Here is a 57,671-nt window from a genome sequence, read left to right on the forward strand (position 1 = left end):
ACAGCCAAATCCATTCAGAATTACCCTGCCTTTCAGAATAAAGATGGCCTGAAAACCTATAATTTCTGGCAAACGCCTAAAAATGGTCATGCATCTAATCATTTCCCGAATGGTTATATCTTCCGCCATTCAGAGCATTTCAGGCTACCGGACGATATTGATGATACTTCTTTGATTTATCTGACTTCAAAAGCGAGTAAAGAAGACGTAGTCTGGCTGAAAGAAAAACTTCAATTACATGCCAATTTATCGGATGGTTCTACCGGAAAAAGGCAGGTAAAGAATACTTTTAACCATTACAAAGCCTTAAAAATCTACTCAACCTGGTTTGGGAAAAACATGGCAATTGAATTTGATGCCTGTGCTTTATACAACCTGATGTATTTATTTGAACAGCATCAACTGCCATATAACGAATATGATATAGACACGTATTATTATCTGAGTGGAATTATCAAAAGAAAAGAATTTATCAGTCACTCGTTTCAGGTTTCACATAATTATGCTACTGCTCCCTTAATAGTTTATCATTTAGCTCGTTTATTAGACACATTTACAAATACACCCTTAGAATCTTATAGAAAAGACTTAATTGAGTTCGTACTTTTACTATATGAAATAGAAAAAGTGTCGATGAATAGAATTTTACTTCAAACATCACTTCTAAAATTAAGTAGAGTCAATGATTTTGGATTTAAAGACGAAATAGAAGATTGCCTTAAAGCCGATTCCCCATTTAGTCTGCAAATACCAGAACCTGATTTCTGTTATTTCTTAGGGCCGCTATTAAGCTCATACGAAAATCCGGTCTTACAATTTTTTGCCCCCATGAAAATCACCCAGATGGACTGGAAATGCGAGGCACATGAGTGGGTGCTGGTGTTGGAAAATCTGGTAGAACGAAATAAAAAATAACATTTCGGATAGATTTATAATCCTTTCATATAGACTAATATTGTAAGAATCATAACAAATAGGTAATATGGCATAGTAAAATGCTATAAGATACGTTTGTTTACTAAAGATTTATCAGGTTACTCCATCTTAACTTCTATAAATATGTACCTCCGTTTACCCGTTCATTCTTCACTCAATCGATACAAAAACAGATTACTCATTTTTCTGATATCTATTGCTTTTATAGCAGTTGGTTTAGTGATATTGTTGATAAGTTATCTGAATGGTAATAAGTTGTTTCTTGGTTTCAATGCGGAGCCTAAAGCTTATCAGCTTGAAAATGCTTTTCCCAATCTGAAATTTAATAGTCCTGTTGAGTTTGTCCATGCGTATGATGGTACTAACCGCATATTTGTTTTGGAGCAGGAGGGTGTCATTAAAGTTTTTGATAATAACCCTGCTGTTAAAATCGCAACGACCTATATGGATATAAGAGACAAGGTAGATGATTTAGGTGAAATGGGTTTATTAGGCATTGCTTTTGACCCGGATTTTAAAGAGAATGGCTACTTTTATGTGAATTATAACCGCAGAAACCCTTTAGAAACAATTGTTGCACGCTTCAGAGCAAACTCCTATACAGATGCAAAGGTGTCACCTGCCTCAGAAGTAATATTAATGCGGTTTTCTCAACCTTATGATAACCATAATGGAGGTAAAGTAGCTTTTGGCCTGGACGGTTACCTTTATATTTCTACAGGAGATGGGGGTGCGTGGGGAGACCAGCACAATTATGCACAGAACAGAAGCTCTGTCTTAGGTAAAATATTAAGAATAGATGTGCATAAAACAGAGAAAGGTAATTACGGGATTCCGGCAGATAATCCTTATGCGGGCAATACCGAAGGTTTCAGAGAAGAGATTTATGCCTATGGTTTACGTAACCCGTGGCGGTTTAGTTTCGATTCAAAAACAGGGCAAATGTGGGTAGGAGATGTGGGGCAGAATGAATTCGAAGAAATAGACATTGTTACGAAAGGAGGTAATTATGGCTGGCGCTTGAAAGAAGCAAGCCGCTGCTATAACCCCAGAAATGATTGCGACCCCTCAAAAGCACTGATAGACCCGATTCACCAATATCCTCGTAGTGAGGGCGTTTCTGTTACGGGTGGATACGTGTATCATGGCAAGCGCATTCCGGCGTTACAAGGTAAATACCTCTTTGCTGATTACGCCAAAGGAAATATATGGGCCATGAGTTTTGATGGCATGACCAAAACGGGTCTTGAATTATTAAGCAGTGATGGCGGCTCTGTATCCTCTTTTGGGGTAGATGCCAATGAAGAAATTTATATTCTTGATCATTATAGCGGAAAAATCAAACGACTCATAGCAGCAAAATAAAACCACTTTAAATACGCATAGAAATATCCTTGCCTTTGAGGTAAGATTTCAATTCCGGGATTCCTATTTCTTTGAAATGGAAGATGCTGGCGGCTAATCCGGCATCGGCTTTTCCGGTTGTGAAAACATCGTAGAAATGTTCCATTGTTCCGGCACCGCCTGAGGCGATAATAGGTATATTGGCATTGTCAGAAATCAGAGCAGTCAATTCTAAGGCAAATCCTGCTTTGGTACCATCAGTATCCATTGAAGTTAATAGAATTTCTCCTGCTCCTCTGTCTTCTACTTCTTTTGCCCATTCTATGGTTTTGAGTTCAGTAGGTTTTCTGCCCCCGTGCGTGTGTACTATATGTTCCTTTGTGCCATTTTCTAAGGTAATGTATCGGGTATCAATGGCTACTACAATACATTGAGAGCCAAACTCCAAGGCTAATTCATTAATCAGACCTGGATTACGCACAGCCGATGAATTGATGGATACTTTATCTGCTCCGGCATTCAACAATTTAGATACATCAGACACAGAACCGATTCCTCCACCTACGCAGAAAGGAATGTTAACCGTGCGCGCAACACGACGAACCAAATCTATTAAAGTCTTGCGTTCTTCAACTGTAGCAGTAATATCAAGAAACACCAATTCATCTGCCCCTTGTAATGCATACTCTGCTCCTAATTCAACAGGGTCTCCGGCATCACGCAGGTTTACGAAATTAGTACCTTTTACCGTACGTCCATCTTTGATATCTAAACAGGGAATTATTCTTTTGGTAAGCATGATTTGGTCTATTTAGTGATTATTTTGTCTGAACTTTGATTTACCTGATTCTTATGATTTAACTGATTTGAATCAATTGATTTATATATTCAATTTAAATCATACTAATCAGTTCAATCAGGTAAATCAAAGTTCAGACAATTTTTCACGATTCATTTCCACGTAAATATTCGGTCTCGCAATCTGCATCATGATGTCGGGGTTATCTAAAGGGGTGAAGCCGAATTGCGCATATAAACCATGGGCATCACGCGTAGCCAGCATCCAGCGTCTCAGATTCTGTAACTCCGGCAATTGCTGAATACATTCCATGAGCCATTTGGATAAACCTTTACCTCTTTCAGTATCCAATATAAATACATCGGCTAAATAGGCAAAAGTGGCGCAATCTGATATGATTCGGGCATAACCTACCTGTTCACCAGAGTTTTTATAGATTCCAAAAGCAATTGAACCTGCCGCCGCACGTTTTACCACATCCATCGGAATCTCCGGCGACCAGTAACTGGTTTTCAGGAAATTATGTATCACATCAAACTGCAACAGTTCTTTGTTGGTGCTGATAATGTAGTCCTCTTTTCTGAATTCGTGACTCATACAAATCTGCGTTCAATGTCTTTTAAACTAATGCGGTTTTCGTAGATAGCTTTGCCGACAATTACTCCGAAAATATTGAGTTCAGCTAATTCTTCCAGATCAGCCATTGAGCTTACACCACCACTGGCAATTACCTTTAAGTCAGGGAATTGTGCCTGCATTTTCTTATATAAATCTACTGACGGGCCTTGTAACAATCCGTCTTTAGCTACATCTGTGCTGATGGTGTATTGAATACCTTTCTGAATCCATTCGCCTACGAAATCATAAATCCATATACTGGTTTCTTCTTCCCAACCACTGACTGCGATTTTTTCATTACGTGCATCAGCGCCTAAAATAATTGTTTCACCACCATAGGTTTGTATCCATGATTGAAATAAATCAGGGTTTTTAATAGCGATACTTCCTCCGGTTACTTGTTTTGCTCCACAATCAAAAGCTAATTTAATATCAACGTCTGATTGTACACCACCGCCAAAATCGATATGCAAATTGGTTTTTGAAGCAATGGTTTCTAAAACTTTGGCATTGATAATCTTTTTTTGCTTGGCACCATCTAAGTCAACCAGGTGTAAACGCTTGATTCCGGCATCTTCAAACATTTTAGCTACTTCAAGCGGATTTTCGTTATAGGTTTTTTTCTGGGAGTAATCGCCTTGGGTGAGGCGAACACATTTGCCTTCGATGATGTCAATGGCGGGGATGATTTGGAGCATATAATCTTTACTATCAATTAAAATTAAAAAATACCTCGACGAATCATTTCGCGTCGTTCAATAATAGAATCAGGATGATTCAAATCTAAAATCTTAATGTTCGCTTGGCCTATATCTGTCTTAGCTTCTAATAGACCCGATTCGTTTGATAGAAAATGTTCATTCCAATCATCTATTCTTGGATTGAAAAACGGACGGGAGTATTAGGTTTTTCTAAAAAAGTAGCAATATCAGAACCTTTATTTATATTACAAATCTGGCAAGTGTACGCAAGATTTTCAGTATTAGTTAACCCGCCATGTTTTAAACTTACAATATGGTCGATGTGAAAACTAAAAAATGAACTTTGAGAGTGAATCCGGCAATATTCACAACGAAGCATTGCCCTTTTTGCAACAAAATCTCGGAGCGCATCAGAAATATAACGACTCATGCTGTTTGATTTGGAGATTGTGCACGAATCTTGGCAAGACGCATAAGCCTTTCTAAAACAATATAATGATCCAGTTCGTCTTTCTCTCTTCTGTCAAGATTTCCTTCTTTAGACTTTTCAATTAAGTCTTCTAGACGAGCTTGCATTTCTTCATACGCTTTCAATGCTAAAATCTTTTCAGGATCAAGATTCGCTATTATTTCAGCTAACTGGTCGTATGTATTATATATAGTCATTATCTTGCTGTTTCTTACAAAGATAACGTATTTTAGAAGAATATTGCATTTATGCTATCTTCAAAAAATTCTCAAAAATCCTCTGCCCTACATCGCCACTAATCTCAGAGTGAAACTGGGCGGCAAAGAAATTATCCTTTTGAAGCATGGCCGAATATTCGAGCATATAGTTAGTCTTTGCTACAGTATAATCACATAAAGGGGCATAGTATCCGTGGTTATAGTAGACGTAGGAATTTTCTGCCAAACCATTGGTTAATTCACAACCATAGCCATAAATATCATTCCAGCCTGTTTGTGGTACTTTGAAACCTTTAATCTGTGGGAATTTCAGCACAGGTACATCAAATACACCCAGACATTCGGTGTTGTTTTCTTCCGACGATTGGCAAAGCAATTGCATACCCACACAAGTGCCCAGAAAAGGTTGTTTCAGCGTTGGGATCAGTTTATCTAAACCATTCTCACGCAGGCTTTTCATGGCTGTGCTGGCCTCGCCCACGCCTGGAAAAATGATTCTTTCGGCCGAGCGGATGGTGTCGGCATCGTCAGACAATTCATAATCTACACCAATACGCTCCAGGGCATACATCACCGACTGCACATTGCCTGCGTTATATTTAATAATGATGACTTTCAAAATCTGAGAAAATTGAAGAGGGTTTATTATGGTGTTGTTAGTACAAATTTATCAGTATATAACGACAATGCCTGTAGAAAATCAAAAAAGTACCACTATTTCTTTTCTTTGTTTAATTAATGCGGTAAATATAATTGCTTAAGAAAATGGACTTTTACAGCAGCACTTTTATTTAATCCGTAAAATCCAACAAAAATATAAATCGGATAATCGGAAAGGCTATTCCACTTTCTTCTTTTTCATAAATACATAAGCAATACCTAAATTTGCCCGGAATATACCCAAATCGAACTGTTTGTTGGCATAAGGAGATAACTCAAAAATTCCCTGAAACTGTGGTACTTTTTCAAAAGGAGAGACCCGCACACCTAAATTAAAAAAGTAACCTTCTAAAGGGGCCCTTTTTTGCGGATCGGTATTCAGATAATTCAGGAAATTTGCTTTTATTCCAGCCCCGATATACATTTTAGCTTTCCCTTTAGTCAGATTTACCATTGGCGAAATCTCAGTGCTTAAAGAAGAAAAATAAGAGTTCATCTGAAATCTGAAATCAATCCACACAGGTTTATTCGGGTTGCTGGCAATTGAAAATATCGAATTGAAAGGATAGTAGGTAAATGCCTGTGAATAACAAACATTTGTAAGAGCAACAAAACAACAGATGAAAAGTAATTTTTTGGGCATAAATCTAATCTTAAATTTCCTGCTGCTAAGTTAAAACAAAAAATCGTAGTACTTAATCTACATTTTCAAGTAATATTGAATATTCAGGGCTTGATTGTTTAATTGATACTTTTTGATAAAATTTGCAACAAATCAAGTTAGATTTAAGTTAGAAATAATTAGCCTGAACACTCTGAACAGATTAATGTTTTTTTAATTGCTTATAATGAAAATATTCAATCCTTTAGTGTTTAATATAAGTACAATAAAAAAAGCCACATAAATACAGACTTGTATCATACGTATATTAGTCTTTTTACCTAATATTGAAAAAAAATATTGTGCCTTCAATGAAAGCCTACAAAACCTTACAGGGATTCGTTATCGAATACCAGAATCAATACTTTCTTTCTCGCCATCAGGACTGGGATTTGTTTATTAACCGTGAAGATTTATTTTTTGAATTACAACGCGAAATACAATTGCTCTCACCTGTGCCAGAATATAAATCATTAATTGATAATAGTTTACAGGCTCCTATCCAATCGCAAGAGGTTTGGGCATCGGGTGTTACTTATCTGCGAAGCAGAGACGCCCGCATGGAAGAGTCTAAAAAAGCTGGCGGAGACAATTTTTATGATAGGGTATATGATGCTGAGCGTCCTGAACTTTTCTTTAAGTCTACCCCACATCGTGTAGTGGGTTCCGGGCAGAAAGTACGTATCCGTAAAGACTCTAAATGGAACGTACCCGAGCCGGAATTGACTCTTTTTATCAACTCTAAAGGACAGATTTCAGGTTATACTTGTGGTAATGATATGAGCTCAAGAGATATAGAGGGCGAAAACCCTTTGTACCTTCCACAGGCTAAATCGTACGATAAAAGCACAGCCATCGGGCCATGTATTACTATTCTGGATGAACCAATCCATTCTGAGACCTTAATCAAAATTGAAATTCTTCGTTTTGAAATTCCTTATTTTACTGATTCTGTTGCTATTAATCGCATGAAGCGTAAGCATACCGAATTAGTTGAATACCTTTTCCGTGAAACATCATTCCCTCATGGCTGTTTTCTGATGACAGGTACAGGTATTGTACCACCTGATGATTTTACTTTGGAAGTAGGCGATCAGATTCGTATTACAATTGAGGGTATCGGGACTTTGACCAATACAGTAGAAATAAAATAAATAAATATTCAGGAACGGATAAAATATTAATTCGTTCATAAAAAACCCGACATGCAACTCACAGGCAGAAATATTGTTGGTTATGAGACCTTTTCAGAGGGTACTGTTGCCATTCAAAGTATTAATCCGGCTACGGGCGAAGCCTTAGCTCCGCTTTTCTTTAAAGCTACACTTGAAGAACTCGATTATGCGGCCGAAAAGGCTGAAAAGGCCTTTCAGACATACCGCAAAAAATCGGGTTTCGAAAAGGCTAATTTCTTAGAGAAAATAGCCGAAGAAATTGAAAATCTTGGCGATACGCTATTAGAAAGATATATGTTGGAGTCAGGCTTGCCACAAGGCAGAGCCGTTGGAGAAAGAGGCAGAACTACCGGACAATTACGTTTATTTGCTAATCTATTACGAGAAGGCTCATGGGTAAATGCCCGTATTGACGCAGGCATGCCAGACCGCCAGCCGCTTCCTCGTGTCGATTTACGTTCGATGGAGCGTCCTTTGGGAGTAGTAGGCGTTTTTGGTGCCAGTAACTTCCCTTTAGCATTCTCGGTAGCTGGTGGAGATACTACCTCGGCGTTGGCCGCAGGGTGCCCTGTTATTGTAAAAGCACATCCGGCGCATTTAGGTACATCAGAATTAGTAGCTCAGGCTGTACAAAAGGCAGCAGAGGCGACAGGAATGCCTGATGGCGTTTTCTCAATGCTCTTTGATGACGGACACGAAATAGGGATGGCATTGGTGAAACACCCAGCCGTAAAAGCAATTGGCTTCACTGGCTCATTAAAAGGCGGAAAAGCTTTATTTGATGCAGCCGTTAGTCGCCCTGAGCCGATTCCGGTATATGCCGAAATGGGTAGTGTGAATCCTGTGTTTGTATTGCCCGGGATATTGGCCGAAAAAGGAAGAGCTGTTGCCAATGCCTATCTTGCTTCTGTTACTTTAGGGGTAGGGCAGTTCTGTACCAATCCGGGTATTCTGTTCTTGCAGAATGATAAAGATTTTATTGATGAGATAGAAAATAATGCGCCGAATACACAGGGTGGCGTAATGCTCACACCGGGTATCCGTGATGCGTATGTGAGAGGAACCGAACACTCGAAACAATTTACCAAAGTAATGGGTATTGGTAAAGCTCCGGCAGGACATACGGCAGTAGAACCTGTGATTCTGCACACAGATATTGAATCCTGGAATGCACAGCCGGATCTGGCAGAAGAGATTTTCGGGCCTACGAGCTTGATTGTAGAAGCTAATACCAAAGAAGAAATTCTGATAGCGGCGCAAAATCTGACTGGACATTTAACAGCCACTGTTCATGGAACAGAAGCGGATTTTGAAGAATATGCCGAGCTACTGGAAATCCTTGAGCAAAAAGTGGGTCGATTAATTTTGAATGGTTTTCCGACTGGCGTAGAAGTTGGTCATGCCATGATACATGGTGGACCATTCCCGGCTACTACTGATTCTCGCTCTACCTCGGTAGGCACAAGGGCTATTACCCGCTTTACCCGTCCGGTAAGTTTTCAGGATTTTCCTGACGCTTTATTGCCCGATGAACTGAAAAATGATAATCCGCTGAGCATCTGGCGAATGGTTGATGGGGAGTTGAAGAAATGATAAAAAGAAATAGGAACCTCGAGGTTCCTATTTCTTTTATATAGGAGTTTTATTGAAATTAATCCAACAAGCCCATTACATCTTCTGAAATACCAGTGTTTACAAATCCTCCATCATGGAAAAGATTTTGCATCGTTACCATTCTGGTAAGGTCAGAGAAAAGCGTAATTACATAATCTGCGCAGTCATCGGCCGAAGCATTCCCTAATGGAGCAATTTTATCAGCAAAATCGTAGAATTTATCAAAACCTCCGATACCTGTACCGGCTGTTGTTTTGGTAGGTGATTGCGAAACGGTGTTTACACGTACTTTTTTCAGCTTACCATAACGATAGCCATAGCTACGGGCAATTGATTCCAGCATCGCTTTGGCTTCTGCCATATCTGTATAGAATGGGAATGTACGTTGCGCAGCCATGTAAGTCAAAGCAACTACTGAACCCCACTCGTTGATGGCATCCATTTTTTCGGCTACCTGCAAGAATTTATGAAAAGATAAAGCAGATACATCTACACTTTTCATAAACCAGTCGTAGTTCAGATCTCCATAGGCTTTACCTTTACGGATATTAGGCGACATACCGATAGAATGCAGCACGAAGTCTACTTTTCCACCCAGAACATCCATTGATTTGGTATAAAGGTTTTCGATTTCCTCTATCACTGTTGCGTCTGCCGGAATAATCTCTGCCTCACAGGCTTCAGCTAATTTCTTGATTTCGCCCATGCGCATGGCTATTGGGGCATTTGTTAAAACGATTGATGCACCTTCTTCTTTCGCTTTCAGTGCAACTTTCCATGCAATAGATTTTTCGTCTAATGCACCCGAAATAATACCTTTTTTACCTTTAAGTAATCCGTATGCCATGATGTGTAAGTTTTAAATCTGTGTACGTAGAGGCGTCTACGCTAATGTCATAATAATATTTTGAGTGCCAAAGGTAGTTATTTTCTAAAATAATAAAAAAACATCGGTTGTTTTTGCTTGACACTCACTACCTCTACATACACAGTATTATTTCTTACAGAAAAGATTTCCTGTTTCAATGATCGTTTTTCGATTAATTCATCCAGACGTTGATACCCTTCAGTCACTCCGTTCTCCATATTTGAGCGGAGCATCATGTCGCGGTCAGCTACCGACTGGAAAACAGAAGTAGTTGTTACTCTGGTTCTATTGCCGGGCAAGACTTCAAACATTGCAGTATCAAGCGATACATGACCTTTTGCTCCTTCAAACTCAAAGGTCTGCACGGCTGATTCAGGGGCACTGATATCATGAAATACCCCTCTGAAACTATATTCTTCACCATTTTTTCCTGTATGGATATAGCGGTATTCTCCGCCGCTTCTGGCATCAAATTTATCAATGTGCATTTCATAACCTCTTGGCCCTAACCATTGTTTCAACAGGTCAGGGTCTGTATAGGCTTTAAATACCAGTTCTCTTGGAGCTTCAAATTCTCTGGTTATGATAATATCCTGTTTGCCTGATTCTCCGGTAATTTTGGTTTCGTTCTTACTTTTCATAATCATTGTTTTTTAATTGTGATTGGATAATTTATATAGTTATGTACTTTATTATTACTCTTTTTTAGAATATTGATCAAACACAGCAATTAAAATTATACCTGTGCATAGGCATCTTTCAATTGTTGAATGTTAATTTTATTCATTTGCATCATAGCATTCAAAACATTCTTTGATTTCACAGGGTCAGGGTCGTTCAATAATTTTCCCAAAGTAGAAGGAATAATCTGCCATGAAACACCAAATTTGTCTTTCAGCCAACCGCATCGGTCTGGTTTGCCACCGCCGGCAATTAGTTTTTCCCATAAATCGTCAACTTCATCCTGCGTTTCGCAATTGACAAAGAATGAAATAGCCGGAGTAAAAGCATACATCGGCCCACCATCAAGGAGCATAAAATCTACACCTTCTAACTGAATTTTGGCAGTCATCACTTTATCTCCTGCCCGGCTGGCGAAGATGGTCTTTGAGTTTTTGAACACCGAAGTGTATAAATCAATGGCTTCTGCTACATTGCCATTGAACCATAAGAAAGGAGCGATTTTCTGAGATATTTCCATTAGTTTTTGTGAATTTTTTGTGAGTAATGTATTTGTTTAATCAGGTTGGTTATCCTTATTTTGCTGGAGTCTGAATAATAGATTATCAAGTGCATCAAACTTGTGTTCCCATACTTGTTTGTATTGCTCTACCCAATTGGCTACTTCACTGAGTTTTTCCAGTTTGGCTATGCAATAGTTCTCCCTTCCTTGTTTCTGAATCACAATAAGCCCACATTCTGTCAGTATCTTAATATGTTTTGAAACTGCCTGCCGGCTGATGTCAAATGTTTCAGCCACCGAATTCAGGTTTAACGATTGTTTGGCTACTACGCCAATTATTTCTCTTCTTGTGGGGTCGGCAATAGCCTGAAATACGTCTCTTCTCATATTGGTAAAATTTTATATGCAACAAATCGGTTGCAAATATATATGCAACTCTTTGGTTGCGCAAGTTTTTTCTGATTTTTTTGAAGAGATTTTATCCATTCAAAATACCACCTTATCAAAGCTTTTATAAAGATGGTCTATACACCAGCAGTTAAGAATTGGTTTAAGAAAGAATTATTTGTATTTTTGGAAGAATACTTTACCTATCTGTTTCACTATTAATCAAACCTATGAGATCAGTACTGCTCAGTGGGCTTCTTCTTTTATTGGCATTCTCTGCCATTTCTCAGGGTAGATTTTCTTTCTCGGGCACAGTAACTGATGCAGCCAACGGACAACCATTACCCGGAGTTGGTGTATTTTTTTCAGGCATTACCAATGGTACATTGACTGATAGTAGCGGGAAGTTCAGTATCTATTTACCCAAATCCGGCTATGGAGTAACAGTCCGTGCTTTAGGCTATAAAATTGAATCTTTCAATATCAATCTGAATCAGAACCTTACAAGAGACATCAAACTTACCCAACGAGTAGATGAACTGGCAGAAGTAGAGGTAAAGGCTACCAAAGAAGACAGGAATATAAAAGAAACACAAATGGGTGTAGTGAAGCTCGAAATGAAGAACCTCAAAAAAATTCCGGTCGTGTTTGGTGAAACAGATATTATCAAAGCATTAACGCTCCAGCCCGGAATTACCACCGTAGGCGAAGGCGCAGGTGGCTTTAATGTAAGAGGTGGAAGGGTAGATCAGAATCTGGTCTTATTAGATGGTATGCCTATTTATAATACTTCACATTTATTAGGGTTCTTAAGCAGTATCAATTCAGATGCTTTATCAGGTGTAACTTTATACAAAGGGGGTATTCCGGCTCAATATGGTGGGCGTTTGTCATCATTATTAGAAATGAATACCAAAACCGGTAATGCTGAAAAACTATCCGGCTCGGTAGGGGTAGGTCTGATTACAAGCAAAGGGGTATTGGAAGGGCCGATTCTGAAAGATAAAATTACCTTTATGGTGGCAGGTCGGGTAGCTTATCCTAATTTTATGATTAACCAGTTTCCGTCGCCTACCGATAAAAGTAAAGCCTTTTTTTATGACCTGAACGGAAAAATACAATACAGAATTAGCCCAAGGAATATTCTGACACTGAATACTTACCGAAGTTATGATAATTTCAAATTTGCCGATGATACCCTCTATTATGCCAAAACCCAGACATTAAGCCTGCAATACAATAGCCTCATCAGCAAAACGCTTACACTTAATGTACAGGGTATTTATTGTAATTACGATTTTGGTACGCAAGGTTTCAGAAAAGATTATGAATTTACACTTAACTCTGGTATCAGGCATAATGAAATACGGGCTTTTGCGCTATATACGCACAGAGATCAGATTAAGGCTGAAATTGGAGTCAATGCTGTAGATTATAGTATTAGTCCGGGAAATCTGAAACCTGATATAAGTACATCAAGCATAATCAATCTGGATTTGCCAAAAGAGTATGCCCGTGAAATCTCGCCTTATATCAGTATAGACTGGTCGATTACCTCAAAAATCAGTTTACAGGCAGGGGCTCGTTATTCTACCTTTCAGAATTTAGGACCTAAGGAAGTCTTTGATTATGCCGAAGGACAATCCCGCACTACGCAAAGTATTACCGATAGTATATCATATGCCAAAAATCAGGTGATTAAACAATATGGTGGTATTGAGCCTCGCTTATCGCTCCGGTTTGCCATTACCAAAAGTGCCGCAATCAAACTAAGCTATAACCGTATGCGCCAGTATCTCCATCTGATATCTAATACAACAGCCATTTCTCCGGTTGATTTCTGGAAAGTGTCAGACAAGCATATCCCACCACAGATTGCCGACCAGTTTTCGGTAGGTATTTTCAAAAACTTTAAGGATAATACCTATGAAACCTCAGTTGAAGCCTATTATAAAGATATTCAGAATCTGGTAGAATATAAGAACGGAGCAAGACTCTATTTTAATCCAACTATTGAAACAGAATTGGTAAAGGCAGTCGGAAATGCTTATGGAATTGAAGGGAGTATTCAGAAAAACAAAGGCCGCCTGAAAGGTAGTTTGTCTTATACTTATTCAAGAACGCTGGCAAAAGTAGATTCAGATTATCCTACTGAGCAAATCAATAAAGGTCAGTGGTTTCCATCTACTTTTGATAAACCACATAATCTGGCAATCTCTATTCAGCAGTTTATCAGTAATGGCTGGACTTTCTCTGCCAATTTTGTGTATGCATCAGGTCGTCCGGCTACTTACCCTGACCGCACTTACCGACTCCTGGGTAAAACGGTTATCGATTATTCTGCCCGGAATTTAGACCGCATTCCTGATTATCATCGGCTGGATATGTCTTTATTGAAAGATACCAGAAAAACAGTTGAGCAAAAGAAATATTATACTGTTTCGCTTTCGTTCTATAATATATATGGTCGTCGGAATCCTTATTCAATCTACTTTGTGCGTTATAATAATTCAATTCGTTCTTATCGCTTATCAGTTTTCGGAAATATTATTCCTGCGGTAGCCGTTACATACAATTTTTAAAAAGATGAAACGAAATATCCTATTCATAATTATTGCTATTGTTGTTCAGCTTTCGTGTGTGGAGCAGGTTGAATTACCCTATCGGAATGAAACACCCATATTGGTAGTTGATGGAGAGATAACTAATGAAAACCCACCTTATAACCTACGCTTAAGCTATTCAGGAAAATTTGTTTCGGGTAGTATTATTACATCGAGGCTTGCTGTGAACGGAGCAAGAGTTATTCTGACAGACGATTCGGGTAATTCTGTACGGTTCAGACAAAATATTTTTGAGCCTGCTTTATATCAGACAGATAATACATTCAGATGCCAGGTAGGCCGGTCTTATTCGTTACGTATTGAAATGCCCGATGGAAAGGTATATATCACCCAACCACAATTAATGAAAGGAGTACCCCCTATTGCTAATATCTATGCCGACAAAACCAAAGATTTTGTACGTACTTATATTGATACCAAAGATGCCGAAAACTCTGTAGATTATTATCGTTGGAAGAGTTACTCCATCTCATTAAAAATAACCAGAGGAGGGGGCGCTAATACCTGTGCTTTCTCATGTTGGGCATACAATAGGGATGATGGTGCTAATGTTTTTGCCGATACTTATATTAATGGGAAAGACATAAAAAAACGTCTGGTACATTTTTCACCTATAGACCCGGATGCGCCTTTAGCCAGGCATTACATTGAAGTAAAACAGATGTCCATTTCGGCGGAATCTTATCTTTTCTGGCAACAATATGAAGAGCAAAGAACCCGCACAGGAAGCATTTTTGATCCATTGCCATCGACTATCATCGGTAATATCGTGAATGAAAACGACGATAAAGATTTTGCTTTAGGCTTTTTCGGTGTTTCAGGAGTAAGTACCAGGCGTTTGTTGGTAGACCCATCGTTAGTTAGTTTATCTAATGAAGCCAGTATCGGACTTTTACCGCCTTTGATACCCGCGGAGAAGCCTACCACCAATTGCCAGACAGCTTATCCGGGCTATGGCTGTACGCCGCCAGTGGAGTGGAAATAATTGAGCAAGTAAATAATCACCGCAGCGGCGGCCGCTCAAACACTCATTCACTCAATCGCTCAATCACTCAATTATCTATGAAAAATATATTTAAACTAATCATATTCAGCAGCATAATAGCAGGCATATTTGCCTGTGAAAAGAACCCTGCTGAATTAATTGATGAGTCACCACAGGTGGAAGAAGCACCAACTTATACGCCGGATTCACCCATGTGGAGAAAGCTCAATTCGCCTGTCAGTTACTCTTTTACTGACGGTGTAGTAAAAACCGAATCAGAAAACCTTTATACTTGTGTAATAGGCCGACCGGATACGACTAATGATCATCTGGCTATAGATAATAAGAGTCGTATTGATATGATGGGTAATATTGATGCCCAGACAATCATATCAGGTACTTACTCACCTGATGGGAACTTCTGGAATCTCAGAAAAACAGAATCGACCCCACGCTTTTCCCCGATGCTTTTAGGACCTTTTGCGGTATTCGGCAGAACAGAAGTAGAGTACTTCTCATTGTTTGGCGGAGGCTTTTACTTTAACGAAAGTTTTCCTGAGGGAGTCAATTATTATCTGGATAGCTGGATGATGACTGATTTCAATCAAACTGGTGATATAGTAGGCAAAGGTCAATTGACAGGCTGCATGGTCAATAATACAGGCTACTTTATTGAGAATAATGCAGGTAAACAAATGTGGACTATCAGCAGGATTAGGGTATATGACAAACTTAAACCATTTCCGAACGGTTTTTTGGGGAAGTTTGCGATGGCATCGGCTGAAGTGAATAAAAAAGAAGTGGGCTTTATGCTTTCAGAAAGTGAAAGCGAGAAAATACCCACCAGAGAATTTTATCAGTACAATGATGCCAATGATACCTGGACAAGAAAAGCCGATTTCCCGGGGGATGACAGATATGAAGGGACGATTTTTGGCGTGAGGGATAAAATCTATTATGGTTTAGGGCAAAGTAAAACCGAGGCTAAGGGTTTCAGGGATATATGGGAATATGACCCAGTAACAGATAAATGGACTAAATTTGCCACTTACCCGGGTAGTGGTAATATCAAAGTAGCTACTGCTAAAGTATCAGGTAAGGTTTATATCGGGTTCGGGTATTATGTAGGGGCTACCAAAATCAATACAGAGAAATATATTGGTGTATCTGACTTCTGGGAGTTTGTGCCGAGCCGGAAATAAAAACCGTCCTCCAAAATTGAAAGACGGTTTATTGGTTTTTAGTTGTTGATTATCTGATCTTTAAAATCTACTTCTATTAAAATATATATTTATTCTCCTCAATCATCGCTTCTGCCACTCTGCGGCGCGCATTTTTGAGGTTAAATGGTTCAATTTTCGTAAAACGTTTCAAGCCCATCAGCATTACTCTTAATTCATCGCCTTCTGCAAAGGATGTAATGGCTTCTCGACCTGCGTTGTTTACCCTGCTTACAGCTTCATGCAGGTAAATCATAGCCATATCTTTTTGTAGCGCAACAGCACTTTCGCCTTTAATACCAATCAGTTTCTCTACTCTTAACAAAGCAGATTCTGCTGCATAGATTTCGATAGCCATATCAGCCATATTCATCAGAATTTCCTGCTCGCTTGAAAGCGACATCATAAATTTCTGTACAGCGGCCCCTGCCACCATCAAGGCTGCTTTTTTCAGGTTTTTCAATACTTTTTTCTCTGGGGCAAATAAGGTATCATCGTCAGAAGCACCGAAGTCAGGGATTGACATGATTTCTTTGGCTACGGCCATTGCAGGCGACATCAAATCAATTTCGCCTTTCATGGCACGTTTCAAAAGCATATCAATAATCAACATACGGTTGATTTCGTTAGTACCTTCAAAAATACGGTTGATACGCGCATCGCGGTAAGCACGTTCCATTGGTGCTTCAGCCGAGTAGCCCATCCCGCCATATACCTGTAAGCTCTCATCAACTGTATAGTCCAGTACCTCTGAGCTATGTACTTTCATCATTGCACATTCAATCGAGAATTGTTCCAATGCTTTCAGTTTTGCGTCCGCATCACTCAAGCCTTGTGCTTTCAGGTCTAAAATAGCATCGTCGATGTTTTGTCCGGCTCGGTAGTTGGCAGATTCAGAAGCAAAAATACGGGTGGCCATTTCAGCTAATTTATACTTGATGGCCCCGAAAGTGGCAATAGAAACACCGAATTGTTTACGCTCATTGGCATAGTTAATGGCGTGTCCTAATGAGCCCTTTGCCCCACCAATTACGGCAATACCTAATTTAATACGACCGATATTCAGAATATTTACTGCAATCTTGAAACCATTTCCACGGCCTGAAAGCATATTTTCAACCGGCACCTGACAATCATTGAAGAAAATCTGACGGGTATCAGAGCCTTTGATACCTAATTTATGCTCGGGTTCATTCATCGTAATACCATTGAAGGTTTTTTCCACGATGAAGGCCGTTAGGTTTTTGTCGTCATCAATTTTAGCAAAAACAATAAACAAATCTGCGAAACCACCGTTGGTAATCCACATTTTTTGTCCGTTAATGATGTAATGCTTACCATCGGCAGATAGAACAGCTTTCGCTTTCCCTGAATTAGCATCAGAACCTGAATCCGGCTCTGTTAAACAGTAAGCTGCTTTCCATTCGCCTGTTGCTAATAAAGGCAGATATTTAGCCTTTTGCTCTTCATTACCATAATAAACAATGGGCAAAGTGCCTATACCCGTATGGGCTGACTGCGCAACTGAAAACGAATGCCCTTGTCCCAATGCCTCTGCAACCAGCATAGAAGTATTGAAATTCATACCAAATCCGCCGTATTCCTCTGGCACTGCTGTGCCTAATAAACCTAATTCTCCGGCTTTAGTCATCAACGACGACATTAATTCCGGCGATTTGGCGTTGTCAATCTCATTCAGGCGTGGGTGGATTTCCGTGCGCAAAAAATCACGACAGGTTTCAGCAATCATTAGTTGTTCTTCTGAAAACTCTTCCGGAATGAAAATCTGATGTGCTTCTACATCTTTTATCAAGAACTCACCCCCTTTAATAGAGGCTTTATTTTCAGTTGCTACCATAGTATTAATAGTGTAATTTGTCAGAATCAGATGTGCCTGCAATTATTATGCGTGCATACTGTTACAAAGATAAAGAAATTTAAAAATATTATGCAAGCATACTATTGTTTTTTTTGAGCTGAAAATCTGACTTATTTCTTACGTACGAAAAAAAGCAATGGTTGCCCGTTCTGATAAACAGGTTTTTCGTCAGGGTCGTTAATCTGGGTGAGATGAAAAAGTGTAAGGGTATCGTTTTTAGAACGAAACCCATATTGGTCGGCTGTTCCTTTATTGTTCAGAATAATCAGGTCTCCGCTTTCATTAGCAGCACAATCACCATTTACACAGATAGTATAGGTAAGGTATTTATCCCAGCCCTTAATCTGCCCGAAACGACTAAACCGAACCGTTGTGGCAGCAGAATCTCCCTCCATGAGACTCCAAGAACCCTCCAATAAAGTTTTATTGACCGCAGTAGGAAAAGCAATGGCAGGGCTATAACTCTTATCAATCAGGCTACTATCTGCCCGGACGAAAGTATATACCCGATTAAGAGTTTTATCTGTATAAGTTAATGTTTTACTCGAGGCAATATAAACAATTTCGGTTTCCGCATCACGATTCATTTTCAGGCGTAGCGTATCTCCGCTTCTTCTAAATGGAAGAGTAGTGGTTTCCACTTGGCCATTGAAAACCGTGATAGAATCAGGTATATTATTAAACAAAAGAAGTTCTGTCGTATAGAATGGGATATTGACGGCAACTGTTCTGGGAGATTGCGTGCTGGCAAGCGCATCTAAATATTCTTTATTAAGCCAATGACCTTCAAGATTTGAGGGTATTTTTTCACTGGTATTACTATCACAGGCATTTAATAATATAACTAAGGCAATCAGGGACAGATAATGCAGTTTTTTCATTGAAATGATGGTATTGTTTCAGAAAGCAAAGATACGATTTATTTGTTTCTTCCTTTTTCGTTCGGATACAAGCTTAACAAAGAATCACTTTGCCAGAATTCCTTGGTGTCAATATCCATAATTGTTAAACTTCCCCAGAATGCTGCGCCTGTGTCAACATTCCATACATTGCAACCCTGCATTGGGGTGGTAATGTCATAATTGAGGGTAGGTGTATGGCCTATGTAGATTTCGTTGAATAGCAGTAGGCGTTTAGGGTAGAACTTTGAATCTTTTTTTATGTGTTTATCCATTGTCAATGCCATTTCCCAGAGTGTCCTGTCCCATTTGTAATTGGTGGAGTGAAACTCATGACTTGGACCGTTCATGGAAGTAAAACCTGCATGAATAAAGAGCCTGTTCTGATTGTCTACGTGGTACAGTTTCATTCTTTCAAAGAAATTAAGATGCATTAGCTGTTCGGTATCAGGTATATGCTCATAGCTTTTCAGGGTTGATGCACCCCCATGAAAAATCCAGTGTTTGTCTAATTCCCCCTCTCTTAACCAATCCTCGCAATAATCATCATGATTACCTTTAATGAAAATACAATGCTGATTTTGCTCAAGTTCTATCAGAAACTGAATAACCTGAGCAGATTCGCTCCAGCCATCTACATAATCACCAAGAAAGATAAGGGTATCCTGCTCCGTTACGGCAGCTCTTTCTATTATTTGTATTAAGCCTTTTAAGCCGCCATGTATATCGCCTATGACTAAAGTTCTGGGTTTCATAATTCTAAATGCTGATATATCTCATAATTCTCCTCATCAAAACAGATAAAAACAACTTCCTGAATAGTCTTGTTGTCTGTTCTGAGAAATTCCTGTACTGTCTGAATGGCTATTTCGGCTGCTTCCTGTTTTGGGAAACCATAAATTCCGGTGCTGATATTCGGAAAAGCAATTGTAGCCAGATTTAATTCATTGGCTATTCGCAGAGAATTATGATAGCAATTCCCTAATAGTTCTCTCTCTTTCTTATTACCGCCATTCCAGACCGGGCCTACGGTATGAATGACATATTTGCAAGGTAATAATCCTCCGGAAGTATAGACTGCCTCCCCGGTTTTGCACCCCCCCCTGTCTGTTTCTGATAGCTATACATTCTTCTAAAATCTGTGGACCTCCCTTGCGATGAATGGCTCCATCGACACCTCCACCCCCTAATAAGGATGAATTAGCTGCATTGACGATAGCATCTGTATCTGATTGAGTAATATCGCCTTTGATTAATTTGATTGTTGCCATGAGATTGTGTGATTAGGACTCCTGCCTTATTTATTCAAGGATATATGAGAGTCTTAGTTCAGCAAAAATAAAGCCTATCAACAAATATCCGCACAGAAATCATCCATTTTTTGAGGTAACGGTATCCCTAAGATTAAAAAACTTGTCTTAACAACTATTTTTGCATTTTTCCTTGACAATGTGGTATATTCTTTGTTGTTTCGCAAATGGAATAGTTATTTGAGTACATATTTAATAAAGTTTATCATGACAGAGACATTAAACTTCGACGTTACCACAGTTGCAGAAAGCAGAATTAACCAGTTTGACCCTAATAATATTACCTTCGGTTCGCTCTTTACAGACCACATGCTCGTGGCTGACTATATCAACGGCGAATGGCAGACACCTAAAATTCTTCCGTTCGGTGATATCAGCTATAACCCGGCACTGGCTGTTCTGCATTACGGACAAGCCATTTTTGAAGGAATGAAGGCTTTCAAAAATGATAACGACGAAGTATTGATGTTCCGTCCGCAAGATAACTGGAAACGTTTTAATATTTCGGCTGAACGTATGTGTATGGCACAAGTGCCGGAAGAAATCTTCATTGGTGGTTTGGAGGAACTATTGCGTTTGGATGCAGCCTGGGTACCTAAAGGTGAAGATAACTCATTATACCTACGTCCGTTCATGATTTCGACTGATGTATATTTAGGCGTTCGCCCATCTCAAAGTTACCGCTTCATGATTATCATGAGCCCTGCAGGTAAATACTACTCAACACCGCCAAAAGTGAAAGTAGAGACAGAATTTATCCGTGCTGCTCCGGGTGGCGTAGGTTATGCCAAATGTGCAGGTAACTACGCTGCATCTTTGTATCCCGCAAAATTAGCGCAAGAGCAAGGTTATACCCAATTATTGTGGACAGATGCCATTGAGCATAAATATTTTGAAGAGTCGGGTACGATGAACGTGATGTTTGTGATAGATGGTAAGTTGGTTACGCCTGCCGTAAGCAGCACTATTCTGAAAGGTGTTACCCGTGATTCTTTAGTAAAATTGGCGCAATCAATGGGAGTTGAGGTTGAAGAAAGAAGAGTATCAGTAGAAGAAGTAATCTCAGGTATTGGCAATGGAACCGTAACAGAGGTATTTGGAGCAGGTACAGCCGTAGTGGTATCTCCATTTGCTGCTATTGGTTACGAAGGCGAAGATTATGTATTACCAGCTATTACAGAGCAATCGCTTTCTACCCGATTGAAAAACGCTCTGAACGATATCCGTACAGGTAAAGTAGAAGATACTTTCGGTTGGGTTTGGAAAGTAAATGCGTGATAGAGTTATATAGTTTTTGATATTGGTAAAAGCGGCTGAGGAGACTCGGCCGTTTTTTTGTTGTGACTCTGAAGGGGTTTATCTTAACGGAAAATAACTGAATAACTTAATATTTCCCTAATTTCCCTTTCAACCAATAATAGTTTCGTTTATAAATTACATTTTCTGGCACTTTATTAATAAGGTCTTCGTATATAGTAAATGCCTCAATAAAAATAATTTTAGACTCTTCATTTTTCCCTAAACGTTCCATTGTATCCCCATACCAAATTGAAGCCGTACAAAATCCATATTGGTATTCGACTAATTCAGGATTACTTTCAAATAGTGTTTTTGAAAGTTCGTAACATTTTTGATAATTTATTAAGGCTTCATTCATCAAATCTTTAGATTCATAAAGGTTTCCTAATCGCTCGTATACAATCCCTAAACCATTTTTGTAAGAAACCTGCTTGGGGTAGGTTTCATGTAATGATTTAAAAATTTCAAAGCATTTCTGAAAACAATCCAAAGCCTGATTCATTCTCTCTTCCGATTGATACAAATCTCCTAATCGCTCATATGCAACCCCCAAATTATTTTTGTAAGAAACCTGCTCAGGGTAACTTTCATACAATGAGCTCATGATTTCAAGGTATTTTTGAAAACAATCCAAAGCCTTATTCATTTTCCCTTCGGATTTGTACACATCTCCTAATTTGGAGTAGGCAATACCTAAATTATTTATGTAATAAACCTGCTCGGGATAGCTTTCATGAAATGAACTCATAATTTCAAGGTATTTTTGATAACAATTCAAAGCCTGACTCATTTTCCCTTCTGATTTATACACATCTCCTAATCTGGAGTTTGCAATCCCCAGATTATTTTTGTAATAAACCTGTTCTGGATAGCTTTCATACAATGAACTCATGATTTCAAGGTACTTTTGATAACAATTCAAAGCCTGATTCATTTTCCCTTCTGATGTAAACACATCTCCCAATCGTTCGTATGCAATCCCCAAACCATTTTTGTAAGAAACCTGCTCAGGGTAACTTTCATACAATGAGCTCATGATTTCAAGGTATTTTTGAAAACAATCCAAAGCCTTATTCATTTTCCCTTCGGATGCGTACACATCTCCTAATTTGGAGTAGGCAATACCTAAATTATTTATGTAATAAACCTGCTCGGGGTAGCTCTCATTCAATGATAGAGAAATTTCAAAATCTTTTTGATAACAATCCAAAGCCTGATTCATCCTCCCCTCCGATTTATACACATCTCCTAATAGACTTAAACTTTCAGCATAAAGGAATTGATAATCTTTAGTATTTCTTCTCTCTAATATGCTATTCAATCTTTCAAACCATATTTTTGCTTTATCATCCCTTAAATATAGAATATAATGTCGCATTAGCCTTTTCGTCAGTAATAAAGTAGTGTAATCTTCATTCAAGCAAAAGGTCAAAATACTTGAAGTATAATAAGCAAAAAGGTTTGTTTCATTAAAATTGGGGTTTTCACCATGCACTCTATGGCTCCAACCTTCGTATGCCAATTCATCACTAAGGCTATTTGTCAATACTGATACATCATCCTGTAATCTTTTATCATTTTTTCTTCTTACTATCTCTTGTATTACGGGGCTTACTTTTACTTCTTTATCCATCTTGTTATAATCCACCCACCCTTTCAATGCCAGTTTTCTAAGTGCCTTTTCCCACCACGATACTTCCGGCAATAGAATATCCAAAGTTTTGATCTGAATGCCCTCAGGGGGCAAAACCGCCAGCATTGAACTTAGCTTTCGTTCTTCATCGCTCAGTTCTTCCAAATCATACAATGCGGTGATAACCTCCTCCGGCTTTGCATTTTTATATTTTTGATAATATAGTCTTACGTCACTACTAAATTGCAATTGCAAAATGCCCTTCGTTTGAAGGTCATTGATTAAATCAGGTAAAGAATATTTATCACGTATGAGATTGGCCTCTCTTAATTGTTTAGCTATTAACTCCAATACTAAAGTATTACCATTTACTGCCAGATAAAGTTTTTCAAAATATACCTCTTCTTCTTTTGCTACTATCGGATAGTATTTTTGAAATAATTCCAAAGCGGTTTCTTTCGGCAAACTCCCGATTTTTTTAGTGTGAGCTTGTTCAAATTCAGTGATGCGGGTGGTTAAAAGGATATGAAAATTTGAACATCGGTTCAGCAGTTGGTAATAAGTATTAAGGTCTTCGTAGTCATTGGCATTATCTATTACAAGCAGGCAAGTCTTATTAAGGTTAAATAGCCTTGTGATGAGAATATCAAGGCGTTCTTTTTTAGAATAAAGTGGGTCAAACTCAATGTGTAGTTTTGGTGCCAATGCCAAAAGAGCATCGCCAATAGAAGTCTCTTTCAGCACCCATGCCATGTGGCTATAATGATTCTGAAACTTATGGTAATAACGGGAAGCAAGAGAGGTCTTACCTACTCCACCTGTACCACTTACCAGCAACAGCAGATGATTTTCTTCAAACAAAATCCGTCGGATATCTTCAATATCATCCTGACGACCGAGGAATACCTCAGGATGAAAAGGTGGCTCAGTCAGATGTCTTTCAATGATCGGTTTTGTTAAATTCAGTCTTTCAATGATTTCGTTGCCTTTATCATCTACTTTATCAATAATTTCATTACCCTTTTCCTCTACTTTATGAATGATTCGTTTCTCCAACTCTCTGATTGCAGATAAGACTTTAATAATAAAATTACTAAGGTCTTTTCTTAACTGTTGAATGTCTTTTTCAAGGCTGTTGCTAAGTGTTATTTGATTTTGAGTCAGAAGGTTATGTTCTAAAGCAAGAAGGGTTACTTTAATCTCATCAAGTTGTAGATGAGTGTCAGCATTTTGTTTGACAATCATCTCAAGAATGAACATCTGATATGCTTTATAGGCTCTTAGATTCCGTTCATCCTTCAATGCTTGTTTAAACGACAGGTCATAAATCCAGGGTAAGTTCTCTTCAAAATAGTTCTTCAGGTCCTGCCATTTTTCTTCATTTTCTATTTCTGGAAATTTGAAGAGTACATCTGTGAGTTTTGGAAGAGCAGACCACGACCCATCAGTCAACCATGCTGAGAGATTAAAGTCAATTTTTTCATCCTCATTGAGCGATTCTTCAAATTCTTTTTGATATTCTTCCTCTCGCAGCAGGTTTTTTCTAAGCAGTTTGAAAGCCTGTTTAATTTCTTTAAATGGTCTGTCTATTATTTTTTGCCAATGTGTAAACTCAGTTTCATTTTTTAATTTGTCTATGTAGGCTGTTTCCACATGATGAAAGGCTTGCAATAGGGCATCCTTCATTAATTGGTTTAAGTCGTGGTTTAAACTGCCCGGATGAGGTTTTATCAGGAAATCTTTAAAACGCTCATAATCTACCCCCGATAAAAACTGATGAGCAAAATTGGGGGCAAGAGATTCGACAACTTTAATCGCAGCACCCGGAGGTAAAAAAGCGCCGCAGCAAGTCATAGCAATTCCTGACAGAGCAATACCAGCAATATTACTGAGTTCAGATTTTAACGGATTCATGGGGCATTAACAATAACAATTGAAAATTTTGAAAGATTAGGCTAAATCGGATAAGTTCTGAAACTATACAAACATGAATTTTCAAAGGACTAATATAGAGATTCTTATGGTAATCTGGACGATAAATTAACATTAATTTTGTTTATATGGGACAATTGCTTGTCGTCTCCAAAATAATTTTCCCAACAGTATGCCTGCATACTGATTTTTTTTTACATTTGTGGTTACCCGAAGCAAAAACCATTAATGAGGAAGGAAAAGACGATAGATTTTCATATAAAATGGGCGTGGCATGCTATTTCTCGCATGTATAATGCCTATGCAAGCCAATATGATATAACCATGGCCATTGGCTATGTATTGCTTAATATTGATTCAGAGAAAGGTACACCCGCTACAAAAATAGGCCCGTCGATAGGTATGGAACCCCGAAGCCTGACTCGTATGCTGAAAACGCTGGAAGAAAAAGGCTGGATTTATAGAGAAACAGATGCCGACGACAAACGTTTTGTAAAAGTCTATCTGACAGAAGAGGGCAAGAAGAAAAGAAACTTTGCGCGTGAGGGCGTAATTATCTTTAATAAGAAGATTCAGGAAATGATTCCTGCTGATAAATTAGCTGTTTTTTTTGATGTAATCAAGGAAATAAACTCAAGGGTGGACGAAGAAAACAGCAAAGTAAAAGAGAATATTATATTTGAGATAATGGATTGAGAGTATGGTTAAAAATCTTTCCTTTTCGGTCAGAATAACAATATTTAAACTTGCTCACAATAAAGGTCTGACCATTTGGTCAGACCTTTATTTTTTCTTTCAGAAACTCTGCTGTATAGTTATTTTCGAGTTTTACCATATCTTCGGGTGTGCCTTCAAAAGTCACATAGCCACCTTTCTCTCCACCTTCCGGCCCTAAATCAATAATCCAGTCGGCCGATTTAATGATTTCCATATTATGTTCAATGATAATTACTGAATCGCCCTGGTCAACTAAGGCATTGATGGCTTTCAACAATTTCTTGATGTCATGGAAATGTAATCCGGTAGTAGGTTCGTCAAATACAAATAAGGTTTTCCCTTTATCGGCATTGCCTTTGCTTAAGAAGAAAGCCAGTTTTACACGCTGCGCTTCTCCACCAGACAATGTACTTGACGATTGTCCCAGGCCAATATAACCAAGACCCACATCTTGCAGCGGTTGTAATTTATCTGCCAGTTTCGGGTCGCTTTCTTTGAAGAAATCTATCGCTTCATCAACCGTCATGGCCAGAATATCGGCTATGTCCTTGTCTTTATATTTTACCTCCAGAATCTCCTGTTTGAAGCGCTTGCCACCACAACTCTCACATTTCAGGCGTACATCGGCCATAAATTGCATCTCTATGGTCTGTTCCCCTTCACCCTGACAGGCTTCACAACGCCCCCCATCTACGTTGAATGAGAAGAAAGCAGGTTTATAATCGCGGGCTTTTGATAATTGCTGGTCAGCCATCAGTTGCCTGATATAATCATAAGCCTTGATATAAGTTACAGGATTAGAACGGGACGATTTACCAATTGGATTCTGGTCTACCATCTCAATCTGGGTGATTCTATCTAAAGAGCCTGTTAAATCACTATATTTTCCGGCCTCTTCGCTGTATTCTCCTTTTAATCTCGCAATAGCCGGAAATAAGATTTTTCTTACTAAAGTCGATTTTCCCGAACCACTTACGCCTGTAACAACATTCAATACACCTATCGGGAATTTTACATCTACTTCTTTCAGGTTATTCTCACGAGCACCTTTGATTTCAATGAAATCGGCAGGTTTTCTTCTTTGTGTGGGTACAGGTACCTGATCTTCGCCCGTCAAGAAGCGGATAGTGTGGCTGAGAACCCCACCCCAGCCCTCCCCAACAGTGGGGAGGGAGTTTGAAGAAGAAATATTTTCTTCTTCAACTACAGTTTTAAAATCTGGTGTTTCTTCGAGTTTATTTTTGATTTGGTCTAATACACCATTTATATTTTCAAAGACCTCCTTGTTTGAAAATCTTAATACCTCGAAACCACTACCATTCAAGAATTTGGTTCTTGCTTTATCATACTCTACAAAATTCTCGTGAATATCGCCATCTACTTCAATTACTAGATTCTTTTCGAGACATATAAAATCTGTAATAAAGGTTTCTATTGTATGCTGTCTTCTGAATTTATATCCCAACTTTTCTTTTCTTAGACCTTCCCAAAGTATTTTTTCTGCTTCTGTCTGATTTTTGCGATTTTCTTTGGCAAAGTTTTTAAGAACCTCCCAATCTTTAGGATTAGTATGGTAGTAAGGTTCGGCATAGATATGACTCCCTCTTTTAACAACTTCTCCATCGGCCTTAATAAAAGTAACTTCGCTAGAAGTTATATCTCCCTCCCCACTGTTGGGGAGGGGTAGGGGTGGGGTTGTTTTCAATTTCATAATATCCTCCCAATTCCCCTGAAAAATCAGACGGCCGCCTAAAGTTCCTGCTTCCGGGCCAATGTCAACAATTTCATCGGCAGCCATCATTACCTCCTCCTCATGCTCTACCACTACCACACTATTGCCTAAATCTCTTAGTGATTCTAATACACTCACTAAACGGCGGGTATCTCTTGGGTGCAGCCCGATGCTTGGCTCATCAAGAATATACATAGACCCCACTAATGCACTACCTAAAGATGTTGCTAATTTGATACGCTGAAACTCTCCGCCTGATAAGGTAGAAGTTAAGCGGTTCAAAGTTAAATAGCCTAAACCTACCCGCTCCATAAAATCAAGACGGCTGTTAATTTCTATCAGGATTCGTTTAGAAATACCTTGTTGGTATTCAGGCAATTCTAATTCTCTGAAAAATTGTGCTACATCAGAAAGCGGCATCAGTACGATATCTGTAATAGAAACCCCGCCGACTTTAACATAAGAAGCGTCTTTACGCAAACGAGAACCCCGGCAGTCAGGGCAGTCTGTACGACCACGATAGCGGGAGAGCATTACTCTATACTGTACTTTATGAACCTGACTTTCAATGTCTGCAAAGAAGGCATTCAAGCCTTGAAAATAAGAGTTTCCGGTCCAGAGCAAGTCTTTTTGCTCTTGCGTCAGATCACGGTAGGCTCTATGAATCGGGAAGTCAAACCGAATCCCGTTTCTTAACAGAGGTGCAACCCACTCACTCATGCGTTCGGTTCGCCAGGGAGCTATAGCCCCTTCAAAGACTGAAAGGTTTTTATCAGGAATCACCAGTTCAGGGTCAATGCCTAATATCTTTCCGAAGCCTTCGCAACGTTTACAAGCTCCATAAGGGTTATTGAATGTAAACAGGTTTACACTGGGTTCCTCAAAACTGAGCCCATCTAATTCGAATTTATCAGAGAAAGTCCGCTTTTCTATACCAACCACGTCAACAATACATTCTCCCTCTCCTTCAAAAAATGCTGTCTGCACCGAATCCGAAAAACGGAATTGGGTGTCTTCATCGTTGTGTTTAACCGTATTTCTATCAATCAGAATCTCAATTCGGTGTTGCTTTTCATCAATTATATAATCATCTTCTACTATCTCTTCAATCTGCTTGATTTCTCCATCAATCAACACACGGGTATATCCTTTTTGTAATAAAAGGTCTAATTCTTTCTTGATTTTGCGATTATCTTTAATTTTTAATGGTGTAAGCACCATTATTCTTGTGCCTTCTGCGTGTGAGAGTATAAAGTTCACGACATCAGTAACTGTATCTTTTTTTACCTCTCGCCCTGTTACAGGCGAGTAAGTAATACCGATACGGGCAAACAGAAGTTTGAGGTAATCGTAGATTTCGGTAGTAGTACCAACCGTTGAGCGAGGGTTTTTAGTAGCTACTTTCTGTTCAATGGCTATGGCAGGCGAAACTCCCTTGATATATTCTACGTCGGGCTTCTCCATACGCCCTAAAAACTGACGGGCATAAGAGCTTAAACTTTCGACATACATCCGTTGTCCTTCAGCAAAAAGGGTATCAAAAGCCAACGATGATTTCCCACTTCCTGAAAGCCCCGTAACTACTACTAACTTGTTGCGTGGAATAGCAACATCTATATTTTTTAAATTATTTACTTTGGCACCTTTGATGATGATGAAGTGCTTAGGATCAAGGCCATCAACATCAGGATACTTTATAAAGCTACGTGAAGAATTTTCCATGCAGAAAAAGCCCGTCCCCTTACCGGAAGCTCAGGTATTTATATTTGGAGTTAGATAAATGTTAATTTAAAGTAATGTTAGTAATTAGCAAAGCTGATTGAAATCTATTAAGAGATTAACAATTGTAGTCAATAATTTAATCATCAAACCGGTCAATCACACAACCACTAAATTACTTAGACAATGAAAAACCTCATCTATTGTAACCAAATATCGATAGAGATAGTTCTTTTTTATTGAGTAATAATTATACGCTCGGTTTTCTCAAAATCGGCACCTTTTATTCTCACAATATAACTGCCGTTTTCTACTTTTCTTAAATCAAGCCCTTTGCGTTCAGTAGTATCTGTAACATAAAACCGATAAGCAAATTTGCCTGCATATGTATAAAACTCAAGCATTACATTCTTTAGATTTTCTTTCGTTTCAAGATAAATAATATCCTGTGCCGGATTCGGATACAGTGTAATATCGTCAGCAGCTAATCTTAGAAATAAAGATTTTGATGGAAGCGACTCACAGGTAAGCGTACGGCTACCTAACTGATAGGTTCTGACAACTGATACCTGGTATGCCCCTGCTTGTTGTACTTTTAATGAAGGTATTACAGAAGTAATAAGTCTGGAGTTTTCACGAATCCACTGAAACTGGTCTGATGCTCCAAGGGTTACATTCAGTGCCTGTAAGGTATAGATGCCTGATTTATCCAAATCAGGAGTTTTAGGTGTCTCTTTTATGTGTGCAGTTTGTGCATCTGACTCCTGAATACAACCAAAAGAAGTAATGGCTTTTACCTTAAAAGAATAATCACCCACTGAATCTATTGAAATTTCTTTTGCGGTGCTATTATTGCTCCATTGAATATTTTCATTCGTATCTGTCCTTAATTTGATAACGGTACCTTTACACACAACAGTATCAGGCGAAATAGCTATATGAGGTTTGGCCGGAAGCGGGTTGATTCTGACCCCTATACTATCTGATAACTCTGCGCAACCAAAGGCATTGGTAGCTTTTACACGGAAATTATAAACCCCTACCGAATCTAACAGAATATCTTTTGAAGTGGTGCTATCGCTCCAGAGCAGCGTATCATCACTGTTTACGTGTAATTGAATACTTACCCCTTCGCATACAGAAGCATCCGGTGAAACAGCAATTTGTGGTTTAACAGGTGCAGGATTGATTTTTACGTCTGTATTATCAGAAGAGGCAGAAGCACAGCTGAATTCATTGAGTCCTTTTACAGAAAACTGCCCGCTATTGGCTACGGTTATTTCAGTGGCATTAACTCCGGTACTCCATTGAAAGTTACTGAATTCAATGCCGTTTGCTTTCAGATTAATATTTGATTTGATATTTGCACAAAACTCTAAATCTCCTTCATACGTAATCTGTGGCCTTGTAACCGGATAAATGAAGTTGGTATTGACAGTTGGTACTACCAGCTGATTACCCTGAGGGTCTCGCACTTTCGCAGAGTAAATACCTTTATCAACAATTATCTGATTGGTATTACCACCATTTGACCAGCTATAGTTGGTAAGATTATCCGGCAAAGTCAGAATGGCTTGATTATCAGCATTGCAGGTAAGTTGAATATCTACTGCTGCCCGCGCCATTACAGGCTTGGAGTTTCTGAAAAAATTGTCGTCTAAGTAAGTATTCCAGGCGTCGGCCAGGATACTTAAGCCCATATTGCCAGGTCCGGCATTCTTAAAATGCACAAAATCAGGTCTGTTCGGTTGCAGATCATCCGTATAAGGGCCCGGAAATACATTGTACCCCGGACGCTCAATAACCCTGTTTTGTCCACCAATGATTTCGGGGTTAGAAGGGTGTTGGTAAGTAATAGAAGTACGCGCTACCATCCAGCTTAAATCACCACTGAACTGGGCACGTACAATATCAATCAATCTTGTAAGATTAGAAGCGTAAACATCTGCTGAAAGCTGGTAAGGATAATTATCCGTTTCACCCTGTATCCATAGCAAGGAGCGTACACCTAACAAAGCCCCATAATAATGTAAGGTGTTACGCAGATTACTATATGGTAAACCATTGGGAAGTGTCTGATCAAATATATTGATGGTGGGTTTACCCTCTGCACTTTCGCGCCAGTTGATTACCGAAACACCCAATAGTCCGGCATTAAAAAAGAGTACGGGTACATTGAGCTTTTGGGCTAATTTATCACCTAATTCCCCATAACACCAGGCAGAACTCCCTATGGGAGCAATATTGGTTTCAGCATCTAAATGAACAAAGTTAAGATTCTCAGGTAGAGGGTCTAAATCCTGAGTATTTCTGAAATTAATGACATTTACCCTGTCGTCAGCCGCACCCAATGCCCCCGAACCAGGCAGCCCTTCGGCGTTTGACTGCCCCAATGCCACAAAAACCTCTCCGATACCTACTCTTTCAACAGTAATGGTTTGTAGTACATTATTGTCTTTTAAGGCTCTGATTTCCATCGTGTACCAACCTCCGAATCCGGCCATTCTACCTGAAAAATAACCACCCTTTGGGTTTTCCTGTATGGTTGTCCAGTCCATCGGAACTCCCCAGCTATCAGCAACCGGAATAAGCCTTGCCTGGATTTTATCAATAGGTTGAGAGTAGTTTCCTATAATAGTAATGAAGCCAATATTATCATTGTTTCGTTGAAAAACGATTCGGTTCGTAGGTAAAGAAAGTGAGATCTGGGCAAAAGTATTGATAGAAAAAAGAAAGACACACAAAGTTAAAATATGTTTTCTCTTGGCAACTTCTAAAGTCTTAAAGAACATCTTAAACAGTTTTAGCAGGGTTTATTGCAAAATTAAGATTTTTGGCTGACATATTGTCAACCACGTATCATTATTAGTAAATAAATGAGTAGTAAACACAGTCTGAATAAGCTATTTTTGTGCAAAATTGATTAATTAAGTATTGAAAACACCGTTTGCAGTAATTTTTGATATGGATGGTGTCATTTGTGACACGAATCCGCACCACTCACTTGCCTGGAAGGCATTTCTTAAAAAATTTGAGGTTGATGCCACCGAAGAAGAGTTTATTGCCCATATGTATGGTAAAAGCAATAGTTATATTCTGAGACACTTCCTTAAAAGAGACGTAATAGGCGATGAGTTTATTGCAATGGAGTTTGAAAAAGAAGCACTTTTCAGACAACTCTATGAACCGGAGGTAACCCCCATTGCCGGTTTGATGGAATTTATAACTGAGTTGAAAGCAAATGGCATCAGTACTGGCATTGCAACTTCGGCCCCGGTAGAAAATCTTGAACTGATTTTAAGTAAACTTCCATTAGCCGATAAAATGCAATCCTTATTATCGAGTTCAGATGTGATTCATCATAAACCTAACCCGGAAGTGTATCTGAAATCGGCAGCTAATTTAGGGGTATTACCAGAAAACTGTGTGGTTTTTGAAGATTCACATTCAGGTGTTTCGGCCGGAAAAGCAGCAGGAGCGAAAGTAATAGGGGTATTGAGTACTTATAAGAAAGACGAATTACCCATTTGCGATGATTATATTGTGAATTATAAGGATATGAATTATCTGAAAATTAAATCGCTGTTCGGGTCATGAAAATAGAGCACCTGGCTATCTGGGTTAGGGATCTGGAATTGATGCGGAGTTTTTATATGAAATATTTCGGGGGTAAATCAAATGAGAAGTATCGGAATGTTCATAAAAACTTTGAATCATACTTTATCTCTTTCGATTCAGGAGCAAGATTAGAACTGATGCAAATGCCTGATATTACCGATACAATGAACAATGGACATGAGCAGTTTATAGGTATTACCCATTTTGCCGTTTCTGTAGGTACTAAAGAAAAGGTAGATGAATTAACCGAAATTTTCAGAAAAAATGCCTTTGAGGTGGTAGGCGAGCCAAGATGGACTGGTGACGGCTACTATGAAAGCGTAATATTAGACCCGGAAAAAAACAGAATTGAGATTACGGTCTGAGATGCCGAAAATATTTTATCAAAGAAAAGCGTATCATTCTTCTACATACCAGTATAGTATGTGTTTCGTTCATTACCATGAGTTATGTTTAAACATTTATCCACTTTTTTCTTTCATCGTCAGAGTTTGGCTGTAGCTATGGTTTTTACAGCTATGGGCATTCTGTTTGGTAGCTGGGCCACTTTAATCCCCTTTGTAAAACAGAAATATGCCTTAGACGATGCACAGTTAGGTCTACTTCTCCTTTGTATGCCTTTAGGCGCAGCAGGTATGAATCCGTTTACCACCGTACTGATTAACCGTTTTGGTATGCGTAATATGACTATTGCAGGATTGGTTTTTATGTCTGTAGTCTATGCTATGCCAGTAACGCTCAATTATCTGCCTTTGGTGGCCTTTAGTCTGTTTCTGGTAGGCATCAGCATTTCTGTTACCAATGTATCAATGAATACCTGTGTTACGAGTCTGGAGCACCAGTATAATATCAATATTATGTCAACCTGTCATGGTATGTTCAGCGCAGGATTAATGTTCGGGTCTATTTTAGCGAGTTTTACACAGGGCATGAGAATCTCACCTGCTTATCATATGTGGTTGCTGGCGTTCAGCTTTATATCTCTGGCCTTTTTTATTCGTCCTACAGTAATCAGTATAGATGAAGAAAAGATAGAGCAGGGCGAAGGGGCAAAATTTGTATTTCCGAAGGGTGCATTGCTATTAATGATATTGATAAGCCTTTGTACTAATATTACAGAAGGTACAATGGCCGACTGGACAGCCGTGTATATGAGAGATGTAGTGCATACGCAAGATTATTTTATGGGTTGGGGCCTGGCTGGGTACTCTCTATTTATGTCGTTAGGTAGGTTTGCTGGAGATGCGCTTATTCCCCGCTATGGAGGGAATACCGTATTGCGAGTTGGGGGAATGATTGCGATAGGAGGTATTATTTTAGCCATTGCTTTACCATATACGCTTACAGCCATTATTGGTTTTGCTTTAGTGGGTGCAGGTGTTTCCTGCGGTGCGCCCATATTATACGGAAGTTCGGCCAGAGTTCCTGGTATGGCTAAAGGCGCAGGGCTGGCAACCATGAATACTTTTAGCATGGCCGGATTTTTAGCTGGTCCTGTTCTGATAGGGTTTGTTTCCAAAAGCATTAGTCTGCCATTTGCCTTTGGTGTAATAGCTTCTTTGGGTTTTGTATGGGTTTTATTAGTGAATAAGGTAAAATTATATTAAAAATTAGTAAAATATTTTTTTGGCACGCTAACCTAATGGAATGATATTTGTTTTATAAAATAATACACGAAGAATCTATACCCTAAGTCGCACACAAAGTCAACCTGCCCATATAATTTGTAATTACCATTAAATAAAATTTAGAAGAAAAAGTTTTTTTTCTAAAATGCGCTCATTAATTTTATAATCGGAAAACAGAAAAAATAAAGCAGGATTATATGAAAAAAATTATTTACTCTCTGGGAGTATGCCTTGCCGCTACTCAACTACACGCCCAGGTATTTAACAGCACTGATTTCTATGTAAGCGAAGGAGCAGTTGTTAGTTTTAATACCGATGTAGTGAATGATGGGAAACTTACAAATAATGGTAAGATACACTTCCAAAAAAACTTTGATAATCTTAACACTGTAAAATCAGCTGGTACAGTTGTGTTTGATGGCAACGCACCACAGGTTTTAAAAAGTTCAAAAGAGTTATCATTTGGTCAATTGCTATTAGATAACGATTTAAAATTAGAAACAGCTCTTCGTATCGACGAATCGCTTTCTTTCCGTAGAGGTATTATTGAATCATCTACACAAACTCCATTAGTATTCAGCGCAAATAGTAAATATGATGGTGCTTCAGACTTCTCGCACGTAAAAGGAGTAGTAAGCAAAGAAGGAAATGATGCCTTTGAATTCCCGTTAGGCGATGGCACCAATTTCCGCTCATTCCAGGTAGCAAGAACTGACGAAAGCCAGAAACTCTCTGCCGCATACCTGTTCAGAAGCCCGCTAAACGTTTCAGATCAGGTTTCAGAAGGTGTTGATGCAATCAATCAAAACGAATACTGGTCGTTGAAGTCTGAATCTTTAAAAGGTTCTGCTCAGGTTTCAGTAAACAACAAATCTGATTTAGACGGAATTGCCTTCTTGGATAAAGGTACCTGGTCTATGACAGATGATGCTAACCTTTCAGCTGCTACTAACCTGAAAGACGGTACACTTTTCACTTTGGCAAAAAGCCGTAATATTCAACCAGGCATTGGTGTGTATCCAAACCCGACAGAAGGTGAGTTCTTCCTTAAACTTTCAGGTATGAACGAAAACGAAAAGATTGTGGTTGACATCACTAATCAGGACGGTTCAAGAATTATGCACAAAGAGGGTTTCGTAAGAGACCTGCGCAAAGCATATCTATTGCCTGAAAATCTTCCTGCTACTGAATTAACAGTAAGAGTTATCAGAGACGGTTCTAAAAAAGCGTTATACCAAAAAATGATTCTGAACAAATAATCATTTTTTAAAAAAAATATACTCAGAAAAGCTGCCTTTATCAAGGTGGCTTTTTTGTTTTATGTATAGTCACATACGTATAGCGCATAAAACGAATCAGTAGCTTTATGCATTAAAACCTGAACAATTCCATCAATAGCTATCTGCAAGATTCCTATTGCTGAAATGTTTTTTTTAGTAAAAATAAATGTTATAGTTATATGGCCGAAAGTTGATTTACGAAAAACACACAAAACAAAGCAGTGTAGATATCGGAAAGCAAGGATTATATGAGAGAAAAATATTTGCGGTAAAATGCAACCTTTTTATATTTTTATCATCTTATTTTAGTACATACATAAACTATACCAAAATCATGAAAAGACTATTCATTTTATTCATCTTTTTTTCAACTACTGTTTTCGCACAAGAATCAAAGCGTTCATTCAATGTATCAGGCTTCGATAAATTAGATATGGGCAGTGCTTTCGTAATTACTGTTACCCAGGCAAGCAATTATAAAGTAGATGTAGCCGGACGTGAGCAGGACCTCAAAGACTTAGTGGTGAAGGTTTCAAATGGCAGATTAGATATTGGTTATCCTAATAACTGGGGAGGATGGAAAAACCGTAAGGAGGTATATGTAACCATTACGATGCCCAAATTAACAGAGGTTGACTTCTCTGGTGCAAGCAAAGCTAAAGTTTCAGGTTTTAAAAGTGAAACTTTCGACATTAGCGTATCAGGTGCTTCTCAGGCTACTTTTGATATTGATGCCAAAAACCTTTCGTTAGATTGCTCTGGAGCATCAGGTATTACCATTGTAGGCGATGGACAAAAACTAAGTGCAGATGTATCGGGAGCTTCAAGTATCAATGCTTATGATTTTAAAGTATCAACCGCTAATATAGATGCTTCCGGAGCCAGTGGTGCTAAAGTATATGTAACAAGTAAGATTGTAGCCGAAGCAAGCGGCGCAAGTAATGTACGTTACAAGGGAGGAGCTTCATCTGTAGTAGCTAATACTTCAGGAGCCGGTTCGGTAAAGTCAGTAAATTAATTAAATGAGCGGCCAATGCATGGTACTTAAAAAGCACCAGTTTACTATTTATCAGCCAACTTGGTTTAATAAAAAAGGGGAATGTCACTTCCCCTTTTTCATTTACATCACCACTTCTTTTTCAGTCATAATGGTGAGTACTTCTGTATCCTTCAGGCGGGTAGCCAGCCCTTGTGTTTTGGGCAATTCATAATGAAAGAAGTATTTCATTGTATGAATCTTACTTTCATAGAAATCAATATCATCATTGCCAGATAATAGTTTTTGCTGCGCAATAATGGCCTGCTTGAGCCATTGCCAGGCTATCACATTCAGGCTGAATAACTCCATATAAAGTGTGGCATCAGATAGAAATCTTTCTATATCTCCGGTTCCGGCAATCCCCAGCAGGTGCATGGTTACTTCCTGTAGTTGCTTGCTGCTTTCTGTAAGCAAGGTTGCATATTTTTTCAGTTCGCTATATCCTGTAGCCGACTGAATAGTTTTGCTAATTTCCTGAGCCAGTAGTTTCATGGTTTTTCCTCCGGCCATCATCACCTTTCTACCTAATAAGTCTTGTGATTGGATACCCGTTGTACCCTCATAGATAGGCGTAATACGAACGTCTCTGTAATATTGCTCCACCGGAAAATCTTCTGTAAAGCCATAACCACCAAAGCATTGAACGGCATCACTGATTGACTTTACACCATACTCACATGGGAATGTTTTGGCAACAGGGGTCAGTAGTTCTACCAATAAGTGTGCATTTTCTTTTTCGTCGGGATCATCACTTGCTTCAGCTAAATCGAAATATTTAGAAGTTTCTAATAATAAGGACAAACCACCTTCAACTACCGATTTCTGGAATAATAACATACGCTTCACATCCGGATGCTGGATGATCGGTATTTGTGGGGTATCTAAAGCTGTTTTGGCATTGAGCCTTCTGCTTTGTGGACGTTCTTTGGCGTATTCTAAGGCAGCATAATAGGCAGCAGAAGTGATGGATACACCTGTAAGTCCTACACCAATACGGGCTTCATTCATCATCTGAAACATATAGTTCAGACCTTTATTAGGTTCTCCTAACAGATAACCAATGCAATCATCATTTTTGTCGCCAAAACCAAGATGCATAGCCGGAACCCCCTTCTGACCTAATTTGTGATAAATACCCATAGAGGTAATATCGTTATCGGCACCATCAAGGCGGTATTTAGGTACTACAAACAACGAAATCCCTTTGGTACCTTTTGGTGCACCTTTAATTCGGGCTAAGAACAGATGAATAACATTGTCAGTAGCATCATGGTCTCCGGCCGAAATAAATACCTTTTGCCCCCGGATTTTATAAGTACCGTCTTCTAATGGTTCGGCAGACGAGGTAATATCAGAGAGCGAGCTTCCGGCTTGTGGCTCGGTCAAACACATAGTGCCTTGCCATTTGCCCGAAATCATATTCTCGATATAATCTCTTTTTAAATCTTCAGAACCGAAATTGGCAATTAATCGGGCTCCTCCGGCGGTTAAACCAATGTACATCATCCCGTTATTGGCCGACATCAGAATATACCCCACTGCACTGGTTATAGTAACAGGCAATTGTGCACCCCCGTTTTCATAATCAAAGTCTGCCCCAATAATGCCTGACTCACCCACTGCCTTTAGGTAATTTCTGATAGAGGGGTGAACTTTCACTTTGCCGTCTTTCAGCTCAGGCTGATTTTTATCAACATCTTTCACAAACGGAAACATCAGGTTTTCGGCAATCTGGGTTGCCGCATCGATAGTCATATCAAATGTTTCCTTATTGTGGTCAGCAAAATAGCTGTGCTGTGTCAGTGATTCTACGTCATGAACTTCATACAGTAGAAAATTCACATTTCGTTTACTGAAAAAATTCTTTGCCATGATACAATTTTGGAAAAGTGTTAATGGTATCGAATAATAAATAAGAACCAGGATCTTACATTAATCCTAACATTTTAGCATATTTCATCATCGCACCTGGGTTCGATAATTTCAATTTGCCCATCATCATGGCCATCATAGGGTTCATATCGCCTGTGGCGATTTTTACAAAATCATCAGCGTCTGCCTTAATCACACACTCCGCATCTCCTACCATACCTTCTTTTAATTCTGCTTTACCATCGGCTACCTGCATAGAGTAGTTTGTACCACCAAAGTCAAAATGTAATATTGTGTTTACATCACCTATTTCCGTTGCGTTTAGTCTTGCAGCGGTATTTTCTAAGTATTCTTTTGCCGACATAGTTTAATAAAGTTTATTAAAAGGATTTGAATGGCGAATTTAAAGATAAGATAAATATTATGCAAGCATACTAATTTTTTTATAAAAAATTTGTCATTTTAATTAAAAAAATAAATATTTGATGGTAATACATTAGCTATTTCGTAATACTTTCGTATATTATTTCAATTGCGAAATAGCCAATAAAAAAGCAAAAATTTTTGCGTGCTAACGATAACCTAAGAAAAAAATCTTTCCATATAGTTACTTTTCCCTAATCATACTGTCAGAATTGAAAAACAAAGCTTTTAAAGTAGTTGCAGATGAAGAGTTGGTTCGTTTGTATATCGAAACCCAACGTAATATTTATTTTGAAGAAATTTATGATCGCTATGTCGATAAAGTATATCGGAAATGCCTGTCGTTTGTGAAAAATGAGGCGCAGGCTGAAGATTTTACACACGATATTTTTTTAAGAATAGTATTAAAACTTGGCTCTTTTAAAGAACACGCCAAGTTTTCAACGTGGCTTTACTCAATTACCTACAATTATTGTATGGATCAGGTAAGGCAGGTGAAACGACAAGCAGAGGTAGCATTAGATGAAAACTTTGACCTGGCAGACGATGGATATGATGTAGAGTTAGTAGAAATGCAATCACAGGGGCTAAAAAAAGCCCTGCAAAAGATTGACCCTGACGAAAGAGCCATATTACTGATGAAATATCAGGACGATTTTAGTATTAAAGAAATTTCGGAAACTTTTAAGATAACCGAAAGTGCTGTAAAAATGCGCTTAATGCGTACCAAAGAGAAAATAAAAAAGATTTATACAGAGAATATTATTTTCTTCCTTATTGTAATAATCAAAGTTATCTGGTTCTGGAGAAAGTAGTTGCCAGACAGTGCATTTTAAGATGTTTAAACTGTTGAAAGATATAATTAAAAGAGAGATTCTTGAAATGTTGAGTACGATTTTCTAAAAAATATTTTTTTTATGACTGACGATACATTTCAGGATTTTGACGATGATGCTCAAGCCCCCGCGCACCTCAAAGGGATGATTACTGCGGAAATTGATGTTATTCGGGATATAATGCAGGTCGTACAGATGTTTTTAGGAGAAACAATGGTTACGGGAGTAATATTATTGCAGGAATTAGAGGATAAACCAAAAAAAGATAAAGAGTAAAAATTTTGAATGAGTTAACCTATGGATAGAAGGGTACCAAGTTTTGTCGAGACACTTATGGAAACTTTTAATAACCTTATTAAGAGTTTCATGGGCTTTGTGTATAATCTGTTTGGCGCATTAGCTATATTGATTATAGGTTGGCTGGTTGCTAAAGCTGTGGCTGCCATTACCAAGAAGATGCTTCAGCAGGTAGGTGCCGATAAAATCGGTGAAAAACTGACCCAGATGGAGCCTATCAAGAGTATGAAGGTTGAGATAAAAATAAGCACTATAGTATCTAAGATTCTCTACTATTTTATTCTCATATTTATCTTGCGTCCGGCAGCAGATACTTTAGGTGTACCTGCTATTTCGGATATGGTGAAATTATTGGTTGAGTTTATTCCGAAAATGATTTCGGCGGGCATCATGTTATTTGCGGGTATCTGGCTTGCCGATACACTACGCAATTTTGTAGTATCGCTTTGTAAGTCTTTCAATATTGCCGCCGGAAAGTTAATCGGAACAGCCGTTTTCTTCTTTCTGCTTATTATTTTTGTTATTCAGTCGGTAGCTCAGGTAGGAATTAATACAAGCCTGTTAGAATCAAGTTTCAATCTGTTTATAGGCGGAATCATTTTTGCATTTGCCATTGGATATGGCTTTGCTTCTAAAGAAATATTATTGAATATTATCTCATCATTTTATAGCAAGAATAAATATAGAGAAGGACAAGTCGTAGAAATAGATGGGGTAAAAGGTGAAATTATTGCAATGGATAACACTTCTTTAACGCTACAGACTGAAGAGTCGAAAACGGTATTTCCGCTGCAAGTGCTTCAATCGAAAAAAATTGTAATTTTTGAGTGATACAAAAATTAATACAGACATTTGGTTACTCTACTGATACGAATCTATAATACTGTCGTATTAAGAGAATAATTGTTTCTGCTGAAATAATTCAACTGACATTAAAATTCTTTCAAACTGTGCTGGTCATTTAAAAGTAATGATTAGACATAACTCTTTTTGACCAGACATATCTAATTTAAATCTAATAAAATGAGAAAGTACGTTCTTATCATCACAATTATCTTATCAGCTTCAGGTGTGTGGGCCCAAAAAACTGACACACTTAGTTTAAAAAATGCAAAGACATTAGCAGACTCACTTAAAATTGGCTTCTGGAAACCCCGGAATACACAATTTGGTATTAACTTTAGCCAGGCAGCTTTTAATAACTGGCAGGGCGGTGGGATAAACAACTGGTCTATAGGGGCTTTATTTAACAACCATGCAGAGTATTATAAAAACAAAGGTGCATTTGTCAGTGACATTCAGTTTCAATTAGGAACCATCAATAATAAAGGACAAAGAAGAGCCAAAAGTATTGACCGCCTGTTTATGGAGGCCAAATATGCTCATAAAATAAGCCCTAAAGTAAACTGGTTTGCAGGAGCCAACTTTTTATCACAGTTTGCGTCAGGGGTAGTGTACGAAAACGACGGTTTGCCTACCGAGCGCAAGCGAACGATTTCAAGCTTTATGGCTCCAGGTTATTTATCAGAGGGTATAGGTGTTGAGTATAAGCCTGTTCCTTATTTTGTGATACAGTTAGGTGGGGCTACGCTTCGTCAGACTTTTGTTTCAAGCGATAAAGTCTTTACAGATTTCACAGAATATAATAAGAAAAACGACGCCTATGGCGTAAAAAAAGGCAAGAAAGTATTGTTTGAAACGGGTTTTCAGTTAGTCGCTGCTTTTGATAAAGACATCGCCAAAAATGTAAATCTGAAGTGCCGTTATCAGGCATTCCTGGCCTACACACCAAAAAGAGAGGCACCGGATAAAAACTCAATTGATCACAACATTAACCTGATTGCCACAGCTAAAGTGAATAAGTATCTGAACCTGAACTTTACGCTCCTCGGAATTTACGACAGAGATCAGATTGATAAGTTCCAGATAAGTCAGGGATTTGCCGCAGGATTATTGTTTACATTATAATTTTTTATAAACCCTTTAAATGCCTGAAAAACAATGTTAAATGAATTCAAAACCTTTATTGCCAAAGGCAATGTCCTTGACCTGGCTATCGGTGTGGTTATTGGTGCTGCATTCGGTAAAATCACCACTTCATTGGTAGAAGATATCATTATGCCGGTTGTGAATTTATTCACAGGAGGAGGAATCACCGGTGGTATTGTATTAAAAGAAGCTACTGTTGATGCAACCGGTAAAGAAGTGCCAGCTATTGCTATTAATTATGGTAATTTTTTGAGCGTAGTAATCAACTTCTTTATTATCGCTTTTGTGCTTTTCCTGATTGTAAAAGCTGCCAATAAAATGAAACTGACAGATAAATAATTAAACAGTAAGCAGAAAAACCTCTTGTACGTTTGCCAAAACCTGCAAGGGGTTTTTTGTCAGCTTTTGTTTAAAAACGATAGTTTGCCAAAACAAACCCCGAATAATCTGGTTTATCAATGAAAAAAGAAAGAAAATTCATCAGATATATAAGAGAATAACCCTAAAATAAATTTTCCAATTTTTCTTTTTCTTTCATTCATAAATAATTTACATTTGTTACCGAGTTTAATTTTGGGCATACAAATGTCTGACTTTAAAGAATATCGTGCTTATATCCTATAATCTTTTGGCGGTGTTCCGCTACAATAAGTCATGGAAACGTGGTTAAAAGACAAACTGCGTGGCGATTGGCAAATCTGGTTTATTATCGCCGTGCTTTCATTATTTAGTGTACTGGTAGTTTACAGTGCCAGTTCTGCTCTTGCCTATAAAAGAGCCGGTGGAAACACCGAAAGCTATCTTCTCTCTCATACAGTTCACCTACTACTGGGTTTGGGAGTAATCTGGGGTATGCACCGGATTAATTACACAAATTTTGCAGGTATTTCAAGATTATTACTTTGGGTTACTCCAATCATCTTGTTATATACTTATTTCTTTGGCACAACTGTCGGAGGAACCAAGCGCTGGATAAATATCTTCGGTATCTCATTTCAGTCGTCAGATTTAGTACGTTTAGTATTGATTACCAATCTTGCGGCTATGTTAGCGCGAAGACAAAATATGGAATACAACCCAAAGACTCTTTTAGGGCTTATTTTCTGGTGCGGATTACTCTGTGGTATGCTTGCAGTAACCAATTTCTCCACTGCCATTATACTTGGGCTCACTTGCTTTATCATTATGTGGGTCGGGCGTGTGCCTGCCCGATACCTGTTCCGTATGGCAGGTTTTGTGGTTGGAGCTATTGTAATAGTATTAAGTATTAGTATCTTTTTATACAACAGAGGTGTTGACTTTGGTCGGGGGCAAGTTGTATTGGAGCGTATAGAGGCTTTTGCCAAAATAGATCTGAATAGAGATAGAGAAATAGGAAACCCGGAAAGAGATGATAGCTATCAACGAGACCAGGCCATGATTGCCATTGCCAGAGGTGGTGTAGTGGGTATTGGCCCGGGTAAGAGTTTTCAGCGTAATTATCTGCCCGAGGCTTTTTCAGATTATATCTACGCCATTATTGTAGAAGAATACGGCTTTATCGGAGCTATTGGTGTTATGTTTATGTACCTCTGGCTTTTATATAGAGGTTTGAAAAACGTGGAAAATACTAATCGGGCTTTCGGTGGACTACTCTGTGTAGGGCTTACTTTTAGTATTGTATTTCAGGCATTCGTCCATATGTTTATCAATGTAGGTTTAGGCCCTGTAACCGGACAAACCCTACCATTGATGAGTATGGGTGGAACCTCAATCTTGTTTACATCTGTAGCCATCGGCATTGTATTAAGTGTAACAAAAGGAGAGCACGACGAGGGTAAGGTAGCCGCTTTAAAATAATAACCCTATAATTTTCCATAAAAACTGCATGAGTAAAGGTACTAAAATAATAATTTCGGGTGGAGGTACAGGCGGGCATATATATCCAGCCGTGGCAATTGCCAATGAACTGAAAGCCAAAGACCCGGGTGTAGAAATATTATTTGTGGGAGCCGAAGGAAAAATGGAAATGGAAAAAGTACCTAAAGCAGGCTATAAAATTATAGGCTTACCTATTGCAGGTATTAATCGTTCCAATATGTTAGCCAATATAGGATTGCCATTTAAGCTGCTCAGAAGTTTATGGAAAACATACAGCGTTCTCAGAAGTTTTAAGCCCAATGTAGCTATTGGTGTAGGGGGGTATGCCAGTGGGCCAACATTAATAATGGCTAATTTTTTAAAAGTACCAACACTTATTCAGGAACAAAACTCATTTGCAGGCGTAACAAATAAAAATTTAGCAAAAAAAGCAAAGAAAATATGCGTGGCGTATCCGGGTATGGAGCGGTTTTTCCCGGCAGATAAAATTGTTATGACCGGTAATCCGGTAAGGAAAGATATTTTAGAAACAGCCTCTAAGCGAGCGCAGGCATTGAAACATTTTGGCTTGAGTGATGATAGAAAAATACTTCTTATTATAGGGGGTAGCCAGGGAGCAAAAACCATTAATGAGTCAATAAGAGCGGGTTTGAACGATTTAATTTCTAACGATTTACAGATTATCTGGCAAACAGGTAAATTGTTTATAGAGCAGGCAAAATCAGCGGTAGATGCTTTGCAGACCAATCGGGTATTTGTATCTGACTTTATTTATGAAATGGATCTGGCCTATGCCGCCGCCGATCTGGTAGTTTCGAGAGCAGGAGCACTGTCAGTATCTGAATTGTGCCTTGCAGCCAAGCCTGCTATTTTAGTGCCATTTCCGGCTGCTGCCGAAGACCACCAGACCCAGAATGCTTTAAGCCTGGTAAATGCGAATGCCGCATGGCTGGTAAAAGATGCAGAGGCCAGAGAAAAGTTAGTGGATAAAGCCATAGAATTGGCCGATAACCCGGCAACCATGAAAGAATTAAGCAAAAATATCAAGGCTTTAGGGAAACCGAATGCAGGGCAGGAGATAGCAGAAGAAGTCTTGCGTTTAATATAGTATAAGCATTACCTGAAAACCCTTTATGAAAATTTTCTTTTCTGAAAACAGAGTTGATTATTCAAATTATACCTTCGATTACGCGATTTACTGTTACAAGGAGTCGCAGGAAGAAATACCTGAGATTTACGCAAAGGGTTTTTTACCCTATACAGGAGATTTGAGTATAGAAGGAGATATTTTTTATTTAGCCAGGAGTTTAAGAGTTGAATTAGAGAATTTTGATGATACTTCCGAAAACCGAAGAGTCAATCGTTTAATGGAACCGTTAAAGGTTGAATTAGAAGTAATTAAAAAAGAAAATTTTGATTTAAACGATACAGGCTTTGTTAATTTTTGTCAGGAATATATCTCGCAACGCATAGGTGACGATAATATGAGTATAGAGCGTTGGCAATATATCCTGTCGAGAGAAATAGGAACGCATATTTTTCGTTTTTCATCAGAGGGCAAGTTGTTAGGATTTATCCTTGGTGCTTTAGAGGAGAATATATTACATTACTGGTTTGCGTTCTTTGATACTGAATATATGCGCTCGCACTCGTTAGGCAAGTGGATGATGTGGAGAGCCATACGCTGGGCAAAAGATTCTGGTTTGCAATATGTATATTTAGGTACAGCCTATAAACCAGGAGCTTTATACAAAATCCGAGACCACAAAGGATTAGCGTACTTTAATGGATATGAATGGAGCAAGGATATTGAAAAATTAAAAGAACTTTGCAAAACCGATTTAGAACCCAAAGAAGCTGATCATTTTAAGATGCTTGGCGATAAGAATGGATTCTTGAAGAAATTGTCTTCAAAGAAATACATCAATAAAAATCAGTGAAATCAGGTCAATCAGTTAAATCAAAGATCAAGACATAATATTTACGTGCTAACTGAAAATGGAAAAGAAAGTTAATTTTAAGAAAGTCGGCAGGTGGGTCATGGCTGGGAGTGCCTTGATTGCCGTTGTCTTGTTGATTGTTTTTTCAAGTAATACCTTTTCAACCGACCGTTGTAAAAAAATTGAGATAAAAATCAAAAATGCCAATGAACAGTTCTTTATAGACAAACAGGAAATTGAAAATTTAGCTACCAAACATGGGAGTGATCAGTTGACCGGGAGATTATTTGAAAAAATAGATTTACGTGAAATAGAAAAAAGAGTATTGAAAAATAAACAAATTAAGAGCTGTCAGGTTTTCAGAGGTATAGAAGGTAATCTGAATATTGATATAGAACAACATATTCCTGTGGCTCGTATCCTGATGTCTGACGGCCGTGAAGATGTATATGTGGATAATGAAGGATACTTTTTTCCCCTTTCTGAAAGATATTCCGCAAGAATTATATTGCTTTCGGGTGAATATTTCCGAAATTTGCCGAGTTTAAAACAACAACGTCAGGAAAATTTATTAAATTTCATCAATTTAATAAACGATGACAATTTCTTAAAGGCTCAATTTACTCAATTAGATATTAACCGGGCCGGAAATATCACCATTGTCCCCTTGTTAGGGAAACATACAGTTGAGTTTGGAGAGCCTGAAAATATTCAGAATCGATTGAATCGCTTAAAAATATTTTACAAGCAGATTTTACCCGTACAAGGCTGGGATACGTTCTCTCATGTGAGTGTAAAGTATGACGGGCAGGTAGTCTGTAAGTAAAAAGAGGTCGGCATTTATAGTTTATGAAACCTCCATAAGCTAAATAGTCATGGATAAATGCCCTAAAAATTAACGAAATGAGTAAAGGCGTAATAGTAGGTATTGACATTGGCAGCACGAAGATTTGTGCCGTTGCTGGCATTATGGACGAGGTTGGGAAAGTAAAAATTCTTGACATCGTAGAAGAACCTACCCAGAGGGGAAGGGTATCGAATGGTACCGTAGTGAATTTGGAGTTTACCGCAAAAGATATTGATCGTATCCTGAATATACTTTCTGATAAGGCCGAAATCAATATCCATAATGTGATTGTCAATATATCAGGCGAGAATGTAGAGGGTAAGGCACATCAGAGTTTTCTGACAAGAGATGATAGCCGCAGTACTATTCGTAAAGAGGAAATAGAAAGATTAGCTGTCGATATTCGTAAGTCCTTCCGCCCGACGGCAGGAAATATCATTATTCATACATTCCCACAAGAATTTATTGTTGACAGAGCCATTGTTCCTGATAACCCGGTAGGCCGTTTCGGAATTACATTAGGCGGAAATTTCTTTTTAATTTCAACGCCTAATGACCCTCATCTGGCACTGCGCCGAACTATTGAGAGTGTGGGGGTTAAAGTACAGAACAATCATCGGTTTGTTCCGCTCAGAATCGTTCATACATTATTTACGCCTTTGGCTGATGCGATGGCCGTATTGAGCGAAATAGATAAAAAATTAGGCGTAGCAGTAGTAAATATTGGTGGAGATACCACCGAAATCGCTATTTTTCAGGAAAGTGGCCTGCGCCATATTTCAGTAATCCCGTTTGCAGGTAAGAGTATTACCAACGACTTGGTTAAGGCATTCCAAATACTACCTGACCACGCCGAAAAACTGAAACTGATAATGGGGGCTATTCCACCTGATGAAGTAGGAAAGAATGACATTATCAAGATTCCGGGAGTAGAGGGTTTGCCCGATAAAGAAATTGTGGCACAAAACGTAAGTATTATCATCGAAGAGCGGGTGAAAGAACTGGCCTCTATGGTAATGGCTGAAATTATGCACTCGGGTTATGATGGGCAGCTGATCAGCGGGGTAGTGTTAACAGGTGGTACGTCTAATATCGCCATGATAAAGGAAGTATTCACCAAAGTAACCAATGGAATGAATATCCGGGTAGGGAATACTATCCGAAACATCGGGCAAACAGCAGTCAGTAAAATTACTGATCCGAAATATGCCACAGTAGTAGGCCTCGTTTTATCAGGATTTATGCCGTTGGACGAACGCGTGCCTGAAGAAGTAATCTGGGGTGATGTGCCCGAAAGCCAAGTAAGTATGGGCAATTATAACAATGGCTATGATACTCCTAACAATCGGGTAAATGGTAAAAAAGAAGAACCCCCACAGGAAGAAGAACAGAATGGAGGCGGAATATTCGGGTGGTTTAAGAAAAAAGTTTCTTCGGCCGGGAAAATTGATATGGGAGACGATAAAAATTATACAAATTAATTAACAAGACGAGCGTGCTAAGTGGGGTATATATTTAAAACAATTAAGCGTATTTTTGAGTATATATTTTAAAACCATAATTAATAAGTAAATAAACGTATTTGCTGCTAAACGATAATGCCAGACCTTATAAGAATTCATATTCCTCACAGGAGTAGAACATTGCGTTTACCCCAGATATTTTTGTTGACTGAACAACAAGCTTTCCTAATCTACATAAATTCATACTGACATGTCTCCAGAACCAGAATTCGAAATCGTTTCGAGCAAAAACAAATTTAAAAACATCATCAAGGTGATTGGTGTTGGTGGTGCAGGCTGTAATGCAGTAAAGCATATGCACCATTTAGGTGTGCGTGATATTGGTTTGGTAATTTGTAACACCGACCAGCAGGCTTTGGAATCAGCACCTTCGGAAATCCGCCGCTTACAGATTGGAATTGAGCTAACCAAAGGATTAGGTGCGGGGACAGAAGCGAAAATGGGTCAGAAAGCTGCCGAAGAAAGCGAAAAGGCAATTCGGGAAGTATTAAAAGAGCCTACAGAGATGGTATTTATTACGGCAGGTATGGGGGGAGGAACTGGTACAGGTGCTGCTCCGGTAATTGCTCGGATAGCCAAAGACATGGGGCGCCTGACTGTAGCCGTTGTAACTGATCCTTTTACATTTGAAGGTGAAGAGAAAATCAAACAGGCAAGAGCCGGAATTGAAGAACTGAAAAAACATAGCGATACTGTATTGATAATCAAGAACGAACGTCTTGAAATGCAATATGGTGATATGGATATTGAAGATGCTTATGCCAAAGCTGATGATGTATTGGCCAATGGTGTAAAAAGTATTGCCGAATTAATTACCCGTCCCGGAATTATCAATCTTGACTTTGCCGATGTAAAGAAAGTATTAGGTGGTGCCGGACAAGCCGTCATGGGTACTGCAGAAGCTGAGGGGGATAAAAGAGCAGAAGAAGCAATTAAAGCAGCCCTTTCTTCTCCTTTATTAGAGAGCAATGGTATCAGTGGTGCGCAAAGAGTATTGGTTAGTATTGCCTATAGCCCTGAGCATAAAATCAAATTATCTGACCAGACATTGGTAACAAAGTTTATTGAGAGTCAGATTCAGGCAAAAGCCCAATTGTTTAAACACGGTTTTGCCGTAGACGACCAACTGGGTAAAAAAGTAAGGGTAACCATCGTAGCCGCTGGCTTTGACCTTGCCCCTGAACCAGAGGTAGAAAAAGAGGTTAAGTCTGAGACTCTAAAAGAAAACGCATCCCAAGAGAGCACTGTAAAAACTGAAAGAGGTCAGTCACAGCCTGAGGTAATTCAGGTTGTTATTCCAGAAACTCCTAAACGAGATGATATGGAACAAATCAGAACCATGATTCAGCGATTCATGCGTGAGGGTTACCGTAATCCGGCATTAAATCATCCGACTTACGCCCGCAATGGTATTGAATTGCAAGATGTAAGAAAACTGAAACAGGGAAACAAGGTTTTAGAATATGAATTAGACCATTTACTGAGCATGATGGAATCTGCCAGATGATTTTTTTGTTATAGCTTCAGAAGCAACACTTTAGTTAAAGTAAAATGAATAATGAACTTTTTATAGAATTGTTCGTTATTCATTTTACTTTTTCTGTATAACATGCCAGTTAATATACGCCTTATTATTTAATTAAACCTATGATATTAGACCGCACGATAGCACCTCCCTCACAAACTATAGAACAAGTGAGCATACCTAAAGCAGAGAAAGTATTACTCGATAATCAGGTGCCTGTTTATATGGTAAAGGCAGGAGAACAACCAGTAGTGCGCTTAGAGTTAATCTTTGAAGCAGGTAGCCGTTATGAGAATCATACAGGAGAAGCTTATTTTGCTTCAAAAATGCTCTCAGAAGGAACTTCAAGTCATACTGCTACTGAAATCAGTGAATACTTTGACCAATATGGTGCTTTTCTGGAAATCAATCATTCGGTGGAGCGATTAGCTATAACCGTTCACGGACTTACCAAACATCTGCCTAAGTTGTTGCCTTTGCTCCAGGAGATGATTGCCGATTCTGTTATCCCTGAAAACGAATTACAGGTTCAGAAAAATATCAGCTCTCAGAATCTGAAAATTAACTTAGAGAAAGGGTCTTACATAGCAGGACAGGTTTTCAGAGAGCAGATTTACGGATTAAACCATCCCTATGGGAAATCCCTCACTTTAGAGGCCATTGACGCTATTACCAGAAAGGCTGTCAATGATTTTTATCAGAAACAGGTCCGGGGTAAATCTTTCAGAATTTTTATTGCAGGTAAATTTGGTAACGAAGAGGTAATGGCCTTGAATCAACACTTAGGACAAACCCCTGTAGAATCGCCTGATCATAATGCTATTATTGATAATATTTCTGAAATCAAGCACCCTGAAAGTGTATTGGTGGAGCGCTTAGATAACTTGCAATCATCTATTCGTTTAGGTAAACGAATGTTTGGGCGTACACACCCTGATTTCTTTAAATTCATCGTTACTAATACTATTTTCGGCGGTTATTTCGGTAGCCGTCTCATGAAAAATATCCGTGAAGATAAAGGATTTACTTATGGCATTTCTTCTGGTTTAGTACCACAGCGATACGGTGGGTATCTGGTAATGGGTACAGATGTAAAAAAAGAATATACCCAACAGACCCTTGATGAAATTGCCAAGGAAATCAGCAGAATACAGAATACACCTGTAGATGAAGATGAAATAGACACAGCGAAAAACTATATGATTGGTTCGCTGGTAGGTTCACTGAACACCCCATTTGAAGTCGCAGACAGACAGAAGATTATCTTATTGGACGAATTGCCAGAAGATTTTTATGATAATTATATCCAGAAAATAAGAGCAGTTACACCTTTAGATGTCATAGAAATGGCAAATACCTATTTCAAACAGGAAGATTTATGTGAAGTGGTTGTAGGAGGAAAGTGATAAGACCCCATCCCAGCCTTCCCCACTGTTGGGGAAGGCTGGGGTGTGGTTAAAACCCAACTCCCACAGTCTTCGTCTGAATACGTAACAAATACATATCGGCTGTGATATAAAGCGTTGAGCCATCATTGCCCCAGGCACAGTTAGCCGTGGGTACGCCCGTCTCAATTCTGCCTAATAATTTGCCTTCTGGCGTCAATATCAATATCCCACCTGGGCCAGTTGTAAATATGTTTCCTTTTTTGTCAATCTTTAAGCCATCAGGCAAGCCCTGTAGCCCTTCTTTTACCATTGGTGTAGCATCATATAAGAGTTTGCCTTTACCCACCTTTCCATCAGCTAAAACCGGATATGCCATGATATAAGCCTTATCAGGGTCTGATTGTGCTACGTATAGAGTTTTCTCATCCGGTGAAAAGGCTAATCCATTCGGGCGAGTCAGGTCTTTTACTATTAAAGTGACAGTTCCATTTGTGGCTCTGCGATATACGCCAAAGAGTTCTGTTTCTCTGGTTGGGTCGTCGGCTTTTTTCATTAAGCCATAAGGAGGGTCAGTAAAATAATAATCTCCGTTTGATTTTTGTACGATGTCATTCGGGCTATTGAAACGTTTGCCCATATAATTATCAGCAAGGGTACGTTTGCCACCTACTGTTAGTGGCATTACTGAAATACGGCGGTCGCCATGCTCACATGAGACTAACATTCCGTCTTTATTGATAATCAATCCATTACTGCCCGGTTCGTCGCTGTAAACCCCTAAACCTGTATAACCTGAGGGTTTCAGGAAAGGTTTTGTTTCTTCGCCTTCTTTCCATTTATACACGGTGTTGGCAGGTACGTCAGAAAATAATAAATAATTGCCGTCTTTTACCCAGGCAGGGCCTTCTGCCCAGTCGTATCCTTCACTCAGAATTTCAATTTTGGCGTCTTTGTCTATCAGATTATCTAAGGCGGCATCAAGGCGGTTTACCTTGCCAAGGGTTTTTTGTTGGGCTGTTGCGGTATAGCTCATAGTAATGATTGAAGCGAATAATACTAATGTTTTCATAGAATAGGCTTTGAATAGGTTTGGTAGCGAAGTTATAATATTTTTTACATAATAAATATAATTATGACTCAAGAAAGCGAAGAATGATTTACATAGTCTTTATCTTTGTCATTAAGTGGCTAAAACCACTTCCTATTTTCAACCATAATCGAAAAATACTACCATGCGAACCTTTTTTCAGATGCGCCATCTGCTTATTGCAGCAGTAGGAGTATCTCTACTGTCTGCCTACAATTACAATGAAACCCCTGCCCCAGCTATTAAAGTCCCTGCCGGATTCACCGCTACCATTATCGGAAGCGAATTAGGTGCAACCAGACATTTAGCTGTTACCAGCAAAGGTGGTATCTATGCCAAAATATCTAAACCAAAAGAAGGTAAGGGAATGGTTTATCTTTACGACTCCGATGGTGATGGCAAAATAGATGCTCAGAAGAACCTGTTAGATTACAAAGGCACAGGTATTGTCATTAAAGATAATTACCTATACTCTTCATCCAATACAGGGGTGTATCGTTACCAATTAGATGCAAATGGAGAAATTACAAATATTGATAGCCCTGAGTTATTAGTAACCGGATTAGTGGCTAAAGGTCGTGATGAATCAAAGTCTATTGCCCTCGACAATCAGGATAATATCTACGTAACCGTAGGCTCTTATGACGAAACCTGCAAAGAAAAAGGAACGAACAAAGGTATTTCGCCTTGTGCCTTGCTTGATTCGGTAGGGGGAGTGTGGCGGTTTAAAACCAATAAATTGAACCAGACCTATGCTGATGGTGTGAGATATGCCACAGGCTTGAAAAATATTGTAGGCTTAGACTGGAATACCAAATCTAACAAGCTATTTGTGATGATGCATGGCAGAGGGCAATTCCATGAGGCATTCCCGAACTACTATACACCGGAAATGAGTACTAAATTGCCTGCTGAAACGATGTATGAATTGCATGAAGGAGCAGATGCCGGCTGGCCTTATGTATATTACGACCATTTCCAGAAAAAGAAAATCCTTTGCCCGGAATACGGTGGCGATGGCAAAAAAACTGGTGGAGAAAAAGCCTTAAATCCTTCTGCGGCTTTCCCTGCACACTTAGGACCTAATGGCTTGTTATTTTATACTGGTACAATGTTTCCTGCCAAATACAGAAATGGCGCTTTTATCGCTTTTCATGGACAATCGCCTGAGTTGAAAAAAGGCTATATGGTGGCTTTTGTACCTTTCAAAAACGGTAAACCATCTGGCCCCTGGGAGATTTTTGCCGATAATTTTGCAGGTATTGATTTAGCGAAACCAACAGGCCCGGTACAACACCGCCCATGCGGTTTGGCTCAAGGGCCTGATGGCTCTTTGTATGTTTCGGATGATTTAGGTGGTACTATTTATAAGATTAGTTATAAGGGGGCGAAGTAAGAATGACCCCATCCCCAACCCTTCCGCATCGGCGGTCCGACCCAACAATGGAGAAGGGAATTAAAAATACCTATATATGGCTATAATTTCTAGTTAAAGGAAATTTCTGCTGTATCAAAACCTGTTTTAAGACTATACAAGGTTTAAACGATTTTTATTAATTGTTTAAACCTTTTTTTTATTTATGATTGTTTGTAAATTGACTAACAAATAAGAAGATTTAAATAACAATAAAGCTATGAGCATAGCACAGGTTTTATACGAGCAATACAAGGTATTGCCTAAAAATATTCAGGAGGAGTTATTTTCGCTTATCAGTAAGGGCATGAAAGGTGAGCTTAATCAAAATAGGGTAGAAGAGCCTAAAAAATCTATCCATGAATTATTAAGCCAGATTGAAAATGAAGCCGAAAAGCACATGAAAGAAAACAATATTACTGCCGAAGATATCAATGCAGCAATCGACGAAATGAATAATGGCAGCAGAACTGAATATTTGAAGAAAATCAAAAAAAAAGATAAGGTATAGATGAAAGTTGTCATTGACACACAAATTTTATTAAGGTCTATTCCCAAACTTGCACCCGAAAAAATCATCTACCATGCTTTTGACAAAAAAGAGTTTACATGGGTTCTGAGTAATGAAATACTAACAGAATATGCCGAATTGGTTTCAAAATGGTACGGTGTTCAAACCATGAGCTTTGTTTTATCATTATTATTAGAATCAGAGAATCACCAACTTTTTGAGCCTTCCTATAAATGGCAATTAGTAGAAGACGACCCTGACGACAATAAATTTGTTGATTGCGCCATAGGTGCCAATGCCGATTATCTCGTAACTGACGACAAACATATAAGAAAACTACTCAAAAGAGAGCACCCATTCCCACCAATTGAGATAGTAAGCTTCGCAGAATTTAAACAGATTTTAGAAAGACGGAAATGAGAATCCTCAAACACTAAAATTTTATAACTGCACCAGTTTAACGCTAAAAGCTTAATAATTGTACTTTAGTTATTAAAGTCTTTTTATTTGTACCGTTTTAGTAAGTTTTATTATTTTCTTGTAACTTGTATTACAAAACAAAATACTATTAACTCAATAAAATGCTTAGTGCCAATACTCTTTTCCACTTTACTAAAGACGTTAATGTATTATCTAAAATCTTAATTAATGGGTTTCGCCCAAGTTATTGTAAAGAAGACTTTAGTTTTTTAAAGGACAATACAATTTTTAATTGCTATTATGTTCCTATGGTATGTTTTTGTGACATTCCGCTGTCTCAGATAAAAAACCATTCGGATAAATTTGGGAAATACGGCTTAGGAATGAGCATTGATTGGACAATAAAAAATGGTATAAGTCCAGTAAGTTATGTATCAGCAGGAACATCGGATATTTATTATGCACTTGCAGGTTTAGAAGGATTATTTTTAATATCATCAATAGATAAGGGCAGCAGTATTGATCCATTAGAACAAATGGCTGCTGCAAATGTATTGACAGGTTATGTTTACAGTATAATCCGTGTTCTTGGTTATATTAAGTCCTACAAGAATATTGATAGAGCAAGTGGTTTGATTACTAAATACTATGATGAAAAAGAGTGGAGATACTTGGCGGGATTTTCTCCTTTTCCAGATAGAAATCCTCATTATTTGAGAATACCTGATTTTGCTACAATTGTTAAAAATGAAATGTTCGAGATTTATGATAGTATTTATCAGGGGCTATATAATTTGACCCCAATAGATGCATTAAATTTGGGGAGAGAGTGCATTAGTGATAAGTATTTAAAGTTTGAATTAAGTGACTTAAAATATATTATTGTTAGACACGAAAACGATATTTTTGGATTAAGGAATGTGTTGATGAGCAATGATAGATTTTCAAATACTGATATTGAAAAGATAATTAGCAGGACAATTACTTATAATCAAATTCGTGATGATTTTTAAATATGGTTTAAATCTACTTCGGTGCTAGAGGCTTTTATCAATGTCAATCTTTCTCTTTTTTATCACTATAAAATCGTTCAAGAAATCTAAGCATTAAAATTCTTGAATCTTTTAATAGGTAATAAGAATCCTTTGATTCTCCATAAAATTCTCTTATCATAGGATGCCCTAAAGTTTCAGTAGCTCTTTCCAAATTTTTAATTAATTTTTCCTTTTCACTTGCATTTTTTGCAATCTTTAGCCCTCTATATGTTTCCATCCCTATTTCATAGAACCATGGAAAGTCATCTTTGTATAATCATAGAAGCATTAAAAAGCCGATATTTGGATCTTCATTAACAAACCCAAAATGCATAATTTCTTCAAACATCATTGGGTGAAATTTTCTTCTTCTTCTTCTTATTTCTGGGTCAAGTCTATTCTCTATTTTTGAAGGTAGACTATCAAACATTATTTTGACTTCTTCAAATAATTTAGCAACCGAATTTTCACCCTCCTTATCGCTTTTATCAGTTGTTAAAATCTGATTTTTATATTTTTCAGTTATTTCCACGGCTTTAACTATAAAACCATCAACAAGCTGTTTTACCAATGTTGGGTCAGGGTCTAACCCCGGTACTTTTCTAACTAGTTCTAGCACAAGTTTTGTAATAGAATCTGAGTCTCCATCATTATTTTGGAATTGTGCAAAAGGGCCTGTAATTGCAGTACTTAGAGGGATTCCAATAGCTATACCTATCACTTTCTTATCTAGTTTTCCTTTTGCAACTCCTGCCTCATAAAGAATCCAAGGCCTATCAACGCTATGTTGAGTTAATAAACAAACGACGTCAGATGCTTCATCAATTTTATCCATAATTGCTGGGTACCATTCTTGTCCATATTCTATCCCTTGTGCACCCTTTTTGTCAGAAGAACGAAATGATTTCAGAGCTCCGGCACTTGCATTCTTTAGTAAACTGCTAAATTGTTCTGCTAAATCTGCATCTCTAGTATCATGACTGATAAAAACCAAAGGATGTTTAGTTTTTGACCCAATTACGTCTGAAGGGTTTACATCATTCTCTGATGGTGTTATTTTCTTTTTTTGTGCCATGATTCTTAGTCAAAGTTTTGGAGTTGCAGTATGTAAGCAAAGATATAAAATTTCATTGTATTTTTTATTTATCTGGACAAAAGATAGCCCATCAATCTCCTCCGTAAAGTATCGCCCATTATAAGGCCTAAACCTGTTCATTCCCTGGGTTTCTTTTTGTGTTCGTCGTAAAAATAGTCGGGAGTGATATTTTCTAAATATCAGCCATTAAAGGAGGTGATTATCAAATCTTTACCTATTTCCTAAGCTACTGTGTTCCCTTAGATTCTCACCCGTGCGCAAGCAAAAAGACTTTGACATGCTTTAAATTCCCTCGACCAAAGTACTATTTGGCTAAAGCCAATTGGATTCTATCAATTTATACCCATCCAGCTAAAGCTGGAGGCAATTGAATCAATAGCCCCCATTTTCAAATGGGGGTAACAGGAAAACATTCATCCGTATAGGCTTTAGCCAAATCTGGTAATTATGAGAACGTTTATT

At 38.4% G+C, this 57,671-nt stretch carries 54 protein-coding genes (1 of these 54 only partly in view); 30 read left to right on the forward strand and 24 right to left on the reverse strand.

The annotated features are described in order from the left end of the window. A protein-coding gene (locus H1R81_RS20915; protein ID WP_181842697.1) for a hypothetical protein crosses the window boundary here: on the forward strand, nt 1-915 show its 3' portion. 240 nt of this gene lie to the left of the window's left edge; only the last 915 of its 1,155 coding nucleotides appear in the window; its start codon lies off the left edge, out of view; the stop codon is at nt 913-915. A gap of 144 nt (nt 916-1,059) precedes the next feature. Further along, entirely contained in the window at nt 1,060-2,301 is a 1,242-nt protein-coding gene (locus H1R81_RS20920; RefSeq protein ID WP_181842698.1) for a sorbosone dehydrogenase family protein, read from the forward strand. A 7-nt stretch (nt 2,302-2,308) separates the two neighbouring features. On the opposite strand, the gene hisF is transcribed toward H1R81_RS20920, so the two are convergent. The 7 genes from hisF to H1R81_RS20955 form a co-directional block, all read right to left on the reverse strand. Next, entirely contained in the window at nt 2,309-3,079 is a 771-nt protein-coding gene (hisF, locus tag H1R81_RS20925; protein WP_181842699.1) for an imidazole glycerol phosphate synthase subunit HisF, read from the reverse strand. Between the two features lie 126 nt (nt 3,080-3,205). After that, complete coding sequence (locus H1R81_RS20930) at nt 3,206-3,676, reverse strand: GNAT family N-acetyltransferase (RefSeq protein WP_181842700.1); 471 nt, start codon at nt 3,674-3,676, stop codon at nt 3,206-3,208. After that, entirely contained in the window at nt 3,673-4,395 is a 723-nt protein-coding gene (gene hisA / locus H1R81_RS20935) for a 1-(5-phosphoribosyl)-5-[(5-phosphoribosylamino)methylideneamino]imidazole-4-carboxamide isomerase (RefSeq protein WP_181842701.1), read from the reverse strand. The genes H1R81_RS20930 and hisA overlap by 4 nt, the downstream gene beginning before the upstream one ends. A gap of 172 nt (nt 4,396-4,567) precedes the next feature. Further along, nucleotides 4,568-4,828 carry an HNH endonuclease gene (locus tag H1R81_RS27330; protein ID WP_220275277.1) on the reverse strand — a complete coding sequence of 87 codons (261 nt, stop codon included), beginning with the start codon at nt 4,826-4,828 and terminating at the stop codon, nt 4,568-4,570. Further along, on the reverse strand, nt 4,825-5,064 hold the full coding sequence (locus tag H1R81_RS20945; RefSeq protein ID WP_181842702.1) for a hypothetical protein: 240 nt from the start codon (nt 5,062-5,064) through the stop codon (nt 4,825-4,827). The genes H1R81_RS27330 and H1R81_RS20945 overlap by 4 nt, the downstream gene beginning before the upstream one ends. Nucleotides 5,065-5,113: 49 nt before the next feature. Next, the gene (gene hisH / locus H1R81_RS20950; protein WP_181842703.1) at nt 5,114-5,704 is read right to left on the reverse strand and encodes an imidazole glycerol phosphate synthase subunit HisH; all 591 of its coding nucleotides are present in this window, start codon (nt 5,702-5,704) and stop codon (nt 5,114-5,116) included. A 219-nt stretch (nt 5,705-5,923) separates the two neighbouring features. Further along, nucleotides 5,924-6,388, reverse strand: coding sequence for a hypothetical protein (locus tag H1R81_RS20955; RefSeq protein WP_181842704.1), 465 nt, complete (start codon nt 6,386-6,388; stop codon nt 5,924-5,926). 329 nt (nt 6,389-6,717) lie between these two features. Between H1R81_RS20955 and H1R81_RS20960 the strand changes: the two genes are divergently transcribed. Together H1R81_RS20960 and H1R81_RS20965 are read left to right on the forward strand one after the other, a co-directional pair. Further along, complete coding sequence (locus H1R81_RS20960; RefSeq protein WP_181842705.1) at nt 6,718-7,560, forward strand: fumarylacetoacetate hydrolase family protein; 843 nt, start codon at nt 6,718-6,720, stop codon at nt 7,558-7,560. A 51-nt stretch (nt 7,561-7,611) separates the two neighbouring features. Then, nucleotides 7,612-9,174, forward strand: coding sequence for an aldehyde dehydrogenase (NADP(+)) (locus tag H1R81_RS20965; RefSeq protein WP_181842706.1), 1,563 nt, complete (start codon nt 7,612-7,614; stop codon nt 9,172-9,174). Between the two features lie 58 nt (nt 9,175-9,232). Here the strand turns inward: H1R81_RS20965 and H1R81_RS20970 are convergent, their stop codons facing one another. The 4 genes from H1R81_RS20970 to H1R81_RS20985 form a co-directional block, all read right to left on the reverse strand. Further along, entirely contained in the window at nt 9,233-10,042 is an 810-nt protein-coding gene (locus tag H1R81_RS20970; protein WP_181842707.1) for an enoyl-ACP reductase, read from the reverse strand. Between the two features lie 77 nt (nt 10,043-10,119). Further along, on the reverse strand, nt 10,120-10,704 hold the full coding sequence (locus H1R81_RS20975; protein ID WP_181842708.1) for an SRPBCC family protein: 585 nt from the start codon (nt 10,702-10,704) through the stop codon (nt 10,120-10,122). Nucleotides 10,705-10,799: 95 nt separating this feature from the next. After that, on the reverse strand, nt 10,800-11,264 hold the full coding sequence (locus H1R81_RS20980) for a VOC family protein (protein WP_181842709.1): 465 nt from the start codon (nt 11,262-11,264) through the stop codon (nt 10,800-10,802). A 36-nt stretch (nt 11,265-11,300) separates the two neighbouring features. Beyond that, nucleotides 11,301-11,633: a helix-turn-helix transcriptional regulator gene (locus H1R81_RS20985; RefSeq protein WP_181842710.1), complete on the reverse strand. Its 333-nt coding sequence runs from the start codon at nt 11,631-11,633 to the stop codon at nt 11,301-11,303. Between the two features lie 230 nt (nt 11,634-11,863). Here H1R81_RS20985 and H1R81_RS20990 point away from each other — a divergent pair, with 230 nt between their 5' ends. The 3 genes from H1R81_RS20990 to H1R81_RS21000 all read left to right on the forward strand — a co-directional run bounded on the left by H1R81_RS20990 (nt 11,864) and on the right by H1R81_RS21000 (nt 16,444). Next, the gene (locus tag H1R81_RS20990; RefSeq protein WP_181842711.1) at nt 11,864-14,215 is read left to right on the forward strand and encodes a TonB-dependent receptor; all 2,352 of its coding nucleotides are present in this window, start codon (nt 11,864-11,866) and stop codon (nt 14,213-14,215) included. Nucleotides 14,216-14,219: 4 nt separating this feature from the next. Beyond that, nucleotides 14,220-15,242: a DUF4249 domain-containing protein gene (locus tag H1R81_RS20995; RefSeq protein ID WP_181842712.1), complete on the forward strand. Its 1,023-nt coding sequence runs from the start codon at nt 14,220-14,222 to the stop codon at nt 15,240-15,242. A gap of 77 nt (nt 15,243-15,319) precedes the next feature. Next, on the forward strand, nt 15,320-16,444 hold the full coding sequence (locus tag H1R81_RS21000; protein WP_181842713.1) for a hypothetical protein: 1,125 nt from the start codon (nt 15,320-15,322) through the stop codon (nt 16,442-16,444). Nucleotides 16,445-16,520: 76 nt separating this feature from the next. Here the strand turns inward: H1R81_RS21000 and H1R81_RS21005 are convergent, their stop codons facing one another. From H1R81_RS21005 to H1R81_RS27735, 5 genes are all read right to left on the reverse strand, one after another. Beyond that, nucleotides 16,521-18,320, reverse strand: a complete 1,800-nt coding sequence (locus H1R81_RS21005; protein WP_181842714.1) for an acyl-CoA dehydrogenase family protein — start codon at nt 18,318-18,320, stop codon at nt 16,521-16,523. Between the two features lie 131 nt (nt 18,321-18,451). After that, complete coding sequence (locus H1R81_RS21010; protein ID WP_181842715.1) at nt 18,452-19,222, reverse strand: hypothetical protein; 771 nt, start codon at nt 19,220-19,222, stop codon at nt 18,452-18,454. A 38-nt stretch (nt 19,223-19,260) separates the two neighbouring features. Further along, the gene (locus H1R81_RS21015) at nt 19,261-19,995 is read right to left on the reverse strand and encodes a metallophosphoesterase family protein (protein WP_181842716.1); all 735 of its coding nucleotides are present in this window, start codon (nt 19,993-19,995) and stop codon (nt 19,261-19,263) included. After that, the gene (locus tag H1R81_RS27730; RefSeq protein ID WP_409013567.1) at nt 19,992-20,279 is read right to left on the reverse strand and encodes a macro domain-containing protein; all 288 of its coding nucleotides are present in this window, start codon (nt 20,277-20,279) and stop codon (nt 19,992-19,994) included. The genes H1R81_RS21015 and H1R81_RS27730 overlap by 4 nt, the downstream gene beginning before the upstream one ends. After that, on the reverse strand, nt 20,245-20,511 hold the full coding sequence (locus tag H1R81_RS27735) for a macro domain-containing protein (protein ID WP_310588102.1): 267 nt from the start codon (nt 20,509-20,511) through the stop codon (nt 20,245-20,247). The genes H1R81_RS27730 and H1R81_RS27735 overlap by 35 nt, the downstream gene beginning before the upstream one ends. Before the next feature lie 243 nt (nt 20,512-20,754). Between H1R81_RS27735 and H1R81_RS21025 the strand changes: the two genes are divergently transcribed. After that, nucleotides 20,755-21,828, forward strand: coding sequence for a branched-chain amino acid aminotransferase (locus H1R81_RS21025; RefSeq protein WP_409013568.1), 1,074 nt, complete (start codon nt 20,755-20,757; stop codon nt 21,826-21,828). Between the two features lie 106 nt (nt 21,829-21,934). On the opposite strand, the gene H1R81_RS21030 is transcribed toward H1R81_RS21025, so the two are convergent. Beyond that, the gene (locus H1R81_RS21030) at nt 21,935-25,396 is read right to left on the reverse strand and encodes a tetratricopeptide repeat protein (protein WP_181842718.1); all 3,462 of its coding nucleotides are present in this window, start codon (nt 25,394-25,396) and stop codon (nt 21,935-21,937) included. Nucleotides 25,397-25,642: 246 nt separating this feature from the next. Between H1R81_RS21030 and H1R81_RS21035 the strand changes: the two genes are divergently transcribed. Continuing rightward, complete coding sequence (locus H1R81_RS21035) at nt 25,643-26,110, forward strand: MarR family winged helix-turn-helix transcriptional regulator (RefSeq protein ID WP_181842719.1); 468 nt, start codon at nt 25,643-25,645, stop codon at nt 26,108-26,110. Nucleotides 26,111-26,189: 79 nt separating this feature from the next. On the opposite strand, the gene H1R81_RS27335 is transcribed toward H1R81_RS21035, so the two are convergent. Further along, nucleotides 26,190-29,585, reverse strand: coding sequence for a DUF559 domain-containing protein (locus H1R81_RS27335; RefSeq protein ID WP_220275278.1), 3,396 nt, complete (start codon nt 29,583-29,585; stop codon nt 26,190-26,192). Between the two features lie 233 nt (nt 29,586-29,818). Then, nucleotides 29,819-32,374, reverse strand: a complete 2,556-nt coding sequence (locus tag H1R81_RS21050) for a T9SS type A sorting domain-containing protein (protein WP_181842720.1) — start codon at nt 32,372-32,374, stop codon at nt 29,819-29,821. A 142-nt stretch (nt 32,375-32,516) separates the two neighbouring features. On the opposite strand from H1R81_RS21050, the gene H1R81_RS21055 reads away from it, so the two are divergent. From H1R81_RS21055 to H1R81_RS21075, 5 genes are all read left to right on the forward strand, one after another. Then, nucleotides 32,517-33,179: an HAD family phosphatase gene (locus H1R81_RS21055; RefSeq protein WP_229251188.1), complete on the forward strand. Its 663-nt coding sequence runs from the start codon at nt 32,517-32,519 to the stop codon at nt 33,177-33,179. Next, the gene (locus H1R81_RS21060; protein WP_181842721.1) at nt 33,176-33,565 is read left to right on the forward strand and encodes a VOC family protein; all 390 of its coding nucleotides are present in this window, start codon (nt 33,176-33,178) and stop codon (nt 33,563-33,565) included. The genes H1R81_RS21055 and H1R81_RS21060 overlap by 4 nt, the downstream gene beginning before the upstream one ends. Before the next feature lie 84 nt (nt 33,566-33,649). Continuing rightward, a complete protein-coding gene (locus H1R81_RS21065) occupies nt 33,650-34,807 on the forward strand; it encodes an MFS transporter (protein ID WP_181842722.1) in 1,158 nt (385 codons plus the stop codon). Nucleotides 34,808-35,025: 218 nt separating this feature from the next. Continuing rightward, a complete protein-coding gene (locus H1R81_RS21070; protein WP_181842723.1) occupies nt 35,026-36,087 on the forward strand; it encodes a hypothetical protein in 1,062 nt (353 codons plus the stop codon). 355 nt (nt 36,088-36,442) lie between these two features. Beyond that, nucleotides 36,443-37,126, forward strand: coding sequence for a head GIN domain-containing protein (locus H1R81_RS21075; RefSeq protein ID WP_181842724.1), 684 nt, complete (start codon nt 36,443-36,445; stop codon nt 37,124-37,126). Between the two features lie 102 nt (nt 37,127-37,228). Here the strand turns inward: H1R81_RS21075 and H1R81_RS21080 are convergent, their stop codons facing one another. Both H1R81_RS21080 and H1R81_RS21085 read right to left on the reverse strand, forming a co-directional pair. Then, nucleotides 37,229-39,019, reverse strand: coding sequence for an acyl-CoA dehydrogenase (locus tag H1R81_RS21080; RefSeq protein ID WP_181842725.1), 1,791 nt, complete (start codon nt 39,017-39,019; stop codon nt 37,229-37,231). Between the two features lie 55 nt (nt 39,020-39,074). Next, nucleotides 39,075-39,383 carry an SCP2 sterol-binding domain-containing protein gene (locus H1R81_RS21085; protein WP_181842726.1) on the reverse strand — a complete coding sequence of 103 codons (309 nt, stop codon included), beginning with the start codon at nt 39,381-39,383 and terminating at the stop codon, nt 39,075-39,077. A 271-nt stretch (nt 39,384-39,654) separates the two neighbouring features. On the opposite strand from H1R81_RS21085, the gene H1R81_RS21090 reads away from it, so the two are divergent. The 12 genes from H1R81_RS21090 (at nt 39,655) to H1R81_RS21145 (ending at nt 51,665) form a co-directional block, all read left to right on the forward strand. Continuing rightward, nucleotides 39,655-40,257: an RNA polymerase sigma factor gene (locus tag H1R81_RS21090; RefSeq protein ID WP_181842727.1), complete on the forward strand. Its 603-nt coding sequence runs from the start codon at nt 39,655-39,657 to the stop codon at nt 40,255-40,257. Nucleotides 40,258-40,359: 102 nt separating this feature from the next. Further along, on the forward strand, nt 40,360-40,554 hold the full coding sequence (locus H1R81_RS21095) for a hypothetical protein (protein WP_181842728.1): 195 nt from the start codon (nt 40,360-40,362) through the stop codon (nt 40,552-40,554). A gap of 21 nt (nt 40,555-40,575) precedes the next feature. Next, on the forward strand, nt 40,576-41,406 hold the full coding sequence (locus H1R81_RS21100) for a mechanosensitive ion channel family protein (RefSeq protein ID WP_181842729.1): 831 nt from the start codon (nt 40,576-40,578) through the stop codon (nt 41,404-41,406). Nucleotides 41,407-41,598: 192 nt separating this feature from the next. Further along, nucleotides 41,599-42,543, forward strand: coding sequence for a DUF3078 domain-containing protein (locus tag H1R81_RS21105; RefSeq protein WP_181842730.1), 945 nt, complete (start codon nt 41,599-41,601; stop codon nt 42,541-42,543). Nucleotides 42,544-42,576: 33 nt separating this feature from the next. Then, complete coding sequence (gene mscL / locus H1R81_RS21110; RefSeq protein ID WP_181842731.1) at nt 42,577-42,903, forward strand: large conductance mechanosensitive channel protein MscL; 327 nt, start codon at nt 42,577-42,579, stop codon at nt 42,901-42,903. Nucleotides 42,904-43,218: 315 nt separating this feature from the next. Continuing rightward, nucleotides 43,219-44,403 carry an FtsW/RodA/SpoVE family cell cycle protein gene (locus tag H1R81_RS21115; RefSeq protein ID WP_181842732.1) on the forward strand — a complete coding sequence of 395 codons (1,185 nt, stop codon included), beginning with the start codon at nt 43,219-43,221 and terminating at the stop codon, nt 44,401-44,403. A 28-nt stretch (nt 44,404-44,431) separates the two neighbouring features. Further along, the gene (murG, locus tag H1R81_RS21120; protein WP_181842733.1) at nt 44,432-45,532 is read left to right on the forward strand and encodes an undecaprenyldiphospho-muramoylpentapeptide beta-N-acetylglucosaminyltransferase; all 1,101 of its coding nucleotides are present in this window, start codon (nt 44,432-44,434) and stop codon (nt 45,530-45,532) included. Between the two features lie 25 nt (nt 45,533-45,557). Further along, nucleotides 45,558-46,364, forward strand: a complete 807-nt coding sequence (locus tag H1R81_RS21125) for a GNAT family N-acetyltransferase (protein ID WP_181842734.1) — start codon at nt 45,558-45,560, stop codon at nt 46,362-46,364. A 58-nt stretch (nt 46,365-46,422) separates the two neighbouring features. Next, on the forward strand, nt 46,423-47,190 hold the full coding sequence (locus H1R81_RS21130; protein WP_181842735.1) for a cell division protein FtsQ/DivIB: 768 nt from the start codon (nt 46,423-46,425) through the stop codon (nt 47,188-47,190). 77 nt (nt 47,191-47,267) lie between these two features. Continuing rightward, nucleotides 47,268-48,692 carry a cell division protein FtsA gene (gene ftsA, locus H1R81_RS21135; protein WP_181842736.1) on the forward strand — a complete coding sequence of 475 codons (1,425 nt, stop codon included), beginning with the start codon at nt 47,268-47,270 and terminating at the stop codon, nt 48,690-48,692. A 232-nt stretch (nt 48,693-48,924) separates the two neighbouring features. Beyond that, nucleotides 48,925-50,241 (forward strand): cell division protein FtsZ, encoded by a 1,317-nt coding sequence (gene ftsZ, locus H1R81_RS21140; RefSeq protein WP_181842737.1) that lies wholly within the window; start codon nt 48,925-48,927, stop codon nt 50,239-50,241. 140 nt (nt 50,242-50,381) lie between these two features. After that, on the forward strand, nt 50,382-51,665 hold the full coding sequence (locus H1R81_RS21145; RefSeq protein ID WP_181842738.1) for a pitrilysin family protein: 1,284 nt from the start codon (nt 50,382-50,384) through the stop codon (nt 51,663-51,665). 49 nt (nt 51,666-51,714) lie between these two features. On the opposite strand, the gene H1R81_RS21150 is transcribed toward H1R81_RS21145, so the two are convergent. Beyond that, nucleotides 51,715-52,716 (reverse strand): SMP-30/gluconolactonase/LRE family protein, encoded by a 1,002-nt coding sequence (locus H1R81_RS21150; protein ID WP_181842739.1) that lies wholly within the window; start codon nt 52,714-52,716, stop codon nt 51,715-51,717. A gap of 163 nt (nt 52,717-52,879) precedes the next feature. Between H1R81_RS21150 and H1R81_RS21155 the strand changes: the two genes are divergently transcribed. The 4 genes from H1R81_RS21155 to H1R81_RS21170 all read left to right on the forward strand — a co-directional run bounded on the left by H1R81_RS21155 (nt 52,880) and on the right by H1R81_RS21170 (nt 56,092). After that, complete coding sequence (locus H1R81_RS21155) at nt 52,880-54,130, forward strand: sorbosone dehydrogenase family protein (RefSeq protein WP_229251189.1); 1,251 nt, start codon at nt 52,880-52,882, stop codon at nt 54,128-54,130. A gap of 238 nt (nt 54,131-54,368) precedes the next feature. Beyond that, on the forward strand, nt 54,369-54,659 hold the full coding sequence (locus tag H1R81_RS21160; protein WP_181842740.1) for a hypothetical protein: 291 nt from the start codon (nt 54,369-54,371) through the stop codon (nt 54,657-54,659). Continuing rightward, complete coding sequence (locus H1R81_RS21165; RefSeq protein ID WP_181842741.1) at nt 54,660-55,079, forward strand: putative toxin-antitoxin system toxin component, PIN family; 420 nt, start codon at nt 54,660-54,662, stop codon at nt 55,077-55,079. It begins immediately after the preceding gene. A gap of 161 nt (nt 55,080-55,240) precedes the next feature. Continuing rightward, the gene (locus tag H1R81_RS21170; protein WP_181842742.1) at nt 55,241-56,092 is read left to right on the forward strand and encodes an abortive infection system antitoxin AbiGi family protein; all 852 of its coding nucleotides are present in this window, start codon (nt 55,241-55,243) and stop codon (nt 56,090-56,092) included. A 43-nt stretch (nt 56,093-56,135) separates the two neighbouring features. Here H1R81_RS21170 and H1R81_RS21175 read toward each other — a convergent pair whose 3' ends face one another. After that, the gene (locus H1R81_RS21175; protein ID WP_181842743.1) at nt 56,136-56,351 is read right to left on the reverse strand and encodes a hypothetical protein; all 216 of its coding nucleotides are present in this window, start codon (nt 56,349-56,351) and stop codon (nt 56,136-56,138) included. A 39-nt stretch (nt 56,352-56,390) separates the two neighbouring features. Continuing rightward, the gene (locus H1R81_RS21180) at nt 56,391-57,188 is read right to left on the reverse strand and encodes a toll/interleukin-1 receptor domain-containing protein (protein ID WP_181842744.1); all 798 of its coding nucleotides are present in this window, start codon (nt 57,186-57,188) and stop codon (nt 56,391-56,393) included. Nucleotides 57,189-57,671 lie beyond the last annotated feature (483 nt).

Source organism: Emticicia sp. BO119, assembly GCF_013912375.1.
In the GTDB taxonomy this organism is placed as follows: Bacteria; Bacteroidota; Bacteroidia; order Cytophagales; family Spirosomataceae; genus Emticicia.

Excerpts from the sequence above, each read along its gene's own strand:
- H1R81_RS21075 (WP_181842724.1), top strand. The coding sequence starts at position 36,443 with ATGAAAAGACTATTCATTTTATTCATCTTTTTTTCAACTACTGTTTTC.
- H1R81_RS20970 (WP_181842707.1), bottom strand. The coding sequence starts at position 10,042 with ATGGCATACGGATTACTTAAAGGTAAAAAAGGTATTATTTCGGGTGCA.
- H1R81_RS21170 (WP_181842742.1), top strand. The coding sequence starts at position 55,241 with ATGCTTAGTGCCAATACTCTTTTCCACTTTACTAAAGACGTTAATGTA.
- H1R81_RS21150 (WP_181842739.1), bottom strand. The coding sequence starts at position 52,716 with ATGAAAACATTAGTATTATTCGCTTCAATCATTACTATGAGCTATACC.
- mscL (WP_181842731.1), top strand. The coding sequence starts at position 42,577 with ATGTTAAATGAATTCAAAACCTTTATTGCCAAAGGCAATGTCCTTGAC.
- H1R81_RS21070 (WP_181842723.1), top strand. The coding sequence starts at position 35,026 with ATGAAAAAAATTATTTACTCTCTGGGAGTATGCCTTGCCGCTACTCAA.
- H1R81_RS21005 (WP_181842714.1), bottom strand. The coding sequence starts at position 18,320 with ATGGTAGCAACTGAAAATAAAGCCTCTATTAAAGGGGGTGAGTTCTTG.
- H1R81_RS21130 (WP_181842735.1), top strand. The coding sequence starts at position 46,423 with ATGGAAAAGAAAGTTAATTTTAAGAAAGTCGGCAGGTGGGTCATGGCT.
- H1R81_RS21160 (WP_181842740.1), top strand. The coding sequence starts at position 54,369 with ATGAGCATAGCACAGGTTTTATACGAGCAATACAAGGTATTGCCTAAA.
- H1R81_RS21000 (WP_181842713.1), top strand. The coding sequence starts at position 15,320 with ATGAAAAATATATTTAAACTAATCATATTCAGCAGCATAATAGCAGGC.
- H1R81_RS27735 (WP_310588102.1), bottom strand. The coding sequence starts at position 20,511 with ATGGCAACAATCAAATTAATCAAAGGCGATATTACTCAATCAGATACA.
- H1R81_RS27330 (WP_220275277.1), bottom strand. The coding sequence starts at position 4,828 with ATGAGTCGTTATATTTCTGATGCGCTCCGAGATTTTGTTGCAAAAAGG.
- ftsA (WP_181842736.1), top strand. The coding sequence starts at position 47,268 with ATGAGTAAAGGCGTAATAGTAGGTATTGACATTGGCAGCACGAAGATT.
- H1R81_RS20995 (WP_181842712.1), top strand. The coding sequence starts at position 14,220 with ATGAAACGAAATATCCTATTCATAATTATTGCTATTGTTGTTCAGCTT.
- H1R81_RS21180 (WP_181842744.1), bottom strand. The coding sequence starts at position 57,188 with ATGGCACAAAAAAAGAAAATAACACCATCAGAGAATGATGTAAACCCT.
- H1R81_RS20945 (WP_181842702.1), bottom strand. The coding sequence starts at position 5,064 with ATGACTATATATAATACATACGACCAGTTAGCTGAAATAATAGCGAAT.
- H1R81_RS21125 (WP_181842734.1), top strand. The coding sequence starts at position 45,558 with ATGAAAATTTTCTTTTCTGAAAACAGAGTTGATTATTCAAATTATACC.
- H1R81_RS21115 (WP_181842732.1), top strand. The coding sequence starts at position 43,219 with ATGGAAACGTGGTTAAAAGACAAACTGCGTGGCGATTGGCAAATCTGG.
- hisF (WP_181842699.1), bottom strand. The coding sequence starts at position 3,079 with ATGCTTACCAAAAGAATAATTCCCTGTTTAGATATCAAAGATGGACGT.
- H1R81_RS21100 (WP_181842729.1), top strand. The coding sequence starts at position 40,576 with ATGGATAGAAGGGTACCAAGTTTTGTCGAGACACTTATGGAAACTTTT.
- H1R81_RS21035 (WP_181842719.1), top strand. The coding sequence starts at position 25,643 with ATGAGGAAGGAAAAGACGATAGATTTTCATATAAAATGGGCGTGGCAT.
- H1R81_RS21080 (WP_181842725.1), bottom strand. The coding sequence starts at position 39,019 with ATGGCAAAGAATTTTTTCAGTAAACGAAATGTGAATTTTCTACTGTAT.
- H1R81_RS21085 (WP_181842726.1), bottom strand. The coding sequence starts at position 39,383 with ATGTCGGCAAAAGAATACTTAGAAAATACCGCTGCAAGACTAAACGCA.
- H1R81_RS27335 (WP_220275278.1), bottom strand. The coding sequence starts at position 29,585 with ATGGAAAATTCTTCACGTAGCTTTATAAAGTATCCTGATGTTGATGGC.
- hisA (WP_181842701.1), bottom strand. The coding sequence starts at position 4,395 with ATGCTCCAAATCATCCCCGCCATTGACATCATCGAAGGCAAATGTGTT.
- H1R81_RS21145 (WP_181842738.1), top strand. The coding sequence starts at position 50,382 with ATGATATTAGACCGCACGATAGCACCTCCCTCACAAACTATAGAACAA.
- H1R81_RS20955 (WP_181842704.1), bottom strand. The coding sequence starts at position 6,388 with ATGCCCAAAAAATTACTTTTCATCTGTTGTTTTGTTGCTCTTACAAAT.
- H1R81_RS21010 (WP_181842715.1), bottom strand. The coding sequence starts at position 19,222 with ATGAAAAAACTGCATTATCTGTCCCTGATTGCCTTAGTTATATTATTA.
- H1R81_RS21165 (WP_181842741.1), top strand. The coding sequence starts at position 54,660 with ATGAAAGTTGTCATTGACACACAAATTTTATTAAGGTCTATTCCCAAA.
- H1R81_RS21050 (WP_181842720.1), bottom strand. The coding sequence starts at position 32,374 with ATGTTCTTTAAGACTTTAGAAGTTGCCAAGAGAAAACATATTTTAACT.
- H1R81_RS21015 (WP_181842716.1), bottom strand. The coding sequence starts at position 19,995 with ATGAAACCCAGAACTTTAGTCATAGGCGATATACATGGCGGCTTAAAA.
- H1R81_RS21065 (WP_181842722.1), top strand. The coding sequence starts at position 33,650 with ATGTTTAAACATTTATCCACTTTTTTCTTTCATCGTCAGAGTTTGGCT.
- H1R81_RS21060 (WP_181842721.1), top strand. The coding sequence starts at position 33,176 with ATGAAAATAGAGCACCTGGCTATCTGGGTTAGGGATCTGGAATTGATG.
- H1R81_RS20960 (WP_181842705.1), top strand. The coding sequence starts at position 6,718 with ATGAAAGCCTACAAAACCTTACAGGGATTCGTTATCGAATACCAGAAT.
- H1R81_RS21105 (WP_181842730.1), top strand. The coding sequence starts at position 41,599 with ATGAGAAAGTACGTTCTTATCATCACAATTATCTTATCAGCTTCAGGT.
- H1R81_RS21175 (WP_181842743.1), bottom strand. The coding sequence starts at position 56,351 with ATGGAAACATATAGAGGGCTAAAGATTGCAAAAAATGCAAGTGAAAAG.
- H1R81_RS21155 (WP_229251189.1), top strand. The coding sequence starts at position 52,880 with ATGCGAACCTTTTTTCAGATGCGCCATCTGCTTATTGCAGCAGTAGGA.
- H1R81_RS20990 (WP_181842711.1), top strand. The coding sequence starts at position 11,864 with ATGAGATCAGTACTGCTCAGTGGGCTTCTTCTTTTATTGGCATTCTCT.
- H1R81_RS20930 (WP_181842700.1), bottom strand. The coding sequence starts at position 3,676 with ATGAGTCACGAATTCAGAAAAGAGGACTACATTATCAGCACCAACAAA.
- murG (WP_181842733.1), top strand. The coding sequence starts at position 44,432 with ATGAGTAAAGGTACTAAAATAATAATTTCGGGTGGAGGTACAGGCGGG.
- H1R81_RS21095 (WP_181842728.1), top strand. The coding sequence starts at position 40,360 with ATGACTGACGATACATTTCAGGATTTTGACGATGATGCTCAAGCCCCC.
- H1R81_RS21030 (WP_181842718.1), bottom strand. The coding sequence starts at position 25,396 with ATGAATCCGTTAAAATCTGAACTCAGTAATATTGCTGGTATTGCTCTG.
- H1R81_RS20985 (WP_181842710.1), bottom strand. The coding sequence starts at position 11,633 with ATGAGAAGAGACGTATTTCAGGCTATTGCCGACCCCACAAGAAGAGAA.
- H1R81_RS20980 (WP_181842709.1), bottom strand. The coding sequence starts at position 11,264 with ATGGAAATATCTCAGAAAATCGCTCCTTTCTTATGGTTCAATGGCAAT.
- ftsZ (WP_181842737.1), top strand. The coding sequence starts at position 48,925 with ATGTCTCCAGAACCAGAATTCGAAATCGTTTCGAGCAAAAACAAATTT.
- H1R81_RS20965 (WP_181842706.1), top strand. The coding sequence starts at position 7,612 with ATGCAACTCACAGGCAGAAATATTGTTGGTTATGAGACCTTTTCAGAG.
- H1R81_RS20920 (WP_181842698.1), top strand. The coding sequence starts at position 1,060 with ATGTACCTCCGTTTACCCGTTCATTCTTCACTCAATCGATACAAAAAC.
- H1R81_RS20975 (WP_181842708.1), bottom strand. The coding sequence starts at position 10,704 with ATGAAAAGTAAGAACGAAACCAAAATTACCGGAGAATCAGGCAAACAG.